Annotated in this window: 51 protein-coding genes and 2 tRNA genes (1 of these 53 running past the window's edge); 14 read left to right on the top strand and 39 right to left on the bottom strand. The window is 70.4% G+C overall.

Going from position 1 to position 57,671, the window contains the following annotated elements; all coding sequences use genetic code 11:
- The 9 genes from AB0I53_RS11655 to AB0I53_RS11615 form a co-directional block, all read right to left on the bottom strand.
- Positions 1–1,098, bottom strand: the 5' portion of a protein-coding gene (locus AB0I53_RS11655) for an ATP-dependent DNA helicase UvrD2 (protein WP_358600250.1). 990 nt of this gene lie to the left of the window's left edge; the window shows 1,098 of its 2,088 coding nt (coding positions 1–1,098); the start codon lies at positions 1,096–1,098; its stop codon lies beyond the left edge, outside the window.
- Between the two features lie 347 nt (positions 1,099–1,445).
- Positions 1,446–2,372 carry an NAD(+) diphosphatase gene (nudC, locus tag AB0I53_RS11650; RefSeq protein WP_358600249.1) on the bottom strand — a complete coding sequence of 309 codons (927 nt, stop codon included), beginning with the start codon at positions 2,370–2,372 and terminating at the stop codon, positions 1,446–1,448.
- A 25-nt stretch (positions 2,373–2,397) separates the two neighbouring features.
- Positions 2,398–3,765 (bottom strand): pitrilysin family protein, encoded by a 1,368-nt coding sequence (locus AB0I53_RS11645; RefSeq protein WP_358600247.1) that lies wholly within the window; start codon positions 3,763–3,765, stop codon positions 2,398–2,400.
- Positions 3,762–5,090, bottom strand: coding sequence for a pitrilysin family protein (locus tag AB0I53_RS11640; protein WP_358600244.1), 1,329 nt, complete (start codon positions 5,088–5,090; stop codon positions 3,762–3,764). The genes AB0I53_RS11645 and AB0I53_RS11640 overlap by 4 nt, the downstream gene beginning before the upstream one ends.
- A gap of 143 nt (positions 5,091–5,233) precedes the next feature.
- The gene (locus AB0I53_RS11635; protein ID WP_358600241.1) at positions 5,234–6,019 is read right to left on the bottom strand and encodes an ESX secretion-associated protein EspG; all 786 of its coding nucleotides are present in this window, start codon (positions 6,017–6,019) and stop codon (positions 5,234–5,236) included.
- A 116-nt stretch (positions 6,020–6,135) separates the two neighbouring features.
- Entirely contained in the window at positions 6,136–7,488 is a 1,353-nt protein-coding gene (locus AB0I53_RS11630) for a hypothetical protein (protein ID WP_358600238.1), read from the bottom strand.
- Between the two features lie 16 nt (positions 7,489–7,504).
- Positions 7,505–8,053, bottom strand: coding sequence for a DUF3558 domain-containing protein (locus AB0I53_RS11625; protein ID WP_358600235.1), 549 nt, complete (start codon positions 8,051–8,053; stop codon positions 7,505–7,507).
- Positions 8,050–8,463, bottom strand: coding sequence for a hypothetical protein (locus AB0I53_RS11620; RefSeq protein ID WP_358600232.1), 414 nt, complete (start codon positions 8,461–8,463; stop codon positions 8,050–8,052). Before AB0I53_RS11620 ends, AB0I53_RS11625 begins: the two co-directional genes overlap by 4 nt.
- A 473-nt stretch (positions 8,464–8,936) precedes the next feature.
- Positions 8,937–10,559: a DUF2207 domain-containing protein gene (locus AB0I53_RS11615; RefSeq protein ID WP_358600229.1), complete on the bottom strand. Its 1,623-nt coding sequence runs from the start codon at positions 10,557–10,559 to the stop codon at positions 8,937–8,939.
- 559 nt (positions 10,560–11,118) lie between these two features.
- Here AB0I53_RS11615 and AB0I53_RS11610 point away from each other — a divergent pair.
- Positions 11,119–12,084 carry a neutral zinc metallopeptidase gene (locus tag AB0I53_RS11610; protein WP_358600226.1) on the top strand — a complete coding sequence of 322 codons (966 nt, stop codon included), beginning with the start codon at positions 11,119–11,121 and terminating at the stop codon, positions 12,082–12,084.
- 6 nt (positions 12,085–12,090) lie between these two features.
- Here AB0I53_RS11610 and AB0I53_RS11605 read toward each other — a convergent pair whose 3' ends face one another.
- Both AB0I53_RS11605 and AB0I53_RS11600 read right to left on the bottom strand, forming a co-directional pair.
- Positions 12,091–12,510, bottom strand: a complete 420-nt coding sequence (locus AB0I53_RS11605; protein ID WP_358600223.1) for a hypothetical protein — start codon at positions 12,508–12,510, stop codon at positions 12,091–12,093.
- A gap of 78 nt (positions 12,511–12,588) precedes the next feature.
- Complete coding sequence (locus AB0I53_RS11600; protein ID WP_358600504.1) at positions 12,589–13,581, bottom strand: potassium channel family protein; 993 nt, start codon at positions 13,579–13,581, stop codon at positions 12,589–12,591.
- 290 nt (positions 13,582–13,871) lie between these two features.
- On the opposite strand from AB0I53_RS11600, the gene AB0I53_RS11595 reads away from it, so the two are divergent.
- A complete protein-coding gene (locus tag AB0I53_RS11595) occupies positions 13,872–14,399 on the top strand; it encodes a hypothetical protein (RefSeq protein ID WP_358600220.1) in 528 nt (175 codons plus the stop codon).
- 94 nt (positions 14,400–14,493) lie between these two features.
- Here AB0I53_RS11595 and AB0I53_RS11590 read toward each other — a convergent pair whose 3' ends face one another.
- The 3 genes from AB0I53_RS11590 to AB0I53_RS11580 form a co-directional block, all read right to left on the bottom strand.
- Positions 14,494–15,102: a hypothetical protein gene (locus tag AB0I53_RS11590; protein WP_358600218.1), complete on the bottom strand. Its 609-nt coding sequence runs from the start codon at positions 15,100–15,102 to the stop codon at positions 14,494–14,496.
- A 178-nt stretch (positions 15,103–15,280) separates the two neighbouring features.
- Positions 15,281–18,568, bottom strand: a complete 3,288-nt coding sequence (locus AB0I53_RS11585) for a UvrD-helicase domain-containing protein (RefSeq protein WP_358600215.1) — start codon at positions 18,566–18,568, stop codon at positions 15,281–15,283.
- Between the two features lie 61 nt (positions 18,569–18,629).
- A complete protein-coding gene (locus AB0I53_RS11580) occupies positions 18,630–21,800 on the bottom strand; it encodes an ATP-dependent DNA helicase (protein WP_358600212.1) in 3,171 nt (1,056 codons plus the stop codon).
- A gap of 199 nt (positions 21,801–21,999) precedes the next feature.
- Here AB0I53_RS11580 and AB0I53_RS11575 point away from each other — a divergent pair, with 199 nt between their 5' ends.
- Together AB0I53_RS11575 and AB0I53_RS11570 are read left to right on the top strand one after the other, a co-directional pair.
- Complete coding sequence (locus tag AB0I53_RS11575) at positions 22,000–22,986, top strand: chitinase (RefSeq protein WP_358600209.1); 987 nt, start codon at positions 22,000–22,002, stop codon at positions 22,984–22,986.
- 163 nt (positions 22,987–23,149) lie between these two features.
- The gene (locus AB0I53_RS11570) at positions 23,150–23,437 is read left to right on the top strand and encodes an MGMT family protein (RefSeq protein ID WP_358600206.1); all 288 of its coding nucleotides are present in this window, start codon (positions 23,150–23,152) and stop codon (positions 23,435–23,437) included.
- A 36-nt stretch (positions 23,438–23,473) separates the two neighbouring features.
- On the opposite strand, the gene AB0I53_RS11565 is transcribed toward AB0I53_RS11570, so the two are convergent.
- From AB0I53_RS11565 to AB0I53_RS11530, 8 genes are all read right to left on the bottom strand, one after another.
- Complete coding sequence (locus AB0I53_RS11565) at positions 23,474–25,774, bottom strand: hypothetical protein (RefSeq protein ID WP_358600203.1); 2,301 nt, start codon at positions 25,772–25,774, stop codon at positions 23,474–23,476.
- Positions 25,775–25,801: 27 nt separating this feature from the next.
- Positions 25,802–25,873, bottom strand: a tRNA-Arg gene (locus AB0I53_RS11560).
- 22 nt (positions 25,874–25,895) lie between these two features.
- Positions 25,896–25,967, bottom strand: a tRNA-His gene (locus AB0I53_RS11555).
- A gap of 66 nt (positions 25,968–26,033) precedes the next feature.
- Positions 26,034–26,855 (bottom strand): uroporphyrinogen-III synthase, encoded by an 822-nt coding sequence (locus AB0I53_RS11550; RefSeq protein WP_358600200.1) that lies wholly within the window; start codon positions 26,853–26,855, stop codon positions 26,034–26,036.
- Positions 26,856–27,005: 150 nt separating this feature from the next.
- Complete coding sequence (locus AB0I53_RS11545) at positions 27,006–27,803, bottom strand: TIGR02569 family protein (RefSeq protein ID WP_358600197.1); 798 nt, start codon at positions 27,801–27,803, stop codon at positions 27,006–27,008.
- Between the two features lie 253 nt (positions 27,804–28,056).
- Positions 28,057–29,229: an adenylyltransferase/sulfurtransferase MoeZ gene (gene moeZ / locus AB0I53_RS11540; RefSeq protein WP_358600194.1), complete on the bottom strand. Its 1,173-nt coding sequence runs from the start codon at positions 29,227–29,229 to the stop codon at positions 28,057–28,059.
- 183 nt (positions 29,230–29,412) lie between these two features.
- Positions 29,413–30,471, bottom strand: coding sequence for a DUF3152 domain-containing protein (locus tag AB0I53_RS11535; RefSeq protein ID WP_358600191.1), 1,059 nt, complete (start codon positions 30,469–30,471; stop codon positions 29,413–29,415).
- 97 nt (positions 30,472–30,568) lie between these two features.
- Positions 30,569–31,591 carry an alpha/beta fold hydrolase gene (locus AB0I53_RS11530; RefSeq protein ID WP_358600188.1) on the bottom strand — a complete coding sequence of 341 codons (1,023 nt, stop codon included), beginning with the start codon at positions 31,589–31,591 and terminating at the stop codon, positions 30,569–30,571.
- A 128-nt stretch (positions 31,592–31,719) separates the two neighbouring features.
- Here AB0I53_RS11530 and AB0I53_RS11525 point away from each other — a divergent pair, with 128 nt between their 5' ends.
- Entirely contained in the window at positions 31,720–32,340 is a 621-nt protein-coding gene (locus AB0I53_RS11525; RefSeq protein WP_358600185.1) for a TetR/AcrR family transcriptional regulator, read from the top strand.
- A gap of 51 nt (positions 32,341–32,391) precedes the next feature.
- On the opposite strand, the gene AB0I53_RS11520 is transcribed toward AB0I53_RS11525, so the two are convergent.
- Both AB0I53_RS11520 and AB0I53_RS11515 read right to left on the bottom strand, forming a co-directional pair.
- Entirely contained in the window at positions 32,392–33,282 is an 891-nt protein-coding gene (locus AB0I53_RS11520) for an alpha/beta hydrolase (protein WP_358600502.1), read from the bottom strand.
- Between the two features lie 19 nt (positions 33,283–33,301).
- Positions 33,302–34,201, bottom strand: a complete 900-nt coding sequence (locus AB0I53_RS11515) for a diiron oxygenase (RefSeq protein WP_358600182.1) — start codon at positions 34,199–34,201, stop codon at positions 33,302–33,304.
- Between the two features lie 64 nt (positions 34,202–34,265).
- Here AB0I53_RS11515 and AB0I53_RS11510 point away from each other — a divergent pair, with 64 nt between their 5' ends.
- Together AB0I53_RS11510 and AB0I53_RS11505 are read left to right on the top strand one after the other, a co-directional pair.
- On the top strand, positions 34,266–35,033 hold the full coding sequence (locus AB0I53_RS11510; protein ID WP_358600180.1) for a TetR/AcrR family transcriptional regulator: 768 nt from the start codon (positions 34,266–34,268) through the stop codon (positions 35,031–35,033).
- Complete coding sequence (locus tag AB0I53_RS11505) at positions 35,026–35,337, top strand: DUF4873 domain-containing protein (protein ID WP_358600177.1); 312 nt, start codon at positions 35,026–35,028, stop codon at positions 35,335–35,337. The genes AB0I53_RS11510 and AB0I53_RS11505 overlap by 8 nt, the downstream gene beginning before the upstream one ends.
- Positions 35,338–35,413: 76 nt before the next feature.
- Here the strand turns inward: AB0I53_RS11505 and AB0I53_RS11500 are convergent, their stop codons facing one another.
- Both AB0I53_RS11500 and AB0I53_RS11495 read right to left on the bottom strand, forming a co-directional pair.
- The gene (locus tag AB0I53_RS11500; RefSeq protein WP_358600174.1) at positions 35,414–35,641 is read right to left on the bottom strand and encodes a DUF3107 domain-containing protein; all 228 of its coding nucleotides are present in this window, start codon (positions 35,639–35,641) and stop codon (positions 35,414–35,416) included.
- 125 nt (positions 35,642–35,766) lie between these two features.
- Entirely contained in the window at positions 35,767–36,441 is a 675-nt protein-coding gene (locus AB0I53_RS11495) for a ferritin-like fold-containing protein (RefSeq protein WP_358600171.1), read from the bottom strand.
- Between the two features lie 575 nt (positions 36,442–37,016).
- Here AB0I53_RS11495 and AB0I53_RS11490 point away from each other — a divergent pair.
- Both AB0I53_RS11490 and AB0I53_RS11485 read left to right on the top strand, forming a co-directional pair.
- Positions 37,017–38,588, top strand: a complete 1,572-nt coding sequence (locus tag AB0I53_RS11490; protein ID WP_358600499.1) for a DEAD/DEAH box helicase — start codon at positions 37,017–37,019, stop codon at positions 38,586–38,588.
- Between the two features lie 251 nt (positions 38,589–38,839).
- Positions 38,840–40,042, top strand: a complete 1,203-nt coding sequence (locus tag AB0I53_RS11485; RefSeq protein WP_358600168.1) for a hypothetical protein — start codon at positions 38,840–38,842, stop codon at positions 40,040–40,042.
- Between the two features lie 49 nt (positions 40,043–40,091).
- Here AB0I53_RS11485 and AB0I53_RS11480 read toward each other — a convergent pair whose 3' ends face one another.
- The 5 genes from AB0I53_RS11480 to AB0I53_RS11460 form a co-directional block, all read right to left on the bottom strand.
- The gene (locus AB0I53_RS11480; RefSeq protein ID WP_358600165.1) at positions 40,092–40,487 is read right to left on the bottom strand and encodes a hypothetical protein; all 396 of its coding nucleotides are present in this window, start codon (positions 40,485–40,487) and stop codon (positions 40,092–40,094) included.
- Between the two features lie 26 nt (positions 40,488–40,513).
- Complete coding sequence (locus tag AB0I53_RS11475) at positions 40,514–41,347, bottom strand: PD-(D/E)XK nuclease family protein (RefSeq protein WP_358600162.1); 834 nt, start codon at positions 41,345–41,347, stop codon at positions 40,514–40,516.
- A 47-nt stretch (positions 41,348–41,394) separates the two neighbouring features.
- Positions 41,395–42,276: a PHP domain-containing protein gene (locus AB0I53_RS11470; protein ID WP_358600496.1), complete on the bottom strand. Its 882-nt coding sequence runs from the start codon at positions 42,274–42,276 to the stop codon at positions 41,395–41,397.
- A gap of 82 nt (positions 42,277–42,358) precedes the next feature.
- Entirely contained in the window at positions 42,359–42,931 is a 573-nt protein-coding gene (locus AB0I53_RS11465) for a PH domain-containing protein (protein WP_358600159.1), read from the bottom strand.
- Positions 42,932–42,957: 26 nt separating this feature from the next.
- Positions 42,958–43,119 carry a hypothetical protein gene (locus AB0I53_RS11460; protein WP_358600156.1) on the bottom strand — a complete coding sequence of 54 codons (162 nt, stop codon included), beginning with the start codon at positions 43,117–43,119 and terminating at the stop codon, positions 42,958–42,960.
- Between the two features lie 145 nt (positions 43,120–43,264).
- Here AB0I53_RS11460 and AB0I53_RS11455 point away from each other — a divergent pair, with 145 nt between their 5' ends.
- From AB0I53_RS11455 to AB0I53_RS11440, 4 genes are all read left to right on the top strand, one after another.
- Complete coding sequence (locus AB0I53_RS11455; protein WP_358600153.1) at positions 43,265–43,693, top strand: NUDIX domain-containing protein; 429 nt, start codon at positions 43,265–43,267, stop codon at positions 43,691–43,693.
- 453 nt (positions 43,694–44,146) lie between these two features.
- Entirely contained in the window at positions 44,147–45,226 is a 1,080-nt protein-coding gene (gene corA / locus AB0I53_RS11450) for a magnesium/cobalt transporter CorA (RefSeq protein WP_358600150.1), read from the top strand.
- A 146-nt stretch (positions 45,227–45,372) separates the two neighbouring features.
- Positions 45,373–45,564: a hypothetical protein gene (locus AB0I53_RS11445; protein ID WP_358600147.1), complete on the top strand. Its 192-nt coding sequence runs from the start codon at positions 45,373–45,375 to the stop codon at positions 45,562–45,564.
- Between the two features lie 320 nt (positions 45,565–45,884).
- Positions 45,885–46,364 carry a CAP domain-containing protein gene (locus AB0I53_RS11440; RefSeq protein ID WP_358600144.1) on the top strand — a complete coding sequence of 160 codons (480 nt, stop codon included), beginning with the start codon at positions 45,885–45,887 and terminating at the stop codon, positions 46,362–46,364.
- Between the two features lie 41 nt (positions 46,365–46,405).
- On the opposite strand, the gene ugpC is transcribed toward AB0I53_RS11440, so the two are convergent.
- The 6 genes from ugpC to AB0I53_RS11410 form a co-directional block, all read right to left on the bottom strand.
- A complete protein-coding gene (gene ugpC, locus AB0I53_RS11435; protein ID WP_358600141.1) occupies positions 46,406–47,578 on the bottom strand; it encodes a sn-glycerol-3-phosphate ABC transporter ATP-binding protein UgpC in 1,173 nt (390 codons plus the stop codon).
- 5 nt (positions 47,579–47,583) lie between these two features.
- Positions 47,584–48,429: a carbohydrate ABC transporter permease gene (locus AB0I53_RS11430; protein ID WP_358600138.1), complete on the bottom strand. Its 846-nt coding sequence runs from the start codon at positions 48,427–48,429 to the stop codon at positions 47,584–47,586.
- Positions 48,429–49,352 carry a sugar ABC transporter permease gene (locus tag AB0I53_RS11425; protein ID WP_358600493.1) on the bottom strand — a complete coding sequence of 308 codons (924 nt, stop codon included), beginning with the start codon at positions 49,350–49,352 and terminating at the stop codon, positions 48,429–48,431. The genes AB0I53_RS11430 and AB0I53_RS11425 overlap by 1 nt, the downstream gene beginning before the upstream one ends.
- The gene (locus AB0I53_RS11420) at positions 49,352–50,608 is read right to left on the bottom strand and encodes an extracellular solute-binding protein (RefSeq protein WP_358600135.1); all 1,257 of its coding nucleotides are present in this window, start codon (positions 50,606–50,608) and stop codon (positions 49,352–49,354) included. The genes AB0I53_RS11425 and AB0I53_RS11420 overlap by 1 nt, the downstream gene beginning before the upstream one ends.
- Before the next feature lie 339 nt (positions 50,609–50,947).
- Positions 50,948–51,469, bottom strand: coding sequence for a general stress protein (locus AB0I53_RS11415; protein WP_358303789.1), 522 nt, complete (start codon positions 51,467–51,469; stop codon positions 50,948–50,950).
- A gap of 156 nt (positions 51,470–51,625) precedes the next feature.
- The gene (locus tag AB0I53_RS11410) at positions 51,626–52,162 is read right to left on the bottom strand and encodes an MFS transporter (RefSeq protein ID WP_358600132.1); all 537 of its coding nucleotides are present in this window, start codon (positions 52,160–52,162) and stop codon (positions 51,626–51,628) included.
- 91 nt (positions 52,163–52,253) lie between these two features.
- On the opposite strand from AB0I53_RS11410, the gene AB0I53_RS11405 reads away from it, so the two are divergent.
- Positions 52,254–52,676, top strand: coding sequence for a respiratory nitrate reductase subunit gamma (locus tag AB0I53_RS11405; protein ID WP_358600129.1), 423 nt, complete (start codon positions 52,254–52,256; stop codon positions 52,674–52,676).
- A gap of 7 nt (positions 52,677–52,683) precedes the next feature.
- Here the strand turns inward: AB0I53_RS11405 and AB0I53_RS11400 are convergent, their stop codons facing one another.
- Positions 52,684–56,235, bottom strand: a complete 3,552-nt coding sequence (locus AB0I53_RS11400) for a patatin-like protein (protein ID WP_358600126.1) — start codon at positions 56,233–56,235, stop codon at positions 52,684–52,686.
- A gap of 198 nt (positions 56,236–56,433) precedes the next feature.
- Positions 56,434–57,348, bottom strand: a complete 915-nt coding sequence (locus tag AB0I53_RS11395; protein ID WP_358600123.1) for an IS5 family transposase — start codon at positions 57,346–57,348, stop codon at positions 56,434–56,436.
- Positions 57,349–57,671: the final 323 nt, after the last annotated feature.

Below are 57,671 nucleotides of genomic sequence, written 5' to 3'. Positions count from 1 at the left end.
CGACTGCGCGTTGACCCGGAACAGCACCGCGATCTCCGACAGCGCAACGCCTCGCTTGGCCAGCTGGGCGATCTTGCGCGCGATGGCCTCGGCCTCGTCGGTCTCGTCGTCGTACTCGGCGAAATCCGGGCGGGGGCCGTCCGGGCGTTGCCCGACCAGCTTCAGCCGCGTACCGGCCGGCCGCTCCCGCGCCGCACCGATGACCTGGTTGGCCAGACCCACCACCTGCGGCGTCGACCGGTAGTCCCGCTCCAGGCGCACCACGGTCGCCTCCGGGTACTTGCGCGGAAAACCGATCAGCCACTTCGGCGAGGCGCCCGCGAACGAGTAGATCGTCTGGTTCGCGTCGCCCACCACCGTGAGGTCGTCGCGGTTGCCCACCCACGAGTCGAGCACCCGCTGCTGCAGCGGGTTGACGTCCTGGTACTCGTCCACGACGAACGACCGGTACCGGCCGCGGAACTCCTCGGCGATCTCGGGCTGGTCCTCCAGGATCGCCGCGATGTGCAGCAGCAGGTCGTCGAAGTCCAGCATCTGCGCCCGGTTCTTGAGCTGCTCGTAGGCCGCGAAGGCCTTGCTGAGCTGCTCCGGAAGCACCGGCACGTCCCGCCCCGCAGCGGCCGCGGCGGCCGGATACTGCTCGGGGCCGATCAGCGACGACTTGGCCCACTCGATCTCGCCGGCCAGGTCCCGGACGTCCTCCCGCTCGGTGGACAGCCCGAGCTTGTTCGCCGCCTGCATGACCAGCCGGAACTTGTTGTCCGCCAGCTGCCACATGTACGTCTCGTGCACCCGCGGCCAGAAGTAGCGCAGCTGCCGGAAGGCCGCGGCGTGGAAGGTCTGCGCCTGCACACCCGCCGCGCCGAGCGCACGCAACCGGGTGCGCATCTCCCCCGCCGCCCGGGCGGTGAAGGTCACCGCGAGCACCTGCTGCGGCGCTACGAGCCCGCGCTGCACGAGATAAGCGATGCGATGGGTGATCGTGCGCGTCTTCCCGGTTCCCGCGCCCGCCAGGACGCATACGGGGCCGCGCGGTGCGACGACCGCCTGCCGCTGCTCCGGATCCAAACCTTCCAGGAGTCGCGGCTGCTCGGTCATGCCCGGCATCTTCGCAGACCTGCTCCCCCGTTCGAGGTCGCACCCCAACACCCAGAACCGCGTGTCGGGAACCCTCGAAGCATCACCGCCGCCTACGCCACCGGGCACCGGCCGGCCGAGCTGCGGAAGAAGAAGCAGGTCACCCGGATTGAGCTGGCTCGGCTAATCGGAATCGGCCAACCTCGGATGAACGCTGTCGAGCGCGGCGACATCGAGACCCCCACCTTGGCCGGCTGGCACTCGGCGAGGCCGTGCAGCTCGTGGCGAGCTCCGGAGACAGCAGGCTGCAGGTACCCGAGACCGTGGCGTGAAGAGCCGGCCGGGAAGCTCCCGACCGGCTCCTCGCGTCAGTCCTGCCAGGTGGCCCAGCCCTTGATCATGCGGTAGGCGATGGACACTCCCGGCGGTAGACGCAGGCCGTCGACCGCTTCGCCCTTGGACTCCAGGGCCGCCAGGACCGTGTCTCGGTGCACCCAGCGGGCGTCCTCGATCTCCCCGTCCGCCGGGGTCAACGGCGCCGACCGGTCCGCGATCGCGGCGAAGCCCAGCATCAGCGACCGCGGGAACGGCCACGGCTGGCTGCCGAGGTAGCGGACGTCCGAGACCTCCACCCCGACCTCCTCCGCGATTTCGCGCGAGACGCAGGCCTCCAGCGACTCGCCGGCCTCGACGAATCCGGCGAGCACCGAGTACCGCTCCGGCGGCCAGATCGGCTGGCGGGCCAGCAGGACGTGGTCCGCGCCGTCGTGCACCAGGCAGATGACGGCCGGGTCGGTTCGCGGGTACTCCTCGCGGTCGCAGCCCGTGCAACGCCGGGCCCACCCCGCGCGGACTCGCGTCGTCGCCGCGCCGCACACCGCGCAGTAGCGGGCGTTGTCATGCCAACCGAGGAGACCAACAGCGGTGGTGAACAGCCCCGCGTCGGTGTCGTTGAGCAGACCACCGCCGGTGCGCAGGTCTCGCCAGTCATCCTGGGTTCCGTCGTGCTCGCTGCGCAACGCCCAGTAGCTGACCTCGTCCTCGACGCCGAGCAGGACGGCGTTCGGGACCGGGACTTCGCCGAAGTCCCCCGCTGGATGCACCACGAGCCGCGAATCCGGGCCGATCCGGGTGCGCCCCTTGGCGTCCACCAGCACGATCCGTCCGGTCGACCACAGCTCGGCGCCGCCATCCGGGGCGTCCCGCAGCGTCTCCCTGCGGTCCACTGTGGACCTGGACAGCACGGGTGCGGAATCCAGCTGGAAACCCGCCCCTGCCAACACCTCGGTCGTCATCTGCCCGCCTCACCGTCTAACCGCGTCATGGCAGCACCACTCCCCCGAGCAGCCGCAGCTGGTCGGCGAGCTTGTCCGCGTCGCCGACGACCACGCCGGTGAAGGAGGTCGGCGCGAACAGCCGGGCCGCCTCGGCCACCTGCTCGACCGTGATCGCCCGCAACCGCTCGGGGTGGGCGATCAACCAGTCCTGCCCCAGCCCCGCCGCGGCCAGCGCGACGAGCGTCGACGCCATCCCGGCCTGCGAAGCGGTGGAGGTGAGCAGGCTGCCGATGGCGTACTGCCGGGCAGACTCCACCTCCGACTCGGTCGGCGGCACCAGCGCCAGCCTCGCCAGCTCGTACCGGGTCTCCAGCAGCGCGGCCGCGGTGACCTCGCTGGCGGTGTCGGCGTCGACGAGGACCGTGCCGTTGCCCCGGGTGAACTCGAACGACGAGTGCGCGCCGTAGGTGTAGCCCTTGTCCTCGCGGATGTTCTCCACCAAGCGCGAGGAGAAGTAGCCGCCGAAGACCAGGTTCGCGACCTGCAGCGCCGGGTACTGCGGGTCGGTGCGCGGTAGCGCCTGCGCGGAGAAGCGCAGCTGCGACTGCACCGCACCGGGCCGGTGCACCAGCCGCACGTCGCCGCCGTGAACCGCGGGCAGCGACGGGAGCTCCCGCGCGCTGTCCTCGGACTGCCAGCCCGCCAGGTTGCGCGCGACGGCCGCCACCGCCTGATCCGGGTCGATGTCGCCAACCACCACGAGCACCGAGCCGCGCGGCAGCACCGCCTCGCGGTGCAGGGCGCGGACCTCCTCGGCGGTGACCTCGGCGACGTCCTCGGCCTCCGGCACCTCGCGGACGAACGGGTGGTCGCCGTAGCGGTGTCGCTGCAGCTCCTCGCGCGCGATCACCCGCGGCTGCGATCGCGCGACGGTGATCCGCTCGACCAGCCGGGCGCGCTCCCCCTCGATCTCCTCATCGCGGTACACCGCGCCGGTCAGCGCGTCGGCGAGCACGTCGAGCAGGGTGTCCAGCCCGGTGGCCAGCGCGTCGCCGGTGATGCTGAGCCGCTCCGGGTCGACGACCGAGCTCAGGTCGGCACCCACCGCGGCCAGGTCGGTGTCCACCTGCACCCGGTTGCGGCGCTCCGTGCCGGTCAGCAGCGTCTCGGCCAGCAGCTCGGCGCGGGCCGCGTGCTTCGGGTCCTCGCCGGCGAACGGGATCCGCAGGCGCAGTTCGACCATCGGGACCACGCCGTGCCGGGCGGCGATCACCCGCAGCCCGTTGTCCAGCACGGTGTCCACGACGGCCGGTGCGCGGCCGGTGCGGGGCTCGCCGAGCGGCGGCAGCGGCCGCGGGCCGAGCTCGGTGCGGCCGATCTCCTCGGCGCTGCGGTGCGTTGCGCGGGTCATGCCGCACCTCCTGTCGCGTTCTCGTCACCTGCGGGTTCGATCTCCAGCACCGCTCGCGCGTCCGACCGCAGCGCCTTCGCGGCCGCCGCGACGTCCTCCGCTCGGACCTCACCGATCCGCTTCGGCAGCTCGGAGATCAGTTCGGCCCTGCCGTGCAGCAGCTCGGCACTGCCCAGGTCGAGGGTCCGGGTGATCACCCGGTCATGCCCCCGGTAAAGGCTGGCGGCCCAGCGCGCCGTGACGCGGGACAGCTCGTCCTCGCTGGGACCGTCGGCGGCCAGCTTCTCCAGCTCCTCGTCGACCGCCCCGACCACCCGGTCGAGACCGACCTCCGGCGTGTGGATCGCGGTCACGGTGAAGGTGTCCGGGTCGCGGGCGTCCAGCGGGGAGCCCATCAGGCCGCAGCCGGCGTGCACGTCCACCACCAGCGCGTCCTGGTAGACCAGGCGCTGCTGCAGGCGGGAGGCGTCGCCGTCGGACAAGATCGCCGCGAGCACCACGTTCGCCAGGTAGGCGTCGAGCTCGCCGACCGGGTCGGGCAAGCGGTAGCCCAGCGCGACGGCGGGCAGCGGCGCGTGCGGGTCGGCGTGCTTGCCGCGCACCTCACCGGACGGGAACGGCTCGCCGAACGACGGCCGCGGCGCGACGTCGCGCGCCGGCACGTCGCCGAAGTGCTTGTTGATCAGATCGATGGTGCGCTCGACGTCGATGTCACCGGAGACGGTCAGCACCGCGTTGCCCGGCGAGTAGAAGGTGTCGAAGAACGCGGCGCAGTCGTCGACGGTCGCCTGTTCCAGGTCGGTGAAGTCTCCGTAGCCGTTGTGGGCGTTGGCGAAGGTCGAGTACAGCACCGGCGGCAGCAAGATCCACGGGAACCCGCCGTAGGGGCGGTTGAGGACGTTGAGGCGGATCTCCTCCTTGACCACGTCCACCTGGTTGCGCAGGTTCTCCTCGGTGATCTTCGGCGCCCGCATCCGGTCCGCTTCGAGGAACAACGCCCGCTCCAGCGCCGCCGACGGCAGCACCTGGTAGTAGTCGGTGTAGTCCTGGTGCGTCGAACCGTTGAAGGTGCCGCCGGAGCCCTGCACATGCCGGAAGTGCGCGAGCTTCTCCAGGCTCTCGCTGCCTTGGAACATCAAATGCTCGAAGAGGTGCGCGAAGCCGGTGCGCCCCTCCGGTTCCGAGCGGAAGCCCACGTCGTAGTGCACGCTGACACCGACCACAGGGGCCTGCCCGGACGACGCTTGGCCCGCCGCCGAGTCCGGTGCCAACACCACGCGCAGCCCATTGGGCAAAGTAACGCGATGCAGCTGGGGTTCGACCATGCCATGCAGCCTACGTGCGGACTGTCAAGCCGTGGGTGCCCCCTTCGCCACTCTTCGGCGTGTTGTGATCACCCGGCGTAGGTGGCGAACTTCCGGCGCGCAGCATCCAGCCGCAGTTGGGCAGCGATCCCGCTCAGGTGCGGTCAGCGGACCTGGGCGATGAGGGAATCGATCTCGGCGCCGATCGCGCGCGCGTCGGCCGGCACGATCGCGAAGACCTGCTCACCGGAGCTGCCGCGCTCGACCCGGTTCAGGTAGCGGCCGTCGGGCTCGTTGTCGAACCAGGACACCACCTGGGAACGCTTCCGGCGGCCGTACTGGTCGCGCATGCTCGCCGAGATCTGGCCGATGCGCTGGTGCGGCGCCTTCCCGATCGCCTCGTAGAGCGAGACCTGCTGGTCGCCGCTGCTGCCGCGGTTCGGGGTGGCCGACTGCATCATGCTCATCTGGTCGTAGTCGTCGGCCTGCGGCTTCTGCACCAGCGAACTCTGCGGGACGCGCACCGGCCCCTGGCCGCCCGGCTTGGTGGGCGGCAGCGTGGCCAGCAGCACCTGCGGCAGCGGGGCGTTCTCGTGGACCTCGACGGTCACCATGCCGCCGCGCTGCGGGTCTTCACTCGGCGTCTGCACGCCGAGCACGACCCGGTTGCCTTCGGTGAACACCGCGAGCGCCCGCCAGCAGTGATCGGTGCCGACCTGCGGGAACCACAGCGAGTCGACCCACAGATACGGGTTGGCCAGCGCCTTGAGCGCGGCGACCAGCGGCGGCGCGACCTCGTCGTTGATCACGACTCCGGCGGCGGCCATCCGGTCCAGCTCACCGATCGCGATCCGGCTGAACTCGTCGGCGGTGTACCCGAAAGAACGGCTGCTCAACGGCAGGGTCAAGCCGTCGATCTTCAGGTACTTGAGCACGATGTCCAAGTGCACCGGCTGAAGCTGCCACCGCCCCAACACGCCCACTGTGTTTCTCCCCTTGTGAATTCGCCCGCTGCACGCGTGACTGACCGGTGGTGCCGAGGTCGGCACCACCGGTCAGCACCGGATCATTCGCCGAGCACCGGCGGGGCGGTCTTCGGCATGTCGTTCATCCAGATGTCGTCCTGCTCCTCGAGCCAGGACGGCCGCTCATGTTCCTGGTCCTCGCTGCCTTGGCCGCGCTGACCGGCACCACCCATACCGCCCATCGCGCCTCGTCCGGCACCGGCGCCCCGAGCGCCGGCACCACCGGCCGCGCCCGCACCCGCGCCGGCCCCGGCGCCGAGTCCACCGACACCGGCCCGGCCACCAGCGGCCATGCTGCCAGCGCCGGCACCGCCACCCATGCCACCGACCATGCCGGCACCACCGGCGCCACCGCCGGGGAGCCCGCCGCCAGCGCCACCGCCGGGAAGACCGGAACCGCCGCCACCCGGAAGGCCGGGCTGGTCAGCCCACTGGCTGCCGGTTCCGGACGGCGTGGTGTAGCCGCCACCGGGGATGCCGCTACCGCTGCCACCGGGATATCCGCCACCCGTCCCGCCGCCGGGGATACCTCCACCGGGGATGCCGCCACCGGGCATGCCACCGCCGGGAATCCCGCCGCCGCCACCGGGCATACCGCCGCCGGGCCCACCACCGGGACCGCCGCCGCCCGGGCCGCCACCCCAGTCCGTGGGGGGCGGCGGCGGAACCGGCGGCGGCTCCTTGGTGTTGCCGTCGGGGCCCTTGTACTGCGGCATCTTCGCGTCGACCTGGGTGAGCGTGGGGCTGTAGACGCGCGCCATCGTCTCCTGCGCGGCCTTCTCAGCCTGCTCCTGCTCCTCCATCTGGCTGAGCGCGTTGATGCCGCCACCGGCAAGCCCGAACGGAACCGACGCGGAAGCAGCCTCGCCCCAGCTGAAGCCCTGCGGCTTCTCGACCATCTTGCTGGCCTGACCGGCAGCCTCACCCGCGGCGTGCAGGTTGTTCCCGGTCATCTCGAAGGCATCGGCGCTGGCCTTCATCCAGTCGGAAGCAGGCTTGCCGACCTCACGAGCGTTGCCGGCGGCTTCGCCTTCCCAGCCCCCATCGACGATGTTGGCAAGGTCCGTGGAGTAGTTGTTGCCGCGCTCGCGCAAGCCCGTGGCGAGCTTCTTCCACGCCTCGGCGACCTCACCGACCTTGCCCTGGTCGATCGACTCCTGGTTGGTTTTGTAGATCTGCGCGTGCCCGAACCCCGACCAGTTGATGCACTGGCTGATAGCCGGCGAGTCGAAGCTGCTGACATTGAGGCCGGAGTTCTGCTGCGCCAACTGCGACTGCTGCTGCTGGGCGACCCGGTTCGCCTCTTCGCCGTGCTTCTTCCGGTCCTCTTCCGCGGCGCTCTCCCAGCCGAAGACCCGGGAACCCGCGTTGTCGAGGGTACTGAGAAGTCCCATCACTCCCCCTGTTTCGTCACTTCGGCAGCCGCGAAGCCGTTTGATCGACGATCTTCTTCAGATCGCCGCACGGGTCCGGCAGGGTGTCGCGCATCGCGGCGGTGATCTGGTAGAGAACAATTCCGCCGCCTGCGGACACGGCGTAGTTGCAGGCGCCCTGCCCCGTCGCCCCGATCACAAGCACTTCGGCCGCCTCACGACCGGCGACCGTGGTGGGCGTGTAACTGTCGAAGGCGCCCTTGCCAAGGCTCTCCACAGTCTCGTCCGCGTTCTTCTGGAGTGCGATATCCAGTTTCTCGCCGTTCCACGCGCAGCCCGGCTGGAAGCTAACCTGTGTGAACTCCTCGCTCTTCGTCGAAACGCCGAACGAGGTCAACTCGTCAGGCTTGAAGAACGTGCACGGATCAAAACCGGCCAACCCAGAACCCGATGCCGCTGAAGTGGGCGCGGAAGACGTCGTCTCCTCGCTGCCACCAGTGTTCTTACCGCCACCCGAGCAAGCGGCGAGCCCAAACAGGGCTAGGCCCGCAGCCGTTGCGATCAGGGACCGGGAAAACGTACTCACTGAATACCTCGCCTCAGGTCGTCGGCGTTCTGCTCGTCCGTGGCACGGTAGTCCTTGGCAGCACCGCGGAACGCGTCCGCCTGCTTCTTCAACTCGTCCTGCATGTCACGGAGCAGCTTGAGGACCCCAGCGTCTCCGTGAGTCGCCTTGTCCTCGAAGCGTTTCGCCAGCTGCTGACCGTCGGGGTAATCGCCTAGCCCCTTGACAGTCCCCAAAGCTTGCGCGTACCTGAGAAGGTCACGAAGCGCGTCGATCTCCTCTTCACAGCGCTTGGCGGCCTTGTCGGCGACGTCTGGATCAAGCATCAGCTTGCCCGCGCCGACCTGCTGATTGATCCACTGCGTGCGGCCGCTGACCGCCTTCAGCCCTTCCTTGGCTGCGGCGAAACCACCTGCGTCTGCGCTTGTCATCCCAGACCCCTCTGGACTCTGCGATCTCCCCCGGAAACGATGAACACTTTAACCTGACGCAGGGCCACCCGTAACGGTTCCCGACAAACCCGAAGTACCTCCGGCGTCACCCGGTCAGCCGCAGGCCACGAAGACATCACGGTCCGGAATCGCGCAGATACGGCCAGCGATCGCGCGAGGTGTTGAAATCGGGATTGGAACCAGCCTTGCGACCGTCCTACCCCTTGATCATTCCGGCAAACCGCGAGGCCGATTGGCTGACGGTCTTCCCAGCTTCCCCAGGCGCATCGCTCGTCGGCGTTCTGCTCGTGACGTTGCGATCATGCCAGGTTCGGAAGGCTCGTCCTGGACCGGCTTTTCGCCTTATCGCAGGCCGAAGCGGCCCTCGTGGACGTTGTCCGGGAAAGGAAAACCGGCCTTCCACCGTCTCCGCGATCCGCGCCAGTCATCGTCGGCAGCAGATGGCCGGTGCGTTAGTGCTTGACCGTTTCGTTCAGCTTTTCGATCAGGGTTGGGAAGCTTTGCCGGAAGCTCTGGAGGTTCGGGGTGGCGTTCGGGCTTCCGTACCAGTACAGGCCCGGCGTTCCGTCTGCTCCTGGGTCCAGTTCCGCGAACTCCGCTAGCCAGCGTTCCGTTTCTTCCAGCACCACCGCGTACGGCAGCGATCGGGAGAACACCGTCTCTCGGTCTTGCGCCGGCAACGACTCCGCCGAGGCCTCGTGCAGGTAGCCGCGCAAGCCTCGCACCTGCACCACGAGCGCGCTGCCTCGTCGCGTTCGCGCCGGCATCAGGCGGACGCTGAACATCATCGCGATGCCGCCGATCAGCACGCCGATCCCCAGCAGCGCTACGGAGCTCGTCAGCGCCAGTGCCACCGTCAGCGCCGCTCCGCCGATGATCACGCCGAGGCCCGTCCACCAGAAGCGGTTCCGGTCGACGTCCGGGCGCCGCGCGAACCATTCCTTCTCCACGACCTCCGCGTACAGCGCCGCGCGGACCCGGTTGGCGTCGAGATCGCGGAGTTGCGACAGCTGTACCTCTTCCGCTTGCCCGACGAGCAGGTCGTAGACCGCTCGCTCGAACGGCCGCAGCGATGCGTCCGCCGGGTTCAGCCGGACGATTCGCCAGTCCTGGTCGGGGAGTTCCTCGATCCACAGGTAGTTGCGGACCGCCAGGTCGATGATCGTCGCGGTCACGTCGACCGGGTCCACCCGCTCGTCGATGACCGTGCCGATCTGGCCGGGCAGCACGCCGTCCGGGGACGCGAACGTGACCGCGCCCTGCGAATCGGTCATCAACACCTCGACCCGGCCCACGTCCTCGGCGAACGCGCGCACGTCCCGGCCGCGGGCGTACCAGACGAGGCCGAGGCCGCCGATCAGCAGCAGGCCGATCGCGGCCAGGCCCGCGGCCGTCGCCGGCGTCAGCGAGAACGCCCTCGCCAGGCTGAAGTACTGGTCGGTCACGGCGTTCGCCGGCACCGTGCCCGCCGGGACCTTGAAGGTGATGTCCATCCGGTCACCGGGCTGCAGGCCGTAGGTCACCGCGTGCATCGACTGGGTGTGGGTGATCTCGAACTGGGCGCAGCGGTTCGCGCTGCCCAGCGGGCCGGCCAGGCACATGATCTCCTGCGGCACCTTCGGCGACAGCATCGACACTTCGACGCGGTCCACCGGCACGTTCCAGCCGCCGGAGACCTGCCAGCGGACGTCCTGCCGGTCACCGGCGTCGGACACGGCACCGCGAACCGAGTACGTCAGCGTCGAGGTTCCGGGCTGCAGCGTCAGGTGCACCTTGTCGGCCTCGACCTGAATCGCGCCGCCACCATCCAGCACGGCGTCGGAGACCGTGAAGACCCGATCCGCTCCGGGCCCCGCGGACTGCCGCAGCGGCATCGCACGTTCGACGTGTTGACCTGCGGGAACGTTGATCTGCTCGGTGACCGAGACCAGTCCGTCGCGCTGCAGTTTCAGGTTCACGCTGCTGGAAATCGTGCCCGGCAACGCATCGACCGGCTCTTCCTGCGCCGCGGCCGTGCTCGGTGCGCCTAACAGCAATCCGGTCAGGGCGACCACCAGCCCCCATTTGGTCAACACGGCCCGAACGATAGCCGCCCGTAGCTAAGCTCTGGTCCGCAACGGTGGGATTGATGTGAGGAAGTCGGGGGGAAATGACTGCTCGGTGGCGGCCCGCTGAACTTGGACCAACCGTCCACATTCGACACTCCGCGAGGAAGACCGCATGACGCAGCCGCCCCCACCACCTCGCGGCCCGCAGCAGCCCTGGCCACCGCAGCAGCCTCGCGGCGCTCAACCACCGCCAGCACCCCATCCTCCGCGCGGCCCACAACCGCCTTCCCGACCGCAACCACCACGCGGCCCGCAACCACCCTCCCGACCGCAACCACCACGCGGCCCGCAACAGCCCCCGGCCTCCCCACCGCGCGGTGCGCAGCATCCGCCTCGCCCGCCGCAGCGTGGTCCGTTGCCGCCGCCCAGCTCGCAACCCCCGCGACAGCAGCAGATGCCGCCTCGCGGTCCGGCGCCCCGGCCGCCAACGCGCCAGGTCGCGCCGCCCCCGGTCTCCCGCCCGCTTCCGCTGCAGACGACCGTGCGCTTGGCGCCGCCCCGTCCACCGCAGCAAATGCCGCCGCCGATGCCGCACATGCGGCCGCCGCAGCGCAAGAGCAACACCGGTGTCATCGTCGCGCTGGTGCTGGTCGGCGTGGCGCTGCTCGGCGTCGGCACCGTCGGCGCGATGGCCGCCTCGATCACCTCGAGCCGGGCTTCGGACTACAGCAGCACCAGCAGCCGCTCGACCTCGACGAACTCCAGCGAATCCGAAACCACCACGACCACCAGCAGCGAGGAATCCGAGACCTCCACGTCGACCAGCAGCAACGACGAGGTCAAACCGGTTGCGGCGCTGGGCAACCACCCGTTCAACATCCCGGGCAACGGCGCCATGAACACCTCGTGCAACCTGCCCCGCTTCAACACCGACGTCACCTCGCAGGACCGCTTCTACCAGGCCGCATTGCCCTGCCTGATGGACGCGTGGGCCCCGGCGCTGGAGAACGCGAACCTGCCGGTGCGGGCGCCCAACGTGATCACCACCGGGGACAGCATCGAAACGCCCTGCGGGACGCGGCGGTGGAACCAGACCGCGATGTACTGCCCGGGCAACCACACGATCTACATGACCGCGCGGTACTACGCCGAGGTGGAGCAGCGCGCCGATGGCGGCGTGTACCTCGGTCAGTTCGCGCACGAGTTCGGCCACGCGCTGCAGGGCATGACCGGGATCAACAGCGCCTACGGCGACGCCTCCTACGACGCGGGCGGCAGTTCCACGTCGACCGGGCTGGAACTGACTCGGCGTTCCGAGCTGCAGGCGACCTGCTTCGAGGGAATGACGCTGGCCGCGTTGCAGAACGGCGGGGTCAGCAACGACTACATCTTCCCGGCGCTGGAGGACTCCTCCGGTCGTGGCGACGAGCACACCGGCGTGCGCGACCACGGCAGCACGTCGACCAACGCGTCTTGGGTCGAGCAGGGGTTCCGGAAGAACCGGATCACGGAGTGCAACACCTGGCTGGCGGCGGCCTCCGACGTCGACTGACGGGCCTCAGGACCGGCGGAGCATCAACCCGTAGCCGCCGCCGGCGACCGCGGCGAGGGTTAGCAGGACCCAATTGGCGCGCTGGGCCTGGCCTTTCAGGTCGGAGTCGGCCGATCCCGCCGGGCTGACCACGAAGGCCTCGCCCGGGTCGGCGGGCACCTGCACCGGCAGCTGCTGGCCGCGGGCGTGGCCGCAGCCGTCGAACGGCGCTTGCCGCACCACGCCGTCGATCCGGACCTCGACGAGGTCTCGCGCCGACGCGGTGCCGCACGGCCGCGACTCGACGACGGTCGCCGTCGCCGACCGCATCGCCCGCCCGGCCTCCGTCACCAGCGGCCACAGCGTCACGACTGCCACCGCGACCCCGAGCATTCCCAGGACAAGCAGGATCGGCGCCACCGACGCCGAACCTCGTTGCCTTCCCACGACACCGATATTGGCAGAAAGCCACACGGCGCCGGCGGGTCACTCCGGGCACCGGCGGGATCACCACCGGTGCGCGGGTTAGGCGTCCGCTGGAGTCACCTTCTTGACGTAGAGCAGCCGGTCGCCCGCTTCGATCGCGTCGGCTTCCGGCGCGTCCACCCGGTAGAGCTGGCCATCGCGCACCACGCCGAGCACTATGTCCGAGAGGTGTCGAGGCGAGCCGCCGATCTCCTGCGGTTCGACCTCCCGCTCGGCGATCGCCAGGCCCACGTCCGGCGTCAGCAGGTCCTCGAACATCTCCACCACCGACGGCGTCGAGGTCGCCATGCCCAGCAGGCGGCCCGCCGTCTCGCTGGACACCACCACCGAGTCCGCGCCGGACTGGCGCAGCAGGTGCACGTTCTCGGCCTCCCGCACCGCCGCGACGATCTGCGCCTTCGGCGCGAGCTCTCGCGCGGTCAGGGTGACCAGCACGGCCGTGTCGTCCCGGGCCGGGGCGACCACTATCGCCCGCGCCCGCGGCACGCCCGCCACCCGCAGCACGTCCGAGCGGGTGCCCGAGCCGTTGACGGTGACCAGGCCTTGCGCGGACGCGGTTTCCAGCGCTCGCTGGTCGGTGTCTACGACCACGATGCGGCCGGGCTCGGCGCCGTCACCGAGCAGCGCGGTGACCGCCGAACGGCCCTTGGTTCCGTATCCGATGACGACCACGTGGTCGCGCACCTTGGACCTCCAGCGTTGGATCTTGAAAGCCTGCCGAGAGCGCTCGGTGAGCACTTCCAGTGTGGTACCGACCAGCACGATCAGGAACAGCACCCGGAGCGGCGTGATGACCAGCACGTTCACCAGCCGGGCCTGCGAGGTGACCGGGGTGATGTCGCCGTAGCCGGTGGTGGACAGCGACACCGTCGCGTAGTAGACGGCGTCCAGCAGGTCCAGCTCGCCGCCCGCGGAGTCCCGGTAGCCGTCCCGGCCGAAGTACACGATGAGCACCGTGGCGGCCAGCGCGAGCATCGCGCCGATGATCCGGCGGATGATGGAGCGGACCGGGCTGATCGTGGTGCCCGGCATCCGGATCACGCCCACCAGCGCGTGGTCGGGCCGCTTGGTCAGCTCCTCCTCGTCGGTGCGGCCACCGATGAAGGGGTGCGCCAACCGCTTGGTACTGCGCCGCATCATGACCCGTGCCCTCCGGCTCCTGCCGCGCGGATCGGAAGCGCGTTCTCACCACTCACGGCGCAGAACAGTAACCCTTGCCCACGCGCCCGGTGCGATGCGGCACCGGCGGTTCGGCGACGAGTTCTCCTGCAGGCCGGAAGACCTGGTCTGGACTTCGCGGTGCGGCGGCATACCATGCAGCGGTGCAGCAGCTTCAGCACGCGGCGCGCGCCCTGGGATGGGACGGCCAGCTGATCCCGGACGTCGAGGTCCTCGGTGCGCGGTTCGCCGCCGTGGCGCGGATCAGGCGCGACGTCCACGAGTGGCGCAGTCGTCACGGCTGGGGACCGGAGCTCAACCCGGCCTGGTTCCGGTCCTGGTCCGAGCCCTGCACGCACGATCAGGTGCCGGTGGCCGCGGTCGATCTGCTCGGGCTGCTGGTGCCGGTGTCGCGGGCCCGCCACGCGCTGCGGGCGTGCGGGACGTTGCTGACGTTGGCGCCGTGCGCCGTCGTGCTGCCCGAGGGCTCCAAGTACAAACCGTTGCGGATGCTGGAGCTGGACTACTACGGCGTCGGCGTGGTCAACGCCGGTTTCGAGGGCCCGGCCGAGCTGGTGGTCACTCCGGAGGACCGGACCGCGGAGTTCGGCTCGTCGATGTTCGGCCGCTGGCTGCTGGAGGTCCTCTACTCGCGGATCCTCGAGCTCCCCCAGCTCACCGAGAACGCCTGAACCGCGTTTTCGTGAGTGGCAATGGTCGCTCGGGCGGCCACTGCCACTCACGACCCCACCGCTGCGCGGGTGAGGTCTCGGCAGCACGAACTGGCTAGGCCAGGACGTATTCGTGCCAGTTGAGCTGCTGCGGGTTCCAGCGCATGCCGCGGCCTTCCTTCAGGGCGCGCAGCGCCTGCATCGTGTGCGGCCAGCGGCGGATCACGTTCGCGAGCGCGACCGGCGTCATCAGGTCGGCCGTGCGCCGGTGGTCACCCGGGCCCAGCAGCGCGATTCCGCCGGGCGTGGAGATGATGTCGGTCAGCGGGGCCTGGCCGGACAGGGCGGCCTGTTCGACGCTGAGGATGCTGTGCGGCTGCAGTTCGCTCGGCCAGCTGTTGCGGTCGATGTCGGAGGCGACCGGCTGGTCGCAGCTGCCGCACTCGCACTTGACCTCGCTGGCCCAGCCGTGCTGCTTCCACGACCACACCGCAGCACCGCCGGTGTCCAGATCGGACAGTGCGGCGACGTGCGGCCAGGCGCCGACGACGGCGCTGAGCATCGTCTTCTTCGACGGTCGCGGGTTGCGGCCCGGGCCGTCGAAGGACCAGGTGCCTTCGTCGTTCCGGTGCACCCGCACCAGCGGGGCGCGCATCGCCAGGACGTCGGCGTCGACGTTCACTTCGGATTCCGGTGGCGTGTTGAGCTTCCAGTCCGTGTTCATCGCGGGCATAGTCATCCGCCGCGAACCGCGATCTCAAGCTCCGCCACCCGAACGTGTAGTGATCCCGGCACCGGAAATGATCTCGCCGACGCCACCGTTTCTGCAGGTCAGGACCCGTGCGTACATTGTGCTGCTATAGCGACAGAAAGTACGCACGGGTCCTGACCAGGCCAAACCGTCACTGCGCGGCGGGAACCGAGGTGATGAGGTTCCGGATGCCGTCGGCGTCCAGGAGGTCGGCCGGGCGGAGCGTGTAGTCGTGGCGGACGTAGTGGAACGCCGCGCGGACCTTCGAAAGCGGCGTGCCGGAGAGTTCCGCCCAGGCCAGCCGGTACGCCGCGAGCTGCACCGACAGCGCCGGGATCTGGTCGCCGCCCGGCACCGCGCCGGTCTTCCAGTCCAGCACCGTCCAGCCGCCGTCGGCGTCGGCGAACACCGCGTCCATCCGGCCGCGCAGCACCACGCCCTCGGCCTGGGTCTCGAACGGCACCTCGACGCGGTGCGGCGTGCGGTCGGCCCAGGTGCCGGCCAGGTACGCCTGCTGCAGCTCGGCGAGATCCTCGTGCACCGGCGCGGATTCGTCGGCGGCGCCGGGCAGTTCGTCGAAGTCCAGCAGCGCGGTCGAGGTGAACCGGTGCTCCAGCCAGGCGTGGAACGCGGTGCCACGGCGAGTCATCGGGTTCGGCGGGAACGGCAGCGGGCGGCGCAGCCGCCGGGCGAGGCTGTCGGAATCCTTGGCGAGTTCGACGAGCTGGCTCACCGACAGGTGATCCGGCAGCCGCACCTGCTCCCGCCGCTGCGCGGCCGCGGCGCGCTCGGCCAGCAGCACGTCGACGTCCCGCGCCCAGCCGTCCTCGTCGTCCTCCGGCTCCGAATCCTCCACAGTGGACATGGCGGCCCGCACGAGCTCTGCGCCTTCGGCCACCGCGGCGCGGCGCGGCCCCAGCGGATCGACCGGCCATTCCGCGCACCGCACCGCATCGGCGAGCGGGTTCGTCGCGTCCTCGTCGGGTTCCGGCGTCCACAGGTCGACGACCCCGGCTTTGGCCTCGCTCAGCACCCCGGCCAGCTGTCGCAGGAAGTCCGACGGCCCCTTCGGCCGGTCGCCGTTCTCGCCCCACCAGTGCCCGGACAGCAGCAACGTCCGCTCGGAGCGCGTGACCGCGACGTAGAGCAGCCGCCGCTCCTCGGCGAGCCGGCGCTCCTCGAACTCCTCGTCGTGGATGCCCAGCGTCTCGGTGAGTTCCTTGCGGTCCAGGCCGAACAGCCGCTCGACGTCCAGCTGGGGCAGGTCCTGGGCATCGCCGCGCAGTTCGGCGGGCAGCTCGGTGGCCGACCGCAGCCACGACGAGGACTTCCGCTTGCCTGGGAAGACGTCGTTGACCAGGTGCGGCACGGCGACGACCTGCCACTCCAGGCCCTTGGCGGCGTGCACGGTGAGCACCTGGACCCGGTCTTCGGCGACTTCGACCTCGCCGGGTTCCAGGCCGTCTTCGGCTCGTTCGGCGGCTTCCAGGTAGTCGAGCAGCGCGTGCAGCGTGGCCGACGGGCTCGCGGTGGCGAAGTCGGTGACCGCGTCGGCGAACGCGTCGAGGTGGATCCGGCCCGCGCCGACCGGTCGCGCCATGCTCTCGATGTCCAGCAGCAGCGTCCGCTCGACGTCGGCGACGAGCTCAGGCAGCGGCTGGTCCAGACGGCGCCGCAGCGCGGCGAGTTCGCCGCCCAGGCGCCGGATGCGCCGGTAGCCGTCGCCGGAGTAGCGCTCGGCGTCACCGGGATCGTCGAGCGAGTCCACCAGGCCGGCCTGCTCGGCGTTCTCACCAGGCAACGCCGCGGTGACCACGGCGGACGGATCGGTGGATTCGGGCGTCCCGAACGCCTGCGTCCCGAGCTCCCTCGCCCGGTCCCACAGCGCGGCGATGTCGGCCGCTCCCAGACGCCAGCGCGAGCCGGTGAGCAGCCGCATCGCGGCCGTCCCGGCGAGCGGGTCGACCAGCAGCCGCAGGGCGCTGACCAGGTCACGCACCTCGGGCTCGTCGAGCAGCCCGCCGAGCCCGACGACCTCGACCGGCAGGCCGCGTTCCCGCAGCGCCGCAGCGATGTCGGACATGTCGGCGCGGCGTCGCACCAGCACCGCCGCGGTCGGCGGCCGGCCCGTTTCGTCCAGCGTCGCCTGCCATTGCGCGGTGACCTGGTCGGCGACCCAGTCGCGTTCGGCCCGCACGTGCTCGCTCAGCGCCAACCGGATGTCGCCGGCTTCGGCGCCGTCCCTGGCGCGCAGCTCGTCGACTTCCAGGCCCGTCTTGCGCAGCGGCTCCGAGACCGCATTGGCGACGTGCAGGACCTCCGCCGGATTGCGGAAGCTCGTCAGCAGCCCGTACCGGTGCGCCGGAGCCTTGCGGCCGTCGTCGATGCGCGGGAAATCGGTGGTGAAGCGCGGGAGGTTCGCCGCGCTCGCGCCGCGCCAGCCGTAGATGGCCTGCGCCGGGTCGCCGACCGCCGTGACCGGCAGCGGGCGATCTCGCCCGAACAGCGAGCGCAGCAGAACCCGTTGCGCGTGGCCGGTGTCCTGGTATTCGTCCAGCAGCACGGCGCCGTAGCGGGCGCGTTCGCCGTCGACGACTTCCGGATGTTCGGCGGCGAGCAGCGCGGCCAGCGACATCTGGTCGGCGAAGTCCATCGCGCCGTCGCGCCGCTTGCGCTGCGCGTACTCCTCGACCAGCGGCAGCAGCGCCACCCGCAAGCGTTGTGCGGCAACGACTTTCACCAGATCCTGCGGCAGGTTCGCGCGCTGCCCCTTGGCGCGCGGCGCGTTCTCGACCGCGTGGCAGAGCTTTTCGGCGTGCGCCCGCAGGTCGTCCGGGCGCACGAGGTGCTCGGCGAGCTCACCGGCCAGCGAAAGCAGGTAGCCGGTGACCGTCGACGGGACCTTGTCGGTGTCGATGTCCTCGGTCCAGGTCGCGACCACGCTGTGCGCGAGCTGCCAGGACGCGGTCTCGGTCAGCAGCCGCGCGCCCGGCTCGACCGGCACCCGCAGGCCGTGCTCGCCGACTAGCCGCCCCGCGTAGGCGTGGTAGGTCAGCACCGTGGGCTCTTCGGTGAGCACCGCGGAGCGCAGCTGTCCGCCCGGATCGACCTCGTCGAGCAGCCCCGACCCGGCGAGCCGGCGGAGCCGGGCGCGCACCCGGTCGGCGAGCTGCCGCGCGGCCTTGCGGGTGAACGTCAGGCCGAGGACGCGCTCCGGCGTCACCAGCCGGTTGGCGACCAGCCACACCACGCGGGCGGCCATCGTCTCGGTCTTGCCCGCGCCCGCGCCCGCCACGACCAGCGCCGGTTCGGCGGGCGCGGCGATCACCGCAGCCTGCTCCGGCGTCGGCGGGTGCAGCCCCAGCGCCTGCGCGATCCGATGTGGACTGATGTCCGGGGGCCCCTGCGGGTTCCCGGTCCCGGGAGGACGGCCATTCATGCTCGAACCCCGGACCGAGGCGCCTGCGCCGCTCCGCGAACCACTTCGAAGCGATCTCTGATCACTGCGCGACCTGTCTTCCGGCCGGGTGGACCGGGCAGCAGGTGCGCGCCGGGCAGCGCGCGCAGTCGGAGTTCTCGCTGGCCACGTAGGCCGGTCCCAGGCTGGACGCGGCGGCCGTGTGCACCACGTCGAGCCACACCTCGATCCGCTCGGCGTCCAAGGCCTCCTGGGCGCGTTCGGTGGCCGCGCCCTTCCGGTCGGCCTTCGCGACGTACAGCAGCCTCGCCCCGCCGGGCCCGTCGTTGTCGCCGAACGCTCCCAGCGCGGCGGCCAGCTGGTACACCGCCAACTGCGGGTGTTCCTCGGCATCACCCTTGCTGACCGGCGTCTTCCCGGTCTTGACGTCGACCACCACGGGCCGGCCGACGGCATCGACCTCCAACCGGTCCACGCGGCCGCGCAACCGCAGCCACGGCCCGCCCTCCCGACCCGGGACCGTGACGTCCAGGTCCTTCTCAACGCCGAGCTGGGTGAGTTCGGCCCGCGACTGCACCAGCCACGTCACGAACGCGTCGAGCATCTTCTCCACGCGCTTGCGCTCCTTGCGCGAGAACCACGGCGCGCCGGCATCGACCGATTCCCAGGCGTCGTCCAGAGCCTTGTGCAGCTGCGCGGTGTCCGCGCCGTCGGCGGCAGCCTGCACGAGCGCGTGCACGAGAGTGCCGGTGACAGCGGCGAGTTCGGCGGTGTCCTGGCCGCCGTGCCGCTCGACCAGCCAGCGCAGCGGGCACTTGGCCAGGATGTCCACAGTAGACGGCGACACCTTGACCGGATCGTCGCCGGTCACCAGCGGCGCCGAGCTGGAGCTCTCCGGCAGCCCGTACCAGGCTTCCGGGCTGGCGCCCGGCACCCCGGCGTTGGCGAGCCGCGCCAGCTGCGCCGCCGCCCGCTGCCGCCGCGCCGGCTCCGCCTCCGCGTCGCACACCACCCGGCGCAGCTCGCCGACCAGGTCGCCGAGCGCCAAACCGCGTTCCGGGCGGGCGATCGGCCGCTCCACCGCGTCCGGATCGCTGACCACGCCCTCCAGCTCGTCGAGGAACCGCGACGGCTGCTCGTCCTGTCCGCGCACCGCGCTAACCATCAGGTTCCGCCGCGCCCGACTCGCCGCCACGAGCAGCAGCCGCCGCTCCTCGGCCAGCAGCGGAGCGGTCGCCGAGACCCGCTCGGCGTCCACTCCGGACAGCACGTCGACCAGCCGCTCCACGCCGAGCAGCGAGCCGCGCAGCCGCAGATCGGGCCAAATGCCTTCCTGCACACCGGGAATCGCCACGACCTCCCACTCCCGGCCACTCGCGGCGTGCGCGGTCAGCACCGCCACCGCGTTGTCCCGGGGCGCGGTCGGCGCCAGCGAACTGCCCGCGATCTGCTGGCTGGTCAAGTAATCCGCGAAGCCTGCGACGTCCGCACCCGGCAGCCGGTCGACGAACTGGGCGGCCGCGTCGAACAACGACACCACGGCGTCGAGATCGCGATCGGCCTGCGCGCCGGTGGCGCCGTGTCGCTCGGCCTGCGCCACCCACCGCTTCTCCAGGCCGCTGGCCTTCCACACCCGCCACAACGTGTCCTCGACGGTGTGCCCGGCGGCGACTGAGTCGGCCGCAGTGCGCAGCAGCCCTGCGAGGCGGCGAGCCGGCGCGGCAGCGGAGTCTTCGAGCGCAGCGAGGCGGTCGCCGTCCTGCAGCACCTCCACCAGCAGCTCACCGCTGGCCCGGCTACCTCCGGCGGCGAGCTCCAGGCGGCGGAGCCCCCGGCGCAGCCGCCGCAGTGCGAGCGGATCGGCGCCGCCGAGCGGCGAGGCGAGCAGCTCAGCGGCAGCGTCCGGGTCGAGCGCCTGCGGGCGCGCGGCGCAGCGCAGGAGCGTCAGCAACGGGCGGACGGCGGTGCGCTGCGCCAGCGGCAGGTCGTCGACCGGCAGCGCGATCGGCACGCCGGCGGCCAGCAAGGCGCGGCGCAGCACCGGAAGCGACAGGCCGGTCGAGCGGACCACGACGGCCATGTCCGACCAGGCGATCTCGTCAAGCAGGTGGGCTCGGCGGAGCTGGTCCGCCACCCACGCGGCCTCCTGCGCCTCCGTGGCCAGCAGCCGCACCTGGACCGAACCGCTGCGCCCGTTCTCGGGCTCCACCAGTTCGCGCTGCGGGCCCGCGCCCGGCAGCCGCGCGGCCAGCCGCTGCACCGCCTCCCGGACGGCCTTGGACATCCGGTGGTCGACGGTGAGCACCTCGGTGTTCGTGCCGTCCGGGTCGGCGTCCAGCAGGCAGCGCGGATCGGCGCCGCGGAAGGAGTACACCGCCTGGTCCGGGTCGCCGGCCAGCACGAACTCGACGGCCGTGTCGCCGAGCCGCCGGACCAGCCAGTACTGCTGCGGGTCGAGGTGCTGCGCGTCGTCGACGAGCACGTAGCGCACCCGTTCCTGCTCGGCCGCCAGCAGCCCGGGGTCGGTGTCGAACGCCAGCAGCGCCGAGCCGACCAGCTCCGCGGCGTCCAGCGCGGGAGCCTGCGCGCCGCCCGCTCCGCGCAGCAGCGTGACCTGCTCGTACTGCCGCGCGAACCGGCCGGCGGCGATCCACTCCGGACGGTTGTGCTGCCGGCCGAGGTTGACCAGCCGCTCGGGCCCGACGCCGCGCTCGGCGGCCCGCAGCAGCAGATCGCGCAGTTCCTCGGCGAAACCGGGAACGGTCAGCGCCGGGCGCAGCGTCTCCGGCCAGTCCCGGGCGCCGCTCTCGACGTCCCCGGCCAACAGGTCGCGCACCAGCGCGTCCTGGTCCGGGCCGTTGAGCAGCTGCGGGGGCGGTAGCTGTTCACGCACGGCCTGCAACCGCAGCACCGCGAAGGCGTACGAGTGGACGGTCCGCACCAGCGGTTCGGGCGCGGTCCGCAGCTCATCCGTGGAACCGGTCAGCAGCCGGGTGATTTCGGTGCGCATCCAGGCCGCCGCGCGCCGGCTCCCGGTCAGCACCAGGACGTTCTCCGGCGACACGCCGCGGTCGCGGATGCGTTCGGCGGCCAGTTGCGCGATCAGCGTGCTCTTGCCGGTCCCGGGCCCGCCAAGGATCCGCAGGAGGCCGTCGCGGTGCGCCAGCGCCCGCTGCCCGGCGGTGTCCCAGACCGTCCGCCGCCGAGCGGGTTCGGCTCGGCGCACGAGTACGGGCGCGGTCGGGGATGGCACGCATCGATGGAATCACGCGCCAACGACAAGGTCGCGCAGGGCTCGCTGATAGGCGCAGCTCAACGGTGAATTAACACAACCTTTTGGTGGTATGAACCAATTTTCTTCTCTGGCAGTGTGCTGATCGTCACAGTGCCTCCCCCGCCTGTGACCTGCGAAAGCGCGCCCCGAGCGCGATCAACTCCCCGAAGGAGGAACCGTGAGCAAAGTCCGCAAAGCTCTGCTCGGCTGCGCCGCGGTCGCCGGTGCTCTGACCATCGGCGCGGTGCCCGCACTCAGCGCGGAGACCTCGGCCCCGACCTCGACCAGCGCAGCGGCACCGGTTGCCGCCTCGCCCTACCTCTACATGGGCTGGGGCAACCCGCCCAAGCCCAGCGAGGTGATGAGCGCTACCGGGATCAAGGACTTCACCCTGGCCTTCATCCTCTCCGACGGCGGCTGCAACCCGGCCTGGGACGGCAACCGCCCGCTCGACGCCGACAAGGCCGTCATCGACGAGATCCGCGCCGCCGGCGGCGACGTCGTCCCGTCCATCGGCGGCTGGGCCGGCAACAAGCTCGGCGAGTTCTGCCAGGACGCCCAGTCGCTGGCCGGCGCCTACCAGAAGGTGATCGACGCCTTCGGGCTCAAGGCCATCGACGTCGACATCGAGGCCAGCGAGTTCGAGACCCCGGCCGTGCAGGACCGGGTGCTGGAAGCGCTGAAGCTCGTCAAGGAGGCCAACCCAGGCCTGCAGACGGTGGTCACGTTCCCGACGCTGAGCAGCGGCCCGAACGACGTGGGCAAGCGGATGATCGGCAAGGCCAACGAGATCGGCGCGAACATCGACGTGTGGACGCAGATGCCGTTCAACTTCGGCGGTTCGGACATGGCAGCCGACACGATCAAATCCACCGAAGGCCTGAAGGAGGTGCTCAAGAGCACCTTCGGCTACAGCGACGCGGAGGCCTACGCGCACGCGGGCATCTCGTCGATGAACGGCAAGACCGACGTCGGCGAGACCGTCGACCAGGCCGCGTTCCAGAAGATGGCCGACTACGCCAAGGAGAAGAGCCTCGGCCGCTTCACCTTCTGGTCGCTCAACCGGGACCGCCCGTGTGACGGCGGCGGCGGGTCGGACGCCTGCGGCGGCATCGACCAGCAGCCGTGGGACTTCACCAAGATCGTCGCCGGCTTCCAGGGCTGATCGCCGAAGCTAGGATACCGTTTCCGCTGGTCAGGCCCCGTGAGTGTTTTGTGTTGCTATAGCACCCCAAAACGCTCACGAGCATCTACCAGCGGAAATGGTGTCTCTGCGCGTTCGGTGTGCGGGGTGCTGCGCGACATTCCGCTGGAGTACCTTCGGGCTCGTGGACGAGGAGACCGTGGAGCAGGTGCGGGCCGTGGTGGCGTCGATCCCGCCCGGATCGGTGCTGTCCTACGGAGACGTCGCCGAACTCGCCGGCCTGCGCTCGGCGCGCCTGGTGGGCCGCATCCTCGCCGAGGACGGCGGCGACCTGCCGTGGCACCGCGTGTTGCGCTCCAACGGCACGGTCGCCGACCACATTCGCCGCAAGCAGCTGGAACTCCTGCGAGCAGAAGGTGTCCTCGCCGACGGAGCCCGCATCGACATGCGCCAGTACCGCTGGGGCGCCTGACCGGACTCACCAGGGCTGGGCGTCCGCCTCGACCGTCTAGCCGATGTTCTGCAGGTACCAGTGCCGACCGGCGGCCCAGCCGAGGAGACGTCGGCCGCTGCCTTGCGAAGCGACACCGGACGCGGTGAACCGCCCACCGCCGATCACGTGCGCCAAGCCCTCGACCGCCGGGCCGAACCGGGCGATTCCGTGCGCACGGACCTCCTCACGCAGCTCACGCACCTGCGACAGCTGCACCTCCGGATCGCAGAAACCGAGCAGGAAGATCGCCTGCCGCCAGGCGTACGCGACATTCTTCACCTGGATCAACGCGGCGTGGTGGTCGTCGGTGCGCTGAGCTAGCCGGCGCACCACCCAGTCGAACGTTCGCCGCGCCAGTTCCGGCGCGCGCTCGCGCACCTGGTCGGTCAGGTCCAGGCCGTGCACCAGCACCGCCAGGTTGTGCGTGGTCAGGATCTGGCTCTGCTCCAGCACGGCGCCGTTGCGCGCCACGAAGTTCCCGGAACTTCCCGCCTCACCAGCTCGCTCGGCACACAGCTCGGCGAAGTCGTCGGCGGTCCTGCGCATGCGCTTGCGGGACGGCTGCGCCCACTGCGACTCCGACGGCAGGTCGTAGTAGGCCGCGTAGAGGGTGCCGCTCATGGTCCGGCTCGCCAGCTCGGCGGCGTCCCGCCACTTCTTCGTGAAGGTGCCCATGAAGATGTCCGCCGCCACCTCGTCGACCAGCGGATGGCGAACTCCCGCCAGCGTTGCCAGCGCGCCGATCTCGCGGATCAGCGGGTTGGGCAGCAGCGCGTGCGGGAACGAGGTCAGCGCGAGCATCGTGCCCTGTTGCAGCGCGCGGTAAGCGGCGAGCTCGCCGTTCGGACGCGATGACCGGCAGCAGTCCAGCGAACGGACCCATGGGAGCTCGTCGAAGCTCACCTGGTGCTCCAGGTTGAGCAGCAGCAGGCTGCGGCGCCGCCGGAACGCGGTGTAGGTCTGCTCGAACAGCTCGGCCAGCGCGGGATCGTCGAGGTCCGCCGACGCGAACCGGGAGGTGAGCTGCGGCAGCACGCGCGCGAGCACGTCACCTGAGGTGATCACGCCGCGGCGCACCAACTCGTCCACCGGCGCCTCCAACGCCCGGGCCGCCTTCTCGACCAGGTGCGCCGGAATCGCCGTGCCGAGCGGAATCTCGCCGGCGGCCGTGTCCTGTTCGGACACCGCGGCGGCGATCGGATCGAGCGACGGCACGCCGCCGTCGGCCGGATAGCCGCCCAGCCTCGCCGCCAGCAACTCCGCGAGCGCGGCGTACGTCGGCGCCGTGACCGCACCGGCCTGCCTCGCGCGGACCTCGTCACGCGCACCCGGGCCGCCGTGCCTGGTCACCGAGTTGGCCAGCGCACGACGAATCCAGCCGACCTCTCGCGGCGAGAGCGCAGCGCTGTCGTCCGGGCACGCCTGCAAAGCGCCCAGGAGTCTGGTGAAGTTGCTCTTGCGCTTCGCGTGCCGTCCGGACGGCGGGTGGTTCCGGCAAGCCTCCGCGTAGTCGTCGAGCCACCTGGCGCGCTCGTACGCCCAGTCCGCGGGCCACCGACGGCACGGCCAGCCACCACGCACCGAGCCGTGCTCGTCCAGCTGCGGCAACTCACCGTCCACAGTGCTGCACCACAGCTCGACAAGCCTGTCGTAGAGCGGATTCCAGACGCCCAACGTCTCGCGCATCGTGGCCAACTGCGCCGGCATCCGGACCACGCGCAGCGCAGCGACGGCCTCGCTCACCGGCACCAGCCGCACGGCCATGCCGGCCGGGCGGGCCGCCGGTTCGAGCCGGGGGCTGAACCTCAGCCGGTGCATCAGCGGACGCAACTCCGCGACCAGTTCCAGCGTCTGCTCCGCGAATCCCGCGTCCAGCAGCAGAACCGCGACCGCGAGCGCGGCTTCCTCCGGCACCTCCACCCGGTAGCGCCCGCTGCGCAAGGCCTGGAGCAGCTCCGCCCGGCCCGCGTCACCGAGGTACCAGAGGTTGAGCCGATCCCGGTCGGACTCGCCCGGCGCGCCAGCGGGCAGCTCGGCCAGCCGGGCGGCCTCGTCTTCCGACAGCGGAGCCTCCGCCAGATAGCGCCCGGTGGCAAAGCCGCCGTGCGCCACCTCCAGCGTCACCCAGGCCGGAGTGTCGGCGACCGGGGTGCGGGCGCCGACCGCGATCTGCCCGCTGGCCATTCCGGCCAGCACGTCTTCCCAGCGCCGGACCTTCTCCAATGCGGAGTCGCCGGCGTCCTCGGCCGTCCGGGCCACCGCCTTGGCCCACTGGGCGGCCGCATATCCCGACGCGGCGCGGTTCTGCTCCGGCATGGCGATCTCCGGGATCGAAGGGGCAAGACCTGGCGGCGAGGCTCGAACTCGCACCCTCCCGGTTAGAAGCCGGGCGCTCTACCGCTGAGCTACGCCAGGGGGCGACGTTGCCGTCGCACAGACATGGAGGCGGGATTCGAACCCGCGCCCTCCCGGTCCACAGCCAGGCGATCTACCGCTGATCTACTCCATGAGGATTCCGATGCTACCAAGCATTCGCCGCCGACCGAACCGATTTTCGACCAGCCACTTTGGACTGTCAGCGCGCGGCGCGCTTCGGGAGCTCGTCCGCGACGAGCCGCACCAGCGATGCGGTCCGGGCGCGGTCCGGCATCACGTACGGCAGGCCCGCCGCGTCGATCGGCACCGCCGTGACCGGCCCGACGCAGGCGATGAACACCTTGTCGCGCAACGCTTCCCGGAACGCCTCGCCGCGCCCGGTGCGGTCCGCACGGGCCAGCAGGTTGGTCGCGGCCGGTGCGCTGGTGAACGGCAGCGCATCCACCTCGCCCCGCAACACCGCGTCGATCAACCCGTCCAATGCGGGCAGATCCACCGGATCGGTCCACCGGTAGACGGTCACCGGCACCACCTCGGCGCCCGCCGCCCGCAACGCCTCGCGGAACCGCAACATCGGATCGCCGTGCACCTGGAGCACGATGCGCTTCCCTGCGAGATCGCGCGCCAGCAGGTACTCAAGGATCTCCGCGGACTCCTCCGACGGCGAGGTCCAGGACTCCACCAACCCGGCACCGCGAACCGCGCCGCGCGCCTTCGCACCACGCGCCAGAACCTCGGCCGACCGCAGGTGCGCCAACAACCGACCACCGACGCCGGTGAGCTGCGCCGCTTCGATCCAGCCCCGGAACCCGACACCGGTGACCGCCACGGCGTAGTCGACCGGCGCCGCCAGGACTTCCTCGGTCGCCGCGGCCAGCTCGCCGTCTTCGGGCAGCGGCACCGTGTGCATCGCCGCCCCGAAGAGCACGCGAGCACCGCGGCGGGTGAACAACGACCCGATCTCGGCGGCCTTGCGCTCCGCCGTCACGCCGACGGTGAAACCGCTCAACACTCCCTGCACGCCCCAATCGTCACACAGCACCAGCCCCATTCGACGATCCCGCTGGTCACGGGGCCGTGAGTCTTTTGGGCTGCTATAGCCGCCCAAAGACTCACGGCCCCGTGCCTGCGGAAACGCCATTCCAGAGGCGAGAGGGCTCCGCGCTTCCGGTCAGAGGACTTCGAGGACCATCTGGGAAGCGCGTTCCAGGCCCGTCAGGGTCTGCGACGACGAGCGCGGGTGCAGGGCGTGCACCGCGAGCCGGAACAGCAGGGCCCGCAGCAGGGCCTGCGGCCACTCGGAGAGGTGCGACCAGCGCTCCACGATGGCCGGATCGGCCCCACCCCACGCCAGGGCGTCGATCACCGCCACCGCCGCGGCCCACTCCGCAGGCCGCCAGTACGGGTTGAAGTCGATGATGCCGGGCGCCGCGTCCTCGGTGAACAGCACGTTGCCGAACAGGTCCCCGTGCACCACCTGCGGGCGCAGCTCGACCTCCCGCCGCGACCCGGCGAGCACGTCGTAGAGCCGGCCGCCCTTCTCCTGCGGCAGCACGTATTCCTCTTCGCCCCAGGCCATCCGGTCGGCCAGCGCGTAGATGTCCTGTCGCGCCTGCAGGAACCGCGGCCGGGCCAGGAACCGGCTCGCCGAGTGCAGCCGCAGCGACATGGCCACCACGTCGTCGTGCCGCGGCTCGGCCTGGCCGGCGAGGTTCCGGCTGGCCGACCAGCCGGACACCACCCAGCGCCCGTCGGTGGAGCGCACCGGGCGCGATACCCGCACCTCGTCGGGGTCCAGCAGGTCCAGCGTCTGCGCCACCCACGCGGCCTCGGCGGTGTTGGCGGCGGGCTTGAGCACGATCTCGCCGCACCGCCAGGCGACCGCACCGTCCAGCGGCTCGGGTTCTTCGACGCGCGCGCCGAATGCCGCGCGCACGTGCGGCGGGGGCGGCTCCGGCGTATGACTCACGGGCGAGACGCTACCTAAATGATCGCGATTTCCGTAGCAGGCACTCCGTGCGCCACATTCGATACCGCGATTTCACGACGACCCGCAGTGCCTTCTCGAACGGCGAAGCCGCTTCCACGCACGTCCGCCAGCGCGGGTTCTCAGACGCCTTCTCGCGAAGGCAGTCCCGATTGGACGTCGGGGATCCCACAGCGAGAAGGCGTCTGAGGTTCCGCCACTCGCACCGCTACGCGGAGCGAGTCCGGAATTCGATCTAGTACGTCGGCAGGCTCGGGTCGACCTGGTTGGCCCAGCCCAGCACGCCGCCGCCGACGTGCACCGCGTCGGCGAAGCCCGCCTTGTGCAGCGCCGCCAGCGCCTCCGCCGAGCGCCCACCCGACTTGCAGTGCAGGACGATCTTGCGGTCCTGCGGCAGCTCGGACAGCGCCTCACCGGAGAGGATGCGGTCCTTCGGGATCAGCTTCGAGCCCTCGATCTTGACGATCTCGTACTCGTGCGGCTCCCGGACGTCGATCAGCTCGAACTTCTCGCCCCGGTCGAACATGTCCTTGAGCTCGCGCGGGGTGATGGTGCTGTTCACCGCCGCCTGCTGGGCATCGCCGGAGAGCACGCCGCAGAACGCCTCGTAGTCGATCAGCTCGGTGATCGGCGTCGCGTTCGGGTCCTTGCGGATCTTGACCGTGCGGTAGCTCATCTCCAGCGCGTCGTAGATCATCAGGCGGCCCAGCAGGGTCTCGCCGATGCCGGTGATCAGCTTGATGGCCTCGTTGACCATGATCGAGCCGATCGACGCGCACAGCACGCCCAGCACGCCGCCCTCGGAGCAGGACGGCACCATGCCGGGTGGCGGCGGCTCCGGGTACAGGTCGCGGTAGTTCGGGCCGTGCTCCTCCCAGAAGACGCTGGCCTGGCCCTCGAAGCGGAAGATCGATCCCCACACGTACGGCTTGCCGAGCAGCACTGCGGCGTCGTTCACCAGGTAGCGGGTGGCGAAGTTGTCCGTGCCGTCCAGGATCAGGTCGTAGTCGCGGAAGATGTCGAGCGCGTTTTCCGACGTCAGGTGCGTCTGGTGCAGGTTCACCTTGACGAACGGGTTGATCTCGGCGATCGAGTCGCGGGCCGATTCCGCCTTGGGCCGCCCGAGGTCGGACTGCCCGTGGATGACCTGGCGGTGCAGGTTGGACTCGTCGACCTCGTCGAACTCCACGATGCCGAGCGTGCCGACTCCGGCCGCGGCCAGGTACAGCAGCGCCGGGCTGCCGAGTCCGCCGGCGCCGACCACCAGCACCTTGGCGTTCTTCAGCCGCTTCTGCCCGACCATCCCGACGTCCGGGATGATCAGGTGGCGGCTGTAGCGCGCGACCTCTTCCTTGGTCAGCTCCGACGCCGGTTCGACCAGCGGCGGCAGCGACGATGCGCCGGACATTCCCAGCTCCTCCTCAATGGTCGGTACCTGCTGCTCTCGGAGCTTGGCAGCGGTACCTCAAGCGTCCCCGAAGGGCACCCGAACAGGGCCTCACGGAATCTGCAACGCAAGACTCCCCGATGGGCTTCCGCAACCCAAACTACTCCCACGATCCGGGACGAAACTCCGGCCGCGACGGCCGGATCAGGAGCCCCCGGCGGTGGGGAACGGCCAGGCGTTGTACTTGCAGACGAAGCCGTCGGCGGGGATCTCGGTGCCCTGGTCGGCGATCTTGTTCAGCTCGTGCAGCTCGTTGTTGGAAACGCTGAACGACTGCTGCATCATCACCGGCGCCAATCCGCCCTGCACCGGGCAGCCGACGTGCTTGTTGCCGAAGACGTGCCCGACCTCGTGGTTGATCGCGTAGCGCTGGTAGTTGCCGATGTCGCCCTCGAACGACACCGCGCCGCGCACCCAGCGGGCGCCGTTGAGGTAGACCATGTCGCCCTTGCGGCAGGAGCTGTCGTAGGGCACGCCGTTGCTGTAGTCGCAGGCTTCGCGCGCGGTCTGCTGGCTGACCAGGATGACCCGGAAGTCCGGGCGCGGGCCGCCGGCATCCACCCGTTGCAGCGAGATCCCGCCACCCTGCGGGTTGGTCCAGCTGCGCGGATCGGACAGCGTGGCCTGCACCAGGTTTCCGAACTCGACGTTCGGGTTGCCGATCTGGACGCCGACCTCGATCTCGACGGTGTACCGGTAGAGCTGGCCCGAACCGATCACCTCGGACCTCCCGGGCAGCACCTGGAAGGTGCGCGCGCCGGTCTCCGGGATCGTGCCGCCGGGCGGCAGGTCGGCGGAGAACAGCGCGGGGTTGAAGGTCTGCCCGGGCGGCGCCTCGGTGACGATCGGCTCGGCCGGCGCGTCCGAGGCGATCGGGTCGAGCAGGCCGATGGCCGCGCCGTGCTCGGCGGGCCGGACGGTCTGGAACACGGCGAGCGCGCTGACCGCGATCAGCAGCGGCAGCGCGTAGATCCGCCAGCCGTAGCGCGTGTTGATCCCCCGGCGGCGCGGCCGCACGTCCTCATCGCGCTCGTCGGCGTCGTCGGCGAACTCGGGCTCCGGCGACGGCTCGGAGACGGGATGCCAGGAGGCGGCCAGCGGCTCGCCTCGACGACGGTCCCCGGAGTCCGCACGAGCGCTCGTCCGCCCCGCCGGTCGGCGGTCGGACGCGGAGGCACGAGATCGCTGCGGCGGACGATTCACCCTCTAAGCGTGCCACAGGCCCTCCGGCACCTTGAGCAACCACCGGCCACTCCGAGTGACGGCAACATCTGGGGCCACGCGGAGCAACGCGAACCGGTCACCACCGGGATTCGGCCTGCACCAGTCCGAGGAACGCGCGGGCGACCACGCGTGGCCGCTCCATCTGGGCAACATGGCCCGTTCGTGGCAGCACGAGGAGCCGGCCGCGCGGCAGCAGCATCGCGGTGCGCGGCGCCTTGCGGACGGTCACGACCCGGTCGGCGCTGCCCCACACGACCAGCGACGGCGCGGCGATCTCGGGCAGTCGGCGCCACAGCGAGTGCGTGGGCGGGACGAGCCAGGAACGCAGCAGCTCCACGGTGGTGCGTCCCAGCGCCGGGCCGGACCACGGCAGCCGGCTGCGCTCCTCGAACTCCGCGACCGCCTCGGCGAGCCGATGCGGCGGCACCGCTTCCGGCTCGGCGAAGCACAGCCGCAGCAGCTGCTCGGCCCGGGCGGCCGGCGGCACCAGCGCCAGCTCGCGCCGCGTGCGGTTGCCGAGGACCGGCACCATCGCCACCGCGATCCGCGGATCGGAAAGCCGCCGCGGATTCAGCCGCAGGTCGGGCATGGCCGGCGAGATCAACATCAGCGACGCGACCAGGTCCGGTCGCAGCGCCGCCACCTCGATGGCCACCGCGGCGCCGAAGGAATTCCCGGACAGGTGCACCGGCCCGGCGTCGAGCCGCTCCAAGAACCGGATCACCACATCGGCGTTCGCCTGGCGGGTGAAGGCGTACCCGGGCGGCGGCTCGGAGTGCCCGAAACCGGGCAGGTCCAGCGCGATGCTGCGCATCCGCCCGGCGAGCAGGCCGGCCAGATCGGTCCAGTTCGTCGACGAACCGGCCAGCCCGTGCAGGTGAACCGCGGTCGGCGCGGTCGGCGACGGCCCTGGCGTCTCCCGCAGGTGCAGCCGCAGCGGGCCCCAGCGGGTGGTCAGTTCGGCGTGCCGACCTGGCGGCGGCTTCGCGGCGAGGTCGATCGGCGGGATGCCATCGGCCACCAGCGGCACCCGCGTCAGGTCGGATCGGCCCGACCCGGCTCGCCGACGCGGCGGAGCGGCGGAAGTAGTCGTGGTCACATCCACAGCATGGCTGCCCGCCTGAGCCCGGATTTCGCTACCTGCCTCTACCGGCGAGTAGAGTCAGGCCCCACTGGGGGGCCGGAAGGCCGCCGAGCGCGAGTGGAAGGAATCGGGTGGAGGCCAGGATGACCGAGACCGCGCAGCCGAGCCGAGGTGTCCGGTTGCCCCGCGACGCACGCCGGGCACAACTGCTCGAGGCGGCTCAGCACGTTTTCGTGCACAACGGCTACCACGCGGCGGCCATGGACGACATCGCGGAGCGCGCGGGAGTCAGCAAACCGGTCCTCTACCAGCACTTCCCGGGCAAGCTGGAGCTCTACCTGGCCCTGCTGGAGACGCACGGCAACGAGCTGGTGCGCCGGGTCCGCGAGGCCATCGCGTCCACGTCGGACAACAAGCTGCGGGTGCGGGCCGCGATCGGCGCGCTGTACGAGTTCGTGGCCGGCGAGGGACAGGCGTTCCGGCTGGTCTTCGAATCGGACCTGCGCGGCGAGCCGGCCGTGGAGAGGGCCGTGGAGGGCGCCCTGTCCGGGTGCATCGACGCGATCACCGAGGCGGTCACGGCGGATGCCGGGCTGGACGCGGAGCGCGCGCGGCTGCTGGCGGTGGGCCTGGTCGGCCTGAGCCAGGTGACGGCGCGCTACTGGCTGGACGCGCGGGAGACGATCTCCCGCGACGAAGCGGTGAGCCTGATGTCGACGCTGGCCTGGAAGGGCCTCGCCGGCTTCCCGCTCCAGAACCCCTGATCACCCGCCCGAGCGCGATCCCTCCTGGAATCACGCTCGGGCGGGTGACGGTCAGCGGAGAGCCCGAGTGACGAGTTCGGCGATGCGGGCGGTGACCTCGTCGGCCCGTTCCAGCGGCAGCATGTGCCCGGCACCGGCGTAGATCAGCAGCTTGGCGCCCGGCAGGGCGTCCGCGATGCGCCGCGCGTGCGAGTGCGGCGTCAGGCGGTCGGACAGCCCGGACAGCACGACCGTCGGGATCGACCGCAGCGCCACGAGCGCGCCGTGCCGCTCGTGCTCGGCCAGGGCCTGCCGGTAGGCCGCCATGTTCGCCGGGTGGCAGCCGGCGACCCAGTCCGCGGTGGCGGCCACGTCGGCGGGCTCGGGCCGCCGGCCGAACAGCAGCCAGCGCATCCCCGGCCGCAGCCAGGACGACTGCGGGACCAGCCGCTTCCCGCGCGAGGCCGCGAGCCGCTTCCGGAACGCCTGCTCACCGCGGTTGGCGACGGCCGCGACCGGCCGGGGCAGGCCGAGGGTCGGCGCCACCAGATCGCCCGCCGAGGTCGCCACCAGCGCCACCGCGGCGACCCGCCGCGCGAACAGCTCCGGATGCTGCTCGGCGAGCGCCATGATCGTCATGCCGCCCATCGAGTGCCCCGCGAGCACGACCGGCCCCTCCGGGACCCGCTCCGCGATCAGCTGCGCGAGGTCGTCCGCGCACTGGCGGATGCTCGCGCTCCCCGGCTGCGCCGGGTCGCTCTCGCCGTGGCCCCGCAGGTCGAACCGCAGGGTCCGCAGCTGCGTCCCGGCCGCCTTCGGCAGGCCGTCCGCCACCCGGTCCCAGGTGTGCTTGGTCAGGGTCCAGCCGTGCACCAGGACGACGGTGATCGGCGCGTCGGCGGGCCCTTCGTCGACCACCCGCAACCGGGTTCCGTCGCTGGTCGTGAACTCGTCGGCGGTCATCGTGCGCAAGGTTTCTCCCTCATCGGATCAGGTGTGCCTTCTTCCACCAGCGCATGCCCGGCTTGCCGACCAGTCCGGCCTCGTCCAGGAACGCCATGATCTTCTCGCCGCCCCAGTGCAGGGTGTCCAGGAAGTTGGGGTTGGCCCAGGCCGCCTGGTAGCCGTCCCGCGGCCGGATCCCGACCGCCTTGTAGACGTGCGGGTTGATCAGGCTGAGGCAGATGCAGTACGACACGAGCGCGGTCCAGTACTGGTGGTAGGCGCGCTCGGCGGCGTTGCACTCGGCCATCCGGCGGACGACCTCTTCGCGGGCGAAGGTGACGTGCCGGGCCTCTTCGAGCACGTGGATGCGGTTGACCATGCGCACCAACGGCTGGACGTCTTCGTCGTACATCTGGTCGCGCTGGAAGCGGTCCAGGACTTCCTCGGCCACCAGGATCGACGCGTAGGCGGAGGGGCCGCGCAGCACCGTGGGCAGGATCCGGCCGCCGCGGTGCAGCAGCGGCAGCGGCCCGTAGGCGGGCGCGCCGATGCGGTCGACGGCCTTGGCGAACATGGTGGAGTGCCGGCATTCGTCGGCGACCTCGGTGAGCGCGTACTGGGCGTGGTTGGTGCGCGGGTCGGAGTTGTAGAACTCCTTGAGCAGCATCTGCATTAGCAGCACCTCGAACCACAGGCCGTTCGAGGCGATGCTGGCGAATTCGTGCTTGGTCAGCTCGATTCGCTGTTCCTCGCTGAGCCGGTCCCAGAGGCGCGTGCCGTAGAGCGAGCTGCGCTTGAAGGGGATGTAGGGCCGGCCGTCGGCCAGCGGCGCGTCCCAGTCGACGTCGATCTCGGGGTCGTAGCTGTTCCGGGCGGACGAATTCAGCAGCCGTGCGGCCGTCTTCTCGCGGTCGTTGACCTGCAGGGCCCTGCTCATCCGGCGATCACCCTCTCGGCATCGAGATTGCATGTTACTTCCAGTAACAGTTACCTTGGGTAGCGTGAGCCACATCTCTCGCCCTGTCAAGGCGGTTCCGCAGGAGAAAGCCCGCGGCGACGCGCGCCGGGAGCGCTGGCGCGAACACCGCCAGGCGCGCCGCGCCGAGTTCGTCGAGGCCGCGGTGCGCGCCATCACCAAGCACGGCGCCGAGGTCGGGATGGATGAGATCGCCGCCGAGGCCGGCGTCAGCAAACCGGTGCTCTACCGGCACTTCAGCGACAAGAGCGACCTCTACGTCGCGGTCGGCGAATGGGGCACCGAGCTGCTGATGCAGCGGCTGCGGCCGCTGTTCCACGAGGGCGGCACGCCCAACCAGCGCATCCGCCGCCTGCTCGACGCCTACCTCGGCACCATCGAGCAGTACCCGGAGCTGTACCGGTTCGTCGTGCAGCGCACCTTCGCGGACCGGCCGGTGCGCTCCGACCCGGTGTCGGCGGAGAAGACGGTGATCGCGAACTCGCTGTCCCGCATCCTCGGCGAGTACCTGCGGCTGCTGGGCCTGGACTCCGGTGGCGTCGAGGCCTGGAGCCACGGGCTGGTGGGCATGGTGCAGGCCAGCGGCGACTGGTGGCTGGAGCGGCAGTCGATGAGCCGCAGCGACCTCACCGACTACCTGGCGCAGATCATCTGGTTCGCCATCGACGGCGTGCTGCGCTCGGCAGGCCTGGTGATCGACCCCGACGAACCGCTGGACCTCGGCAACGACCTGCGCCTGGTGCCCGAGGAACGCGCGACGCACGAAGACGAGGAGGACGTGGACCATGGCTGACCACGAGCACGACGAGGACGACTACCGCGGCCCGGCCACGCTCCTGGCCGACGAACGGGAACTGGCCGTCGAGGTGGTGCTGCGCGGCCACTTCCAGCCCATCGACGGCCGCTTCCACTGGTACGGGCGCCTGGCCGCGCACCAGGACGTGGACGAATTCGCCAACCGCCGCAAGGCGGATGTGGTGTTGCGCACACCGGCGGGCGAGGCGGCGGGCACCCTCTCCGACCCGGATCCCTGGGGCCGCTACCGGATCACCGGCACCGGCCGGCCGCCCTTCCAGATCCCCACCGAACTGGGCTGAGCACGAGGTCGGGTAATGCTCGAGGGCACCTTCGGCCGAGTTCGGCCGAAGGTGCCCTCGAGCGGAAAAACCCAGGTCAGCTGACGCCGAAGCCGACGCGCGGCAAAGTCGCCGGGCCGATCTCCACGTAGGCGACCTTGGTCGACGGGACGATGATCCGCCGCCCCTTCTCATCGGTCAGCGCCAGCACGCCGTCTGCGTTCTTCAGCGCGTCGGCGACCAGCGACTCGACCTCTTCCGGGGACTGTCCGCTGACGACCGTCAGCTCGCGCGGGCTGTCCACGACGCCGATCTTGACCTCCACGCCGAACCTCCGTTGAGCACTCGAATCCGTTTGGATGTGGCAAGGCTATCCCAGGTCCCGCCATGATCGGCGAATCCTCGCGACGCCCGCCGCCCGTTCCGGCGAGGCGCCCGCGAGCACCACGGTCAGCCCAGGCCCAGTCGGGCCATGCGCTTGGTGTGGTTGCTCTGCAACCGCCTGAACATCGCCGCTATTCCGGTGAGGTCGCCGGAGCCCTTGATGATCAGCTCCGCCAGCGCGTCGCGCTCGGCGACCACCCGCTGCGCCTGCGTCATCGCCTCGCCCAGCAGCCGCCGCCCCCACAGCGTCAGCTTGTCCCGCAGCTTGCGGTCGTCCTCGCAGGCCGCCTGCACCTCGCGCTCGGCGAACGCCGAGTGGCCGGTGTCGGCGAGCACCGTCAGCACCAGCTCCCGCGTGGTGGGGTCCAGCCACTCGGCCACCTCGCGGTAGAAATCGGCCGCCAACCCGTCGCCGACGTAGGCCTTGACCAGTGATTCCAGCCACGAATGCGGCGCGGTGGACTCGTTGAAGGCCTCGAACGGCGCGGCGAACGGCTGCATCACCTCGTCGACCGCCACCCCGCGGCCCGCCAGGTGCTCCTCCAGCAGCCGGTAGTGGCCGATCTCCGCGGCGGCCATGCTGGCCAGCGCCGCGCGGCCGGTCAGCGTGGGTGCGGTGCGCGCGTCCTCGGCGAGGCGGTCGAAGGCCGACAGCTCCCCGAAGGCCAGCGCCGCGAGCAGATCCACGACGCCTTCCGCGTAACGCTCGTCACTTTCACCGCGCTGGTCAGCCTCACTCATGGCTGCGAGCCTAACCGGCGGCACGCCCGAGTTATACGCACCACGGTGAGAACGGCCGACTAACAGGTATCCTTGGGACTCGGAGGAGCATCGGCGTCCGGCGGCGCGTGTCGACGACCCGGTCGTTACAACCGTGGGGCTGGCTCCCCGAACGTCACGATCCGGGCGAGCCCCGTCCGAACGGGACGGCCCCCGGGACCACTGCCGGCGTGTACGCGGCCCGAGCGAAGAAATCGCTCGTCGGCCTTGGCGCGCACGCGACGCCGAGAAGAACGAACCAACAGCGGTTCAACCGCTGAGCGAACAAGGGCGCGCACCATCACGTCGGTGACCACGAGCACGAAGAGCGGCCGCGAGCAGCGAGCCGCCGTGCCGGGAGGACGTCGCCACGGATCGGCCCGAACCGGGACGCATGCGCGCAGGTACCGAGAGAGGCGATCATTCTGACGTTCACCAACAGCCAGGCCCCCGACGGCCTCGAAGACCACAGCGGGGGCGGCAGCCCCGACACGGCGGACGACCTGCAGCTGGAGCACCGCGAGTCCGGTGCCCCCGAAGCCACGGACGCGCCGCACCTGACCGTCGGCACCATCGGCAACACGGACTCCCCGACCTTCGCCGAGCTCGACGTGCACCCGGACATCGTCCGCGCGCTGCACGAAGCCGGCATCGAGCGCACCTTCGCCATCCAGGAACTGACCCTCCCGCTGGCGATGAAGGGCGAAGACCTGATCGGTCAAGCCCGCACCGGCACCGGCAAGACCCTCGGCTTCGGCGTCCCGCTGCTGCACCGCCTGCAGCTGCCTGGTGACGGCACCCCGCAGGCGCTCGTCGTGGTGCCGACCCGCGAGCTGTGCCTGCAGGTCACCCGCGACCTCACCGACGCGGGCAAGCACCTGGGCGTGCGCACCGTCGCCGTCTACGGCGGCCGCCCCTACGAGGAGCAGATCTCCGCGCTCCGCAAGGGCGTCGACGTGGTCATCGGCACTCCCGGTCGCCTGCTCGACCTGGCCGAACAGCGCCACCTGGTGCTCGGCAAGGTCCGCGGCTTGGTGCTCGACGAGGCCGACGAGATGCTCGACCTCGGCTTCCTGCCGGACATCGAGCGCATCCTGCACATGGTTCCCGAGCAGCGGCAGACGATGCTGTTCTCGGCCACCATGCCGGGCCCGATCCTGACCCTGGCCCGCACGTTCATGACGCAGCCCACGCACATCCGGGCCGAGCAGGCCGACGAGAGCGCGGTGCACGAGCGCACCCGGCAGTTCATCTACCGGGCGCACGCCATGGACAAGGGCGAACTGATCGCGAAGGCCCTGCAGGCCACCGACCGCGGCCTGGCGATGATCTTCAGCCGGACCAAGCGGACGGCCCAGAAGCTCGCCGACGAACTCACCGAGCGCGGCTTCGCGGCCGGCGCGGTGCACGGCGACCTCGGGCAGGGCGCGCGCGAGAAGGCGCTGCGCGCGTTCCGCTCCGGCAAGGTCGACATCCTGGTGGCCACCGACGTCGCGGCCCGCGGCATCGACGTCGCCGGCGTGACCCACGTGATCAACCTGCAGTGCCCGGACGACGAGAAGACCTACGTGCACCGCATCGGCCGCACCGGCCGGGCCGGCCGCGAAGGCGTCGCGATCACCCTCGTCGACTGGGACGACGAGCCTCGCTGGAAGCTGATCAGCGAGACGCTCGGCCTCGGCAAGCCCGAGCCGGTCGAGACCTACTCGACCTCGCCGCACCTGTTCGCCGACCTGGACATCCCGACGGACGTCACCGGTCGGCTGCCACTGGCCAAGCGCACCCGCGCCGGGCTGGACGCCGAGCCCGAAACGCAGGGCGACGCCAAGCGGCCCCTCCGCAACCGGCGGCGCACCCGCGGCGGCGCGGACCAGCACCCGGGCGAAGCCGAAACCGGCGCCCGCCAGGACAGCGACGCCGAGACGCGGCCCGCTCGACGCCGGCAGCGCCGGCGCACCCGCAGCGGAGCCGAAGCCGCGGGGCAGGCGCCGGAAGCGCCCGCCGCAGGCGGCGAAGCCGACGCCGGCGAACGCCCGCGCCGTCGGCGCCGCAGGCGCCGCTCGGGCGAGCCGACCGGCGAAGCCGGCGACACGGCGCGCAGCGGCAACGCCGAAGGCGGCGCCGCGTAGCAACAGGCGAGACCCGTGAGCCGGGAGGAGCGCGCAGCGCTCCGGGCGGCTCGCGGGTCGATTTTCATGAGCCTGTTGCATCCGAACGCTGCTGGCTGTCGTGAGCGGCAATGGCCGCTCAGGCAGCCGCAACCACTCACGACCCGCCGTCTCGCCGCGAGACGGCCGCCCGAGTCGTCGCCACCGCGATGCGGAGCAGGCTTGGGAAACTAAGCTCGGCGCAGGAACAGCCAGGCGATCGAGGAGTGACTGTGGTCCGGCCGGAGCGGCGCACGAGAACCGACCTCGCCGTGGTGGCACTGATCGTCGTGGCCGTGCTCGCCGGTAGCGTCGTCCTCTGGTTCAACAGCGATGCGCGCGCCACCGTTTCCGAACCGGCCGCCCAGCCGATTCCCGAGCTTCCCGCGGCCATCGCTGTGCCGGAGACGCTGTCCGAGGCATGGCGCGCGACCAGCACGGCCACTCCGGTGCCGGTCGTAGCCGGGCCTGCGGTGGTCACTGGAGCCGGCAACGAGGTGAGCGGCCACGACCCGCTGACCGGTCAGGTCGCCTGGCGCTACGCCCGCGACATCCCGCTGTGCACGATCGGCGAGGAGTGGAACCGCGCGATCGCGGTCTACCGCAAGTCCCTGAACTGCAGCGAGGTCACTTCGCTGCGCGGGGCGACCGGAGAGCGCGGGCCGCAGCGCAACGCCGACGCGGAGTTCGGCACCCAGCTGCTCGCCGACGGCACCTACGTGACGGCCACCGGGCAGCACTCCTTCGAATCCTGGCGCTCGGATCTGGTGCGCACCCAGCAGTTCGGCATGCCGCCCGCGGTGAAGAACCCGGACAACAACATGAAGCGCCCGGAATGCACCTACTCCTCGACCGCGGTGGGAGGTGAGCGGGTGGCGGCCGTCGAGGCTTGCCCGCACGAGCAGGGCCGGATCACCGTCCTGAAGACCCATCCCGAAGATGACGAGAAGCCGGAAGAGATCTTCAGCGTCGTGCTCGGCAGCACGTCGGCCGGGGTCATCGCGGTCAACGACAAGCACGTCGCGGTGGTTCTCCGAGACCGCTCCCAGGTCGTGATCTACAACAACGGCGGCACGGTGGAGACCACCTTCCCGGTGCGCGCCAGCACTCCCGACCTCCGGGCGAACGTGCAGGTCGAGCCGACCTCGAAGGGCCACCGGATCTACTGGCACACCGGCACCGACACGGTCGCGCTGGACCCGGAAACCCTCACTCCACTGTGGACTTCACCGGACACGCTCGGCCCGGGCGTCGGCTTCGGCGGAAAGCTGCTGGTACCGGTGCCCGACGGTCTCGCGGTCCTGGACGCGACCACCGGCAATCGCGAGCGGGTGATCCCGGTGGACCGCGCCGGCTACACCGGTCCGATCCAGCTCAATGCGGTGGGCCCGGTGCTCCTGGAGCAACGCGGCGACACGCTCGTCGCCCTGCGCTGAACCGGCAGCCCGAAAAGTCCTTGCCTCCCAACGGAAACACGGACTCCGGTCAAGCCCACCACCAGAACCACAGCGAGCCGAACACGACCACGAGAACTCCGCAGGCCGCCAAGCCGCCCTGCGCATCGTTGCGCCGGTCCGCGATCGCCTGCAGCACCAGGGCGATCAGCGCCGCCACCAGCTGAGCGATCAGCGCCGCCAGCCCGGGGCCTTCCTGCCCCTGGTTCGTCGCCCAGAACTGCACCGCCACCAGCACGAGCGCGAGCAGCAGGAAGCCGGCCGCCAACGCGCCGGTGAGGCCGCGGAGAGCGGAACCGGCCCGGCTGGGCGGCTTCGGCCGGCTCAGCGAGTGCCGACCGCGCGGCCGCTGCGGCGGAAGATCGTCGGATCCCGGCAGGCGCCGTGTGCGGGGCGGCCGCGGTCGTTGCGAAGCGGGTGTGCGCATCGGCCCGTCCTCAGGTCGCATGCTCGTCAATCCCCCAGCAAGGCCCACGGGGGCAGGCTCGGCGCCGCCTGTCGGCCCTCCGCGCAATGCGCCCGGAAGTCGCACCACGAGCAGTGCCGCCCGGTTCGCACCGGGAACATCGCCTGCGCATCAGCACCGAGTTCGAACGCATCCGTCGCGGCCTGGAGCTCCCCGGCGAGCTGCTCGGCGCGATCCTGCAGTGCGGCAAGCGATTCCGCGGTGTGGTCCCAACCCGCGACCGTCCCGGTCGGCAAGTGGTGCAGCTCGACCCGCCGGCACGGCCGGCGCAGCTTTTTGCGCGCTGCCAACGCGTACAGCCCGAGCGCCAGCGACTGCCGCGCATCGTCGACGCGAAGTCCGTGCCGCCCGGTCTTGTAGTCGACGACGACGAGTTCGCCGTGCCGGTCGTCGATCCGGTCCACCCGTCCCTCGGCGATGATCGACCCCATCGGCGCGGACACCCAACGCTCGACCGCGAGCGGCACGACGTCGGGCGGCAGCTGCTCGACGTAGGAGCCGACCCACTCCTGCGCCCGGCGCCGGTAGTCGCCCGCCTGCTCCGGGCTCGCGAAACCGTCGGACTTCCAGTACTCGCGGACCAACGCGGCAGCGCGCTCCGGGCTGCGCTGTTCTGCTTTCAGCTCGAAGTACGCGCGCAGCGCGTTGTGCACGACGGCGCCCAACGTGGCGTTCGCCCAAGCACCGGCGCGCGTCGGCGTCGGCCGGTCCAGGTACGTCATGCGGTACTTCCGGGGGCACTGCGCCCAGGTCGCGAGCCTGGCCGGCGTGACCCGCACCAGCTTGCTGGGAATTCCTTCTAGACCGAGCTGCCCCTGCACGCCCCCACAGTACGCAGTTTTCCCGCTAACCGACCGATCCGCCCCGATCAGCTGATGACCTTGCTGCCGCTGCACCGCTCCACCAGGCGATCCAGCGAGTCGGGCGGAGTGGTCTCCTGGCCGATCTGGATCGTCTTGTTGGTGCCGTGGTAGTCGCTGCTGCCGGTGGGGATCAGGTCCAGCTCGGCGGCGAGCCCGCGCAGCCGCGTCCGGGTCTCGGCGTCGTGGTCGGGGTGATCGATCTCGATCCCGGCGAGCCCGCGCCCGGCGAGCTCGGCGACGACGTCGGCGGTCACGATCGGGCCGCGCGCGGTCGCGAAGGGATGCGCCAGCACTGTCGCGCCACCGGCCTCGGCGATCATTTCGATCGCGCGGTGCACGGGGGTGTCGGTGCGCGGGAGGTAGTAGCTACCGCGGCCGCCGAGGTACTTGGCGAAGGCCTCGTCGACGCTGGCCACCGTCCCGGCGTTGACGAGCGCGCGGGCCAGGTGCGGACGGCCGCCGGGCGAGTCTGGCGGCAGCCCCGCCATGAGCTCGTCCGGGTCGACCGGGAAACCGTCCTCGGCCATGTGCTGCGCCATCTGGTACAGCCGTTCCCGGCGCTCCGCGCGCAGCCGCGACTGCTCCCGCACGAGAGCGACCGAGTTCGGGTCGAAGAGGTACGCCAGCAGGTGCACGGTGATGTTCCGGCCGTTCTCGTCCGGGCACGAGCACGACAGCTCGGCGCCCGGAACCAGCCGGAACCGGCCGGGCTCCGCGAGATCGCGCACGGCCCGCTCGGCCGCCGCCCATCCCGCGGTGGTGTCGTGGTCGGTGATCGCGATCGCGTCCAGGCCGGCGGCGAGCGCCGTCGCCACCAGCTCTGCCGGCGTATCGGTCCCGTCGGACTCGGTGGAATGCGTGTGCAGGTCGATTCGCACACCCACCAGTGTGACCGATGGTCCGGCGGCGGGCCGAACCAACACCCGACCGGCCGACCCGGACGCTGCCGCGCCGGGCCGACCGGATCGGTCAGAGCTTGGCTGCCTTCCGCTTGCCCACCGCAGCGCGCCGCGCCTTGAGCATCGAGAAGCGGTCCTGCTGCTGGCCCTTCTTGTCACCGAAGACGAGCGCCGAGATCGCGTCCTCGACCTCGGTCGGGTTCGGCACGTAGTCGATGCGGTTGAGGGCCTGGATCTGACCGGCCGACTCGACCACGAGCGTGCCGTATCCGAGGACACGGCCCATCATCGTGCGAGCGAACGTCAGGTCCGTGACCTTCGTGATCGGCATCATCGCCACGTTGGTGGTGAAGATGCCGGTGGTGATCAGGAATCGCTTGTCGGTCACGACGACGCGTTCCACGTACCAGTCCAATACCTGGTACGCGAAGCGGATCAGGATGATCAGCCCCGCGTACCAGAGGATGTTCTGGACCAGCCCACCGCTGCCCTCGGGCACCAGGTAGGACATCATCACCAGACCCACCAGCAAGCCAGCCGCCTCGAAGAGGTCCCACACCAGGACCGCCCAGTGACGCCGAACGCGGATCACCCTGCGCTCGCTGTCCAGCAGGTATTCGTCGGGGTCCCTAGGAGCGAACACGGCACCCGCCTCCCGCGGCTCGCGCTTTACTGGAAGAGGTTCTGCATGAAGGTGATGACGGCTTCAGCTGCTCCCCGGAGACTGTCCAGGATGCCGTTGATGACACCACTGGCTTCCACTGGCGCGGAAAACAGGAAGAACAGGAGGAAAGCAACTCCGGCCCACGTGAGGATTTTCTTCATGTTCACTGTGACGCACCCCGTCCGAAATGCCCTTGAGTAGCGCAGGCGCCTGCTGATCCGTTGTACCGCACTCCGCCGCTTTACGGCAGCTTTGTACCGCACTTGGGTCAGTCGTTTCCGGGCAGCCCCGGATCAACTACCCTCCGTGTTGATGATCGTATCGGAGAATCCCGTGATCCGCTGCGTCGGCGCGATAATTCACCATCCGGATGGCCGATTGCTGCTGGTCAAACGCGCACATGAACCTGGGAAGGGGAAGTGGTCCCTGCCGGGTGGCCGAGTGGAGCCCGGAGAGACCGACCATTTGGCGGTACAACGCGAAGTCCGCGAAGAAACGGGACTCTCCGTCACCGTCGGTGAGCTCATCGGCCGAATCTTCCGGCCCGCGCCGCACGGCACCTACGAGATCCTGGATTACTCCTGCCGGAGTAATGATCAGGAGCTTTCCGCAGGTGACGACGCCGCCGATGCGATTTGGGCGGACAGTGCGACTTTCGCCACACTAGACCGCGATGATGCCCTGACCGAAGGGCTGGCCGAGATCCTGCGGTCCTGGGATAGTTTACCCCGCAACGAGTGATGGCTGAAATACGACAGGGGAACGCCGTCGAGGCCCGGTCACGACGCGCCGAGAGGCGCGGTTCGAGTCGAACACGAGTCCGGTTGCGATTCGCCTGATCCGCCCAATTCGCCCGTTTCATGCAACGCGGTTCCGACGGGTTGTGACCTTGAATGCGAGCCGTTGCGGTCGACCCACTCGGACGGAGTATCGTGTCCGGTTGGCTGACTTGGGAACCACCGCATCGGTGGATGACCTTCGGGAGGTGAGGGATCGTGGACAGCAGTGCCGATAGCGCGCTTCCGTGCAGTACCAACAGCATCCCCGCCGGAAGGGCCAGCCGCTAGGCGTTGCCCGTCAGGGCCGGCAGGGATGCGCGAGCAGCGGGCAGAGCCCGCGAAGCACGCCACCCGCGCAGCAGTCACCCGGATCCCCGTCCACCGGGGAGCTGCGCCCGGACCTTTGGAGGTCGCCGTGCCCAACTTGCCTTCGCTCGGCCTGCGCAACCGGAACAGCCGCGCACCCCGAACGCTCGTCCGCAGTGCCGCACCCGTTTCCGCGTACGTCGTCGACTGCGCGATCTACGACGAAGGACGCCGCGTCGAAGGTTCGTGGAACCACGCCGACGCCATCGAAGAGGTGCGGCGGCGCGGTTCCGGCTTCGTCTGGATCGGGCTGCACGAGCCCACCGAGGAGCAGATCAACGGCATCGCCGAAACCTTCGGCCTGCACGAGCTGGCCGTCGAGGACGCCGTGCACGCGCACCAGCGCCCGAAGCTGGAGCGCTACGACAACACGTTGTTCATGGTGCTCAAGACGGTCCGCTACACCGACACCGAGACGCGGTCGGCGACCAGCGAGATCGTCGACACCGGCGAGCTGATGGTGTTCCTGGGCCGCGACTTCGTCATCACGGTGCGGCACGGCAAGCACGCCGGCCTGGGCGATGTGCGCAGCCAGCTGGAGGCCGATCCGGAGCAGCTCGCGCTGGGCCCGTCGGCGGTGCTGCACGGCGTCGCCGACCACGTGGTGGACACCTACCTGGAGGTCACCGAGGCCATCCAGGACGACATCGACGAGATCGAGGCCGAGGTCTTCGAGCCGGGCACCAAGATCGACGCCGAGCACATCTACCTGATGAAGCGCGAAGTCATGGAGCTGCGCCGCGCGGTGCAACCGCTGACCAAGCCGATGCAGCGGCTCGCCGAGGGCTACACGCCGATGGTGGCCGACGAGGTGCGGTCCTACTTCCGCAACGTCGAGGACCACCTGGCCAGGGTTTCCGAAATGGTCGGTGCCTTCGACGAGCTGCTGACCACCCTGGTGGACGCGACGCTGGCCAAGATCACGCTCCAGCAGAACACCGACATGCGAAAGATCTCGGCGTGGGTCGCGATCGTCTCGACGCCGACGATGATCGCCGGGATCTACGGCATGAACTTCGACTTCATGCCCGAGACGCACTGGAACTTCGGGTATCCCCTGGCCCTCATGGTGATGCTCGGCGCCTGCGTCGTCCTGTTCAAGATCTTCCGGCGGAACAAGTGGCTGTGATCGCACTTCGTAACGAATCCCGTGCCGCCGGCGATATGCCGTGCGGGGTCACTTCGCGACCGATCGCCGTAGATCGGACGCCGTTCCGCTTGTCATTGTTCACCGTCCGTTCTCATCGGGCGGCGCGAGCGCGTGAGGAGGTTGTCATGCACCGTCTTCCGCAGCACCAGGGGCGGATCCGGCATCGGCTCCTCACCATTCCGATCCTCCCGCGGCGAAATCCCGTGACGCGCCGGGAGATCGCCGAGAAGTTGTTCCGGCACACTGCTTGGGTGCAGCGAAAACCTGGCGCGATGTGGGACGCGGTTCCCGCCGCGCCGCGCGCCGCCGCGCGCTGACGCCTGCCGGGACCACCGCGGGCCACATCGTGAAAGCGAATTTCGGTCAGATCTTCGTTCCTTTCACGTTGGGAGGCACCGCCATGACTCGCTTGGCCGCCAACAAGCTCACCCTCCTGGTCGCCCTGATCATGGGGTGGATCGTCACCCTGTTCGTGCTCATCGCGAACCAGCTCTAACACTCCGTGTTCGACCGTCCTCTATGGACTGAATCCGGCACGCCCGGCCGGTAACCGGATTCGGCGACAGGACCGGGCGGCGCCGTCGCCCCGCGGTTACAACACTCCCACCAATCGTCGCGATGCTGGGAGTGATCACAGATGTCGCTGGTCGAACGGATGTTGTCGTGCGGGGCCGCCGTCCCGCTTCTCCTGCTCTGCGCTGGGCCGCCGCTGCTGGCGGCCCAGCGGACGCCGTCGGAGCAGCGAATACTCGAACTCACCAATGCCGAACGGGCCCGGGCCGGGTGCCCGCCGGTGCGCCTGAACGGCGACCTGACCCGGGCGGCCGCCGGGCACAGCGCGGACATGGCGCACCAGAACTTCTTCGGCCACACCGGAAGCGACGGCCGCGATCCCGTGGACCGCACCCGGTCCGAGGGATTCCCGAGCGGCTACGTCGGCGAGAACATCGCCGCCGGCGGCGAGACCGCCGACGACACCTTCCGCCAGTGGATGGAAGCCGCCCCGCACCGGGACACCATCCTCGACTGCGCCTTCACCGACCTCGGCATCGGCCACGCGGCGACCGAGCACAGCCGCTACCGCCACTACTGGACCCAGGAGCTCGGCCGCCCCTGAACCCGTGACGGGCACCTCCGGGAGGTGCCCGTCCAGCCGGGTCAGGTGAGGGTCCGGCCCGTGGTGGGGTCGAAGAGGTGGATCTTGTCCGGGTCGAACCAGACCGTCAGGGGCCGGCTCTCCCTGGCCGCCGATTCGACCGAGAGGCGGGTGACGACCTGTCCCTCGTCCGTGGGGACCTCGGCGCTGCCGCTGTCGGCCGCCAGCTCGTCGAGTTCCGCCGTGCTCGCGCGTCCACCGTGCAGGGTGAAGTACACGTACTTGTCCGAGCCCATCTCCTCCACCACGTCCACCTCGCCGGTGAACGTCGCGCCCGCCGCGCGGGCCGCGTCGTCGAGCAGCGCCGCGTCCTCGAAATGCTCCGGGCGGATGCCCAGCACCAGTTCGCGCGGTGCGTCCGCGGACTCCAGCGCGGTGCGGATCCGGTCGCTCAGCGGCACGTCGCCCAGCGGGCCGCGCAGCACGCCGTCGGCCAGCTCGACCGGCGCGAAGTTCATCGCGGGCGAGCCGATGAAGCCCGCGACGAACAGATTCGCCGGGTGCTCGTAGAGGTGCTGCGGGGCGCCGACCTGCTGCACCACTCCGCCGCGCAGGACCACGACCCGGTCGCCGAGGGTCATCGCCTCGGTCTGGTCGTGCGTGACGTAGACCGTTGTGGTGCCCAGCCGCTTCTGCAGCTTCGACACCGAGGTCCGCATCTGCACCCGCAGCTTCGCGTCCAAATTGGACAACGGCTCGTCCATCAGGAAGGCCTTGGGGCTGCGCACGATCGCCCGCCCCATCGCCACCCGTTGCCGCTGCCCGCCGGAGAGGTTGGCGGGCTTGCGGTCCAGGTGCTTGGAGAGGTCGAGGATCTTGGCGGCCTCCTCGACCTTCTGCCGCACCGTCGCCGAATCCACCTTGGCCAGCCGCAGCGGGAACGCCATGTTCTCGAACACCGTCATGTGCGGGTACAGCGCGTAGGACTGGAACACCATGGCGATGTCGCGGTCCTTGGGCGCGCGCTCGTTCATCCGCTTCCCGCCGATGCGCAGTTCGCCGCCGCTGATGTCCTCCAGCCCCGCGATCATGTTCAGCGTGGTGGACTTCCCGCAGCCGGAGGGGCCGACCAGGATCACGAACTCGCCGTCCGCGATCTCCAGGTTCACCTCGTTGACCGCCAGCGCCCCGTCCGGGTAGCGCTTGGTCACCTTGTCCAGCACGATCTCGGCCACTTCGGTTACCCCTTCACTGCGCCGGAGGTCAGTCCGGACACGATGCGACGCTGGAAGAACAGCACGAACACGATGATCGGAATGGTGATCACCACCGCGGCCGCGGAGATCGACCCCGTCGGGTCCTCGAACTGCGAGTCACCGGTGAAGAACTGCAGCGCCACCGGCGCGGTGCGGGAGTTCTCCGTCGAGGTCAGCGAGATCGCGAAAAGGAAGTCGTTCCAGCAGAAGATGAACACCAGGATGGCGGTGGTGAACACGCCCGGCGCGGCCAGCGGCGCGATCACCTTCGCGAAGGCCTGCCCGGGCGTGGCGCCGTCCATCTTGGCCGCCTTCTCCAGTTCCCACGGGATCTCCCGGAAGAACGCCGACAGCGTGTAGATGGCCAGCGGCAGCGAGAAGGTGATGTACGGCAGGATCAGCCCCGGCCAGGTGTCGAACAGGCCCAGCGCCCGCTCGATCTCGAACAGCGGCGACACCAGCGACACCTGCGGGAACATCGCGATCAGCAGCGAGGCGCCGACCAGCACCCGCTTGCCGGGGAAGTCCAGCCGGGCGATCGCGTAGGCGGCCATGGTGCCCAGCACCACGGCGATCGCGGTCGCGATCAGCGCGATGCCGATCGAGTTCAGCAGCGCCCGGGTGAACTCGCTGGTGGAGAAGATCGCCGCGTAGTTCTCCAGGGTCCATTCGCGCGGGATCAGGTTGCCGTCGGCGAGCGTCGCCGGCGTCTTGAACGACAGCGACAGGATCCACAGCACCGGCACCAGCGCGTACACCAGCACGATGATGTTGAGCAGCGCCCACTTGGTCTTCCGCGCGGGGGTCTCGGCCCCGCCGACGCCGGCCATCAGCGCCTCCCCTTGTCGTCGCTACCGGGTGCGGCCGCGCCGAAGAGCTTGACGAAGATCCACGCGATGAGCGCGACCGCGATGAAGATCAGCACCGACATGGTCGAGCCGATGCCCAGGTTCAGGCCTTTGATCAGGTTGTTGTAGGCGAGCACGGACACCGACGAGGTGCCTTGCGCGCCGGAGGTGAGCACCACGATGTTGTCGAAGACGCGGAACGCGTCCAGGGTGCGGAACAGCAGCGCGACCAGGATGGCCGGCTTCATCACCGGCAGCATCACCTTCACGAACCGCTGCCACGGCCCGGCGCCGTCCATCGCCGCCGCCTTGAGCAGGTCGTCCGGCACCAGTGCCAGGCCGGCCATCAGCAGCAGCGCCATGAACGGAGTGGTCTTCCAGATCTCCGCCACGATCACGATGGCCAGCGCGCTGGCGTACTCGGTCAGCGGCGCGCCGCCCGGCGTGATCGCGTTGGCCAGGTAGCCGGTGTCGGGCGTCCAGGCGTAGCGCCAGCTGAAGGCCGCGACCACGGTGACGATGCCGTACGGGATAAGTGTCACGGTGCGCACCAGGCCGCGGCCGACCAGCGCCCGGTGCATGACCAGCGCCAGCCCCATGCCGAGGGCGAACTCGATCGCCACCGAGACGACGGTGACCAGGATCGTCACCCAGAACGCGCTCCACCAGTAGCCGTTGCCGAGCACCGTGACGTAGTTGTCCAGCCCGACGAACTCGCGCTGGTCCGGGTACTTGAGGTCGAAGCGCTGGAACGACAGCCACAGCGCGTAGAGGATCGGCCAGCCGGTGACGGCGAGCATGACCAGCGCGGCCGGGGCGCACAGCATCCAGCCGAGCTTGCGTTCGGCCTTCTTGCCCTCGCTGATCGCTTTGGCCGTGGGAAGGGAGTCCTTCAGCTGCACCATCACGGCATCACTCCCTTGGAGTCCAAGGCGTTCTGCACCTCGGTGCGCATCCGCTCCGCAGTGCTCTGCGGGTCGATCTCCGCGATCGGAGCGAGCAGGTTGGACAGCGCCGTGGAGACGTTCTGCGCGGCCGGCGTCACCGGTCGCACGCCCGGATCCTTGAGGGCTTCCAGGATGGTGTCGCGCATCGGGTATTCGGCGGCCACCTCGGGATCCGAGTAGACGGATTCGATCGCGGGCGGCACGCCGTCGTTGATGGCGGAGAACTTCTGGCTCTCGGGGTTCCGCAGGCACTTGGTCGCCTCGAAGGCCAGGTCCGGCTTGGTCGAGTAGTTGCTGACCGCGTAGTTGGCGCCGCCGATGGTGGACTTGCTCGGCACTCCCGGCTGCAGTCCGGGCAGCCGAGCCCAGCCGACGTTGCCCGCCAGCTCGGGCTTCTTCTCCTGCATCGACGGGTAGACGAACGGCCAGTTCAGCTGGAACGCGGCCTGCCCGGTCTCGAACTCCTGCCGGGCGTCGTCCTCCTTGGCGTTGTTCATCGACGCGCTGGTGACGCCCGCCGTGCCGAGGTCGCGCAGCGCCTGCAACGCCTGCACCGCGCCCTCGTCGACGATCGCGCGCTTGCCGTCATCGGAGATGATGTGCCCGCCCGCCGACTGCACGAGCGTGTTGAAGTGCACGTACAGGCCCTCGTACTGCGCGCCGGTGAGCGAGATCCAGTACGGCTTGCCCTCCTGCTTGAGGCGCTGGGCGGTCGAGATCATCTCGCCCCACGTACGCGGCGGCTCGGGCACCAGATCCTTGCGGTACCAGAGCAACTGCACGTTCGTGTTCTTCGGCGCCGCGTAGAGCTTGCCCTCCCAGGTCGCCGTCTCCAGCGGCCCTCGCAGCGTGTCGCGCTCGGCTTCGGCCTTGTTCTCGCCGGTCCACTCCCGGATCCACTTGGCCTCGGCGAACTCACCGGTCCAGGAGACGTCCAGGTAGAGGATGTCCATGCCGCTGTCGCCTGCGGCCAGCCTGCGCACCATCTGTTCGCGTTGGCCGTCGGCGTCGCGGGGCAGCTTGTGGTAGACGATCTGGTACCGCCCGCCTGATTCGGCGTTGCAGCGGTCCACGTTCTGCTGAAGGTTCTCCTCAGGCGCGCTGTAGAGGTTCACGGTGTTCGCGCCGGAGGCCGGTGCGCAGGCGGTCAGCGCGGACGCGCACACGAGCGACGCGCCCAGCACTGCCGCTCCACGGGTGCGGCGAACTCTCACGGTCGGTCCTTCCAGTTGCTGGTCGCAGCCACGACCGAGCACTGGGGTGCCCACGCTTCGTCGCCTGCCACCACCGGCGGTGAGCCGGTGTTGGCAAGCTAGGCGTCTTGATCAGTCAAGGCAAGGGCGGAGAGTCCCTTGTTGCTAATACGTGAAAGTCGGCGAAACCGGGCGGCGGGCACATTGCGCCAAAAGCCGTTCCGCGCTGCACTGATCGGCGCAAAGATGCTGCTCACCGGGGCCTTCCGGTCGGTGAGAACGCGATGCGAATTCCGGGAAAAACGCGAAACCCAGGCTCCCGCCTCGCAGGAAGTCCTGGGTTCCGGTCCGCTCGGTCGATCACTGCGCCGGCGGTGGGCGCATGGCGAGTTTGGCGAGCAGGTCTCGGCCCTGTTCGGCGTGACGCGGCTGGGCCAGCACGTCGTAGCGGCCCGCGACCAGCTGGCTGGCCGAGGAGAAGTCCCGGCGACCGCGGGTCGAGGCGTAGCCGACCGCCGCGGAGACCAGGCCGAACACGATGCCAGCGCCCAGGCCGACCAGCACCGGGCCGAACCAGCTACCCTGCGGCGTGAACAGGCCCAGGATCAGGCCGACGAACAGGCCGAACCAGGCTCCGGAGGCCGCGCCCCCGCCCAGCACCCGGCCCCAGGTCAGCCGCCCGGTGACCCGCTCGACGAGCATCAGATCGACGCCGACGATGGTCACCTCCTGGACCGGGAAGTCGCTGTCCGCCAGGTGGTCGACGGCGCGCTGCGCCTCTTCGTAGGTGCCGTAGGAACCGATCGGCCAGCCGCTCGGCGGGGTGGGCAGGTTGGGTGTGCCCGGCGCCGACCGGCCGGAGCCGGTGAACGGATTGGACACCGCTGACACCTCCGTTGGATTGCTGCCATGACGGGGACGGCGGGAGGCGGGCGAGCCCGATTCCGGCGTATTGTCCCCTACCCCATCAGGTTACCCCGTGAAGTCTTCCGGAGATCATGTCCGTCCGAGCGGTTCTGCGCATCCGCAGACCGGGCATCACCCGGCCGCCTCCCGCCGGACGACCGTGAACGTCAGCGCCGCGCACCCCAGTGCGGCCAGCGCCAGGAGCACGAGACCCCAGGTGTAGTCGCCGGCCGTGCCGTAGATCGCGCCCATCACCAGCGGCGGGAAGAACCCGCCCAGGCCGCCCGCAGCGCCCACCAGACCGGTCACCGCGCCGACCTCGTCGGGCGGGGCCAGCTTGGCGACCAGCGCGAACACCGCACCCGCCCCGGCCCCGAGCACCGCGGCCAGCCCGAGGAAGGCGATCGTGCCGAACGGGACGAGCGGCAGTTCGAAGGCCGCCAGGGCCGCGAACAGCACGGCGAGCGAGCAGGCGATGCCGAGGACGTCGACCGGGTGCACGCGGTCGCAGAGCCAGCCGCCGACCAGCCTGGCCACCACGGCCAGCACCACGAACCCCGCCGTGCGCATCGAGGCGTCGCTCACGGCAAGGTCGTAGGCGGACTTGAGGTAGGTGGGCAGGTAGAGTCGTGGACCGCCGCGCTCGGCGTCTCCGAGCGGCTCTACCACGTGGTGGCGGTCGGCCTCGGCGCGCTGGCCGGGATCTGCACGCTGGTGGGGGGTCGCGCTGCTGATCTACCGGCGGCGCCGCAACGGGCCGGTGTTCTCCGCGACGACCGTCAACGACAAGGCGCCGTACCTGGTGCTGGTCGGGGCGATCGTGCTCGGGTTGCTGACCACGGTGCTGGCCAACGGCAGCACCGAAGGCTACGACTACCGCGCCACCGTTTCGCCGTGGTTCCGCAGCATCTTCGTCCTGCAGCCCGACGTGGCGCTGATGGTGGACGTGCCCTGGTCGTTCAAGGCGCACATCCTGGTGGGGATGCTGCTGTTCGCGCTGTTCCCGTTCACCCGGTTGATGCACGCCTTCAGCGGTTTCGCCGCGGTGCGCTACCTGTTCCGGCCCTACGTCGTCTACCGCAGCCGGGCCGAGGCGCGGCCCCGCCGCGGCGGGGAGCCCGTCGGGGTCCCCGGCCAGCGCCGCGGCAAGCACGACGCCCCGCACCCGACCCGGAAGCCCTGAAACCCGCTCAGGCGGGATCGGAAACCTCGGTCCGGGGCGCCTTCGCCCGCGGCGGTGCCTTCGGCGCGAAATCGGCACGCCGCCTGGGCCGCGGCGCGAGGACGTCGACGGTGCCGACCAGGATCATGTGGGCGTAGGCGGTGAGGCCCGTCGCCAGGATGATCCAGCCTCCGCCGCTGAAGGCGTTCGGCTCGTACGACCACAGAACGCCGACGAACACCAGCAGCGTCAGCACCGACGCGCCGACGCGCGCGGCGGTGCGATAGGCCACCGCAGCGGGCCAGGTCAGCAGCCCCGCGACCAGCGCAAGCCCGAGGGGGCCGAGCCGGAATCCGGTGGTGAACAACCAGAACTCGGCCGCCAGCAGCACCGCACCGATGAACACCGCGGGCAGCCAGCGCGCCAAGCCGCGGCCGAAGCGGTGCGTCAGGCGCCACCCCGACCACACGGCGAAGACCGCGGTGAACAGCATTGCCAGCAGCGCGCCGGGGCCGAAGGACGTGCCCGAGAAGTCGGCCACGACGAGCCAGTTCCCGGGCACGCCGCCGAACCAGCCGAAGCCGTCCGCACACGCGACGTCCACGCCGGTGCCGGAATCCGAGCAGGCCGCGGACAGGGCGAGGATCGGCGATTCCGCCGAACCCGGCGGGAAGGGACCGTCCGATACGACGAACGAGCTCTCGAACGCCGACTCGTGCTGGTCTGCGGACAGGACCTGCGTCCCGGGCATCGACCCCCACCCGACGCCGGTGAACACCACGGCACTCGCCGCCAGGAAGCCCAGCAGCGCCGCGCGGCGCGGTGCGGCGACGGCGTACACGATCGCCATCAGCAGCGGCTTGATCAGCGCCATCGCCCGACGCCCCAGCCAGGGCAGCACGCCGCGCCCGGAGGGGCGGACGGCCCGGTAGGCGAGCAGTCCGAAGCGCGTCGCCATCGACAGCGCCCGGCGCTCGCCGAGGTCGGCGAACCGCTGGCGGCCGATGTCGTAGCGCTCCACCTGGCCGGACAGCCGCTTCGGGGCCGACGTCGGCGGCCGACCGCCGCCGCGCGGGTCCGCCCCGGACGAAACGGTTTCGACGAAAGGGATTTCCTCCGCTGCGATCGTCCACTGCAGACGTTCGGTGAGCAGTCGCCGGGTCTCCGCCAGCGAATGCTCATCGTCCGGGTTGGCGAACAGCGCATCGAGCTCGGCGCGCACCTCACCGGCGTGCCGCGCCCACACCTCGGCGAGGAATCCGCGCCACTGCTTGGCCTGCTCCTCGTCGAGCTCCCCGAGTTCCGCCGTCGTCGGGCGGGAGACGATCGCCTGCAGCGCGTCGCCGAGCTCCTCCGAGTCGCTGTGGCGCTGCGCCAGCCGCGTCGGGTCGGCGAGCAACCTGACCAGCGCGGCGGCGGAGTCCATCCGCCCCCACATCCAGTCGTTCGCCCGCCATTTCGCGGACAGGAACGCGCCGAAGTTTCCCACGTCCAGGCCGCGGATCTTGTCCGCGATCCGCAGCGGCGCGCCCTCGCCGCGCCGCAGCGCGTCGAACGGCAGCGGGCTCTGCTCGTCGCTGACCACGCGCAGCAGGTTGATCCGCGATCCCGGGACGCGGCCGACGTCCAGCGGCGCGGTGAGCACCACCAGCTGCTGCAACGTCTCCGATCGCCGGTCGCTGCGCTCCAGCAGCGCGTAGCCGAGCTGCTGGGGCTCGTCGATCCGCTCGCGGGGCGGCGCCGCCGCGGCCAGCCGGTCGGCGACCCGGTTCAGCACCGCGCGCGCCTCGGCGACCGCGTCCACCCCGGCGGCTTCCGGTACCGCGTCCGCACCAGATGAGTCCACAATGGACATGAGCTCGCGCGCGAACTCGGCGAGATCCTCGTGGAAGTCTTCGCCCGCCTCGATGGCGCGCAGCACCTCGCCCAGCAGCGGCTGGATCGGCGACGGCAGCGCGTGCTGCAGCCTGGCGCGGCGGCGCAGCACGCGCTGCACCCACTCGTCGAGTTCGGACGTTTCGACGATCGGTTCCAGCTTCGCGCCGTTGATCCAGTACTGGTCGGCGTGCCCTTCCAGCACCTCGCCGAAGCTACGCAGCCGGTAGAGCACGGACTTGCAGCGCCCGATCTCGCGGCTATCCGGCGCCCAGCGCTCGATGTCCCAAGCCCAGCCGAGGCATTCCTGCACCGCGGTGAGCAGGCCGCGCGCATCGTCGAAGACGCGCGTGGTGGCGTCGCTGCCGAGCCCCGCCGACAGCCGGTGCGCGAGCTGCGTTCTCGCCTGCGCCGACCATTCCGCCAGCGGATCTCCGACCACCGGCGGCAGCAGCTTGCCGTCCTCGATGCCCGCGGGCTCGGTGAGCAGCCGGTACACCGTCTGGGCGTCCAGCTCCGCGCGAACCACCGCGTGGTCCGGAGCGACCGCGTCGACCTGCTGCGCCAGCACCGCCGCCCGCTCGGCATCCGGCACGGCGCGCAACGGCGCGAACAACGCCTTGCGGCGCAAGGCCGTTCGCTCGACTACGCGGTTGTGCTCGTCCAGCGCATCGAGGTCGGCGAGCAGCGATTCCTGGGAAAGCCGGGCTTTCAGAGCCGTCGCGGTCACCGGCACGGCCAGCGCGGACTCGCGGCGTTGGCCGTGCGAGGCGACGGGATCCGGGTTCAGGTAGAGCAGCCACCGGTGCGTCGGCCGGTCGGCCGGCGCGGCCGTGATCGCGTCGATCGCCGCCGTCACCGGGATGTTGTCCAGCACGCCGCCATCGATGACCCGGAACGGCGGGACCAACGGCTCGGCGGCCGTTTCGGAGAACAGCCCGATCATGTTCGGCTCGCCGTCCGGTGGCTCGCCGAGCGACGAGCGCACCTGCGCGGGCTCGAAGGCGAACGGGAACGACGACGTCGAGCGGGCGGCGTGGGCGAGCCGCAGCACGGTGGCCGCGAAGTCGTCGCCCGCGCCGAAGTCCGATAGCGGATCGCCGGCCCTGCCCTGGTGCCGGAACCGGAACGACGCCGTGCGCCGCTCCTGCAGCATCGGCCCGGAACGGCCGTCGAAGCGCTGCTCCAGGATCGGATCCAGCAGGGTGGCGGTCAGCAGCAGATCGGCGCGGTTGCCGGGGTGCTCGGCCGCCGCGGGCACGTTGTCGGTGATGACGTCGGCGAGCTCGGCGCGGAAGTAGCGGTCGCCCTCCAGCAACGACGGCGGGCGGTGCTGCCAGAACTTCGGCACCGGCCGGGACATGGCCTCCACGTCCCCCAGCCGCACCCACACCTCGCGCATCCGGTCGAAGGGCATCCCGTAGACCAGCGTCGCCGACAGCAGTGTCGCGTTGAGGCCACCGGCCGAGGCTCCGGCGAGCACGTCGACCGCGACCGAGTCGTAGCCGGACAGCTTCGCCAGCGACGCCCACGGGTGCGTGCCCGTCGAATCGTCGTCCGCCGGTGCCCGCGAATCCGCCACCGCCTCGCGGAGCCGGTTGATCTCGGCGACCGCGCCGCCGATCCACACGGCCATGCTCGCGCCGCCGCGCATCGCCAGCGCCAAGCGCAGTTCCTGCTCGTTCTCCGCTGCCGCGGTGGCCACCTCGGAGCCCGCCCTCTCGATCGACGCCTGCGGATCTCACCCGGAACCTACCGCGCGGACCGCCACCGCCGATCTCCAACAGCCGAACTCAACCCGTCCGCCACCGGACCGAGCCCCGGACGGCGCAGCACGACCACCCGCCCGGCACCTGCCCGAGCGACGTTCCGGCAGGTCCGGGGCCGTGAGCGTTTTGGGCTGCTATAGCGGCTGTTTTGGATGTTGTTGGGTGGGTTGTGGTAGGCGGGTGAGGCGGCGGGTCATCTGGATGATGGCGGCCCAGTGGACCATGGTGGTGTGGTGTTCGGGGAGGCGTTCGTAGTCGCGGGCGCAGCGTCGGCGGCGGGTGATCCAGGCGAAGCTGCGCTCGACGACCCAGCGGCGGGGCAGGACCTGGAAGCCCGTTGTGCCGGGGATGCGGTGGACGATCTCGATGGTGGTCTTCAGCAGGGCTTTGGCGTGGGTGATCCAGTCGCCGAGATAGCCCTGGTCGGCCCAGATATGGGCTAGGCCGCGCAGGGCGGCGTGGCGTACCAGGCACCAGGCCGCGTCGCGGTCCTGGACATTGGCTGGGGTGACGCTGACCGAGACCAGCAGGCCGAGGGTGTCGGTGATGATGTGGCGCTTGCGGCCATTGACCTTCTTGTGGGGGTCGAAACCGCTGGTGTCGATCCCCACGACGCCTTCGGCGCTTTCCTGGACCGATTGGGAGTCGATGCATCCGGCGCTGGCTACGGGGTTGCGGCCGGATGCTTGGCGCAGCCGGGCCCGCAGCAGGTCGACCAGATCGGCCAGATCGGCGGTGGCGTGCTCGTGGCACCAGCGGCGTAGCAGGCCGTAGACGGTTTGCCAGGGTGGGAAGTCCGCGGGCAGGTCACGCCATTTGTTGCCGTTGTTCACCACGTAGAAGATCGCGTCGATCATGGTGCGGCGGTAGTGCTTTTCCGGTCGCCCTCCCGCCGAAGTGGCCGCCAGGGAGACTGGCAGCAGCGGTTGAAGGAGCTTCCACTGCTCGTCGGTGAGATCGGTGCTGTAACGACGGCGGCGTGTCAGACAGCCACACGTACAGGCACACCCCGGCCGGCTGACGCCGGCCGATGCAAGGTTCAATGACATGGCGGGTTCTTGTGATCGCGGTCGGCTTAGACAACCTCTGCGATAGCAAGAACCCGCCCCTGTCTGCGGCCACGACACGCCCCATCACGAGCACGAGCCGTATATCACAACCAGCCACAACACTTCAAAAACAGCCTCTATAGCGGCTGTTTTGGATGTCGTGCTGTGAGGTGTGGTAGCGCGGGGTTTTGTCTTTGAAGCGGCGCAGCCGCTTAGCCCGCCTACTCAGCTTGCACCGCCGCGGGTTCTCAGGTGTCTTCTCGCGAGGACAGCCCCGACGTGGTGAATTGGCATTCATGATGTCGGGGATCCCACAGCGAGAA

The sequence above is a fragment of the Saccharopolyspora sp. NPDC050389 genome, assembly GCF_040655595.1.
Lineage (GTDB): Bacteria > Actinomycetota > Actinomycetes > Mycobacteriales > Pseudonocardiaceae > Saccharopolyspora.
Note: the sequence above shows the minus strand (reverse complement) of the source record. Positions and strands in the feature narration are given on the sequence as shown.

Bases quoted from the DNA above. Each gene is read 5' to 3' on its own strand.
- nudC (WP_358600249.1), bottom strand. From the start codon at position 2,372: ATGACGACCGAGGTGTTGGCAGGGGCGGGTTTCCAGCTGGATTCCGCA.
- AB0I53_RS11645 (WP_358600247.1), bottom strand. From the start codon at position 3,765: ATGACCCGCGCAACGCACCGCAGCGCCGAGGAGATCGGCCGCACCGAG.
- AB0I53_RS11640 (WP_358600244.1), bottom strand. From the start codon at position 5,090: ATGGTCGAACCCCAGCTGCATCGCGTTACTTTGCCCAATGGGCTGCGC.
- AB0I53_RS11630 (WP_358600238.1), bottom strand. From the start codon at position 7,488: ATGGGACTTCTCAGTACCCTCGACAACGCGGGTTCCCGGGTCTTCGGC.
- AB0I53_RS11620 (WP_358600232.1), bottom strand. From the start codon at position 8,463: ATGACAAGCGCAGACGCAGGTGGTTTCGCCGCAGCCAAGGAAGGGCTG.
- AB0I53_RS11610 (WP_358600226.1), top strand. From the start codon at position 11,119: ATGCCGCACATGCGGCCGCCGCAGCGCAAGAGCAACACCGGTGTCATC.
- AB0I53_RS11600 (WP_358600504.1), bottom strand. From the start codon at position 13,581: ATGCCGGGCACCACGATCAGCCCGGTCCGCTCCATCATCCGCCGGATC.
- AB0I53_RS11590 (WP_358600218.1), bottom strand. From the start codon at position 15,102: ATGAACACGGACTGGAAGCTCAACACGCCACCGGAATCCGAAGTGAAC.
- AB0I53_RS11585 (WP_358600215.1), bottom strand. From the start codon at position 18,568: ATGAATGGCCGTCCTCCCGGGACCGGGAACCCGCAGGGGCCCCCGGAC.
- AB0I53_RS11565 (WP_358600203.1), bottom strand. From the start codon at position 25,774: ATGCCGGAGCAGAACCGCGCCGCGTCGGGATATGCGGCCGCCCAGTGG.
- moeZ (WP_358600194.1), bottom strand. From the start codon at position 29,229: ATGTCCGGCGCATCGTCGCTGCCGCCGCTGGTCGAACCGGCGTCGGAG.
- AB0I53_RS11525 (WP_358600185.1), top strand. From the start codon at position 31,720: ATGACCGAGACCGCGCAGCCGAGCCGAGGTGTCCGGTTGCCCCGCGAC.
- AB0I53_RS11520 (WP_358600502.1), bottom strand. From the start codon at position 33,282: ATGACCGCCGACGAGTTCACGACCAGCGACGGAACCCGGTTGCGGGTG.
- AB0I53_RS11515 (WP_358600182.1), bottom strand. From the start codon at position 34,201: ATGAGCAGGGCCCTGCAGGTCAACGACCGCGAGAAGACGGCCGCACGG.
- AB0I53_RS11505 (WP_358600177.1), top strand. From the start codon at position 35,026: ATGGCTGACCACGAGCACGACGAGGACGACTACCGCGGCCCGGCCACG.
- AB0I53_RS11495 (WP_358600171.1), bottom strand. From the start codon at position 36,441: ATGAGTGAGGCTGACCAGCGCGGTGAAAGTGACGAGCGTTACGCGGAA.
- AB0I53_RS11480 (WP_358600165.1), bottom strand. From the start codon at position 40,487: ATGCGCACACCCGCTTCGCAACGACCGCGGCCGCCCCGCACACGGCGC.
- AB0I53_RS11455 (WP_358600153.1), top strand. From the start codon at position 43,265: ATGATCGTATCGGAGAATCCCGTGATCCGCTGCGTCGGCGCGATAATT.
- AB0I53_RS11445 (WP_358600147.1), top strand. From the start codon at position 45,373: ATGCACCGTCTTCCGCAGCACCAGGGGCGGATCCGGCATCGGCTCCTC.
- AB0I53_RS11440 (WP_358600144.1), top strand. From the start codon at position 45,885: ATGTCGCTGGTCGAACGGATGTTGTCGTGCGGGGCCGCCGTCCCGCTT.
- AB0I53_RS11430 (WP_358600138.1), bottom strand. From the start codon at position 48,429: ATGGCCGGCGTCGGCGGGGCCGAGACCCCCGCGCGGAAGACCAAGTGG.
- AB0I53_RS11425 (WP_358600493.1), bottom strand. From the start codon at position 49,352: ATGGTGCAGCTGAAGGACTCCCTTCCCACGGCCAAAGCGATCAGCGAG.
- AB0I53_RS11395 (WP_358600123.1), bottom strand. From the start codon at position 57,348: ATGTCATTGAACCTTGCATCGGCCGGCGTCAGCCGGCCGGGGTGTGCC.